Here is a 56,095-nt window from a genome sequence, read left to right as displayed (position 1 = left end):
CTCAACCTGGGTTTAGAAAGCACAGTGCTATGTGATGATTCTCAAACAAGGTTTTACAATGTCGGAAACAGATGCAACGCCCCTAATCGCCAGCCAGATAACCGGTCTTTATGAGACCCACCTTCCGGTGACGGACCTTGCACGGGCGCGGGCCTTTTATCAGGATATTCTGGGGCTGCCTCTCGCCCGCCACCTGCCCGCACGCCGGGTCGCATTTCTTTGGGTCGGCTCCCCCGAAAGCGCCATGCTGGGCCTATGGGAGACCGGGAGCGCCCCCTTGGGGATGCAGTTGCATTTTGCGTTTCGCATGGCTGCCCCCGCCCTTCTGGAACTGCCCGCCCGCCTGATCAGTCTCGGCGTGCAACCGCTCGGCTTTAACGGCGAAGCGGTGACAGAACCGCTGGTCATTGGCTGGATGCCAGCGCTATCGCTCTATTGCAGAGATCCCGATGGCCATTCGGTTGAATTCATCGCCAAGCTTCCGGATCAGCCAGACCTAGAGTTTGGTCAGCAACCCTATAGCCATTGGCAGGCACAACACAGCTGATCTGTAGCGATAGACTGTCGGCAACAGGTCAACTGGTCACTGAAGCCAAAGCCCTATATGCAGGGCCAGACTTCTCACAGCTGATGAGCCCATAATGATCACCGCCCGCCTGCATGGCCGCCTTGGCAATCAAATGTTCCAGTATGCTGCGGCCCGTGCTCTGGCGCAGCGTTTGCAGGTGCCCGTCGCTGTGGACAGCCGCCTTGCGGAGCGGCGCGGCGAGGGCGTGCTGACACGGGTTTTTGATCTGCCCCTGACCAACCCCGTGCAGCTGCCACCGCTGAAACAGGACGCTCCGTTGCGCTATGCGCTTTGGCGTGGGCTGGGCCCTGCGATGGGCCTGTCGCCGCGTTTTCAACGCGAACGCGGGTTGGGCTACAATCCAGAGTTTGAGACCTGGCAGGATGGCAGCTACCTGCATGGATATTGGCAAAGCGCGCGCTATTTTGCGCAGATCTCAGACCTGATCCGCGCCGATTTCACCTTTCCCGATTTCAGCAACAGCCAGAACCGCGATATGGCTGCCCGCATCCAGCAGGGCAACGCGGTTTCACTGCACGTGCGACGCGGAGACTACGTCGCCCTTTCGGCCCATGTGCTGTGTGATCAGACCTACTACGAGGCCGCCCTGACGCCAATTTTACAGAGGCTGCCCCGGGATCCGACCATCTATGTTTTTTCCGATGATCCCGATTGGGCCAAGGCCAATCTGCCCCTGCCCTGCACCAAGGTCGTTGTGGATTTCAACGGTCCCGAGACCGATTTTGAGGACATGCGCCTAATGAGCCTGTGTGAGCACAATATCATCGGCAACAGTTCGTTTTCCTGGTGGGCGGCCTGGCTGAATGCCAATTCACAAAAACGCGTGGCTGGCCCCGCAAACTGGTTTGGCGATGCCAAACTGACTAACCCCGACATCCTGCCCCCAGACTGGCTGAAGATTACAACCTGATCGCCTTGCACCAGCACAGGACGCTTGCACAGGGCGCTTGGTCTTAGAAGGGCGCCTTAGCGCGAAACTTCATCGATTCTGCACTATCGGGGTGTTTGATACGCAGCTCTTCTGAATGCAGCATCATGCGGTCATGGTCTTCCCGTGCTACCCCCGTGGCATAAAGCGGATCGCCCAGAATGGCATGTCCCAGTGCCATCATATGCACCCGCAACTGATGGGTGCGGCCGGTCTTTGGCGTCAGACGAACGCGGGTTTCGCCCTCGCCATACTTCATCACCCGGTATTCGGTTACGGCGGGCTTGCCGGTTTCATGGCAGACCATCTGACGGGGCCGATTTGGCCAGTCCACAATCAGCGGCAGATCCACCTCGCCGGATCGTGGCTCAAGACGTCCGTCAAGGCGGGCCACATAGGCCTTTTTGGCGGTGCGTTTTTCAAACTGCATCGACAGGTGCCGCTGCGCATGGGGCGTCAGCGCAAAAACCAAGATACCTGAGGTGTCGCGATCCAGCCGATGCACCAACAGCGCCTCGGGGAACACGGCCTGCACCCGCGTCAGCAGGCAATCCGCCAGGTGTTCACCACGCCCCGGCACGCTCAAAAGGCCGGCAGGTTTGTTCACCACCAGGATCTGGGCGTCATGGTGCAGAATCTCCAACGGGTCCTGCGGCGGGGTATAATCACTTGAAACAGCCATGTCGGCCTGCCTACTGCGCCTGCACAGGCGAGGCAAGTTCCCGCAACGTCGTGCTTGCCCCAAAGGCCCGCGAAAAGCAGGATCCGGCACAACAAAATAACGCAAAATGCCAGGGAGAGAAATCATGCACTCAACCATTACCAAAATTCAGGAGGTTGTCGCCAAAGGCGATGAGGCAGCGATTGCCGACTTGCTGGCCGAAGACGTCACCTTCATGCCGCCAACCTACTGGAAAACCTGGACCGGGCGGGCACCGGTCGCGGCGGTTCTGGGTCATGTCGGGCAGATCTTCCAAGACTTCCGCTATCGCCGCATCATGGGGGACGGCAACGACTGGGCGCTTGAATTTCAGTGCAAGGTTGGCGATCTGGACACCGTCGGGGTCGATCTCCTCACCTTGAACGACGACGGGTTGATCCAGCAGTTTGAAGTGGTGATGCGCCCCTATAAAACCGTTGGCGCCCTGCGTGAGGCGATCAATGCGCGAGTGATGACCGATGCCCGTTTCCTAGAGTTCCGCAAAGCCCTGAGCTAACGTCGGCTCGCAGGCACCGCCCCGCATGAAAGTCGTCGGATGATAGCTGTAGACCAAATCCTACGCCTGCCTCTTCTGCCGCTTCTGGTGGCGCAGGGCATGGCCGTGCGACGCAGGGCCATGATCCTGCCAGAGCCTGATGGCCTACGTGAAGGACGCCAGGGTCGGGGGCGGCTCTTGCGGGTTCTCATTGCCGGTGACAGCTCTGCCGCCGGCGTGGGGGTCAGCGACCAAAGCGTTGGCCTCAGCGGTCAGTTGGCCGCGCATCTCAGCCCGCACTTCGATCTGATATGGCGGCTGGAAGCAACAACCGGCCATCAGACCCGCGACACACTTGCGCGGCTAGCCGCCCTGCCCAAGCAGCATTTTGACGTGGTCGTCCTGGCACTGGGGGTCAATGACGTCACCCATGGCACCTCACGAAGGGCATTTTTTGACCAGCAATCCGAACTCATCCACCTCCTGTCCACCCGCTTTGCCCCCGGCCTGATCCTCGCCTGTGGCGTGCCGCAGATGCAGTTGTTTCCGGCCCTACCGCAGCCGCTTGCCTGGGTGTTAGGGCGGCAATCTGCGCGGCTAGACGGGATTCTGGCTGGGCTTGATCAAGACCATGATCATGTCGCCCATATCCCCTTTCAATTGCCACAGGACCCGGATTTGGCAGCAGAAGATGGCTACCATCCCAGTGCGCGCGCCTATGCGCTATGGGCCGGGGTTCTGGCCGAAAAGATCCGCGACCGCTATCACTCCAGCAGATAGGCCAGAAAACGGGGCAGGTTCAGAGGTCAGGGTGCGGGTTTGGGCTGGGTTCTCATCTGGCGGATCAGCGGGATCGAATAGACCACAAGCGCCAGCCAGATCATCGGGAAAGCAATCATCCGGGCGCGCCCGAATTCTTCGCCAAAGACAAAGACCGCCACCAGAAAGATCATTGTCGGTGCAATATATTGCAGGATGCCAATGGTCGACAGCCGCAACAGCTTGGCCCCATTGGCGTAGATAATCAGCGGCACCGCCGTCACCACGCCACAGCCCATCAGGAGGGCCATGTCAAACCCGGCAAAATTCGCAGCCCCGTTCGCAGCCAGATAAAGCGAATAGCCAAGCGCCGGCGGCGTGAGGATCAAGACTTCAAGCATGAACCCCTGATTGGGGCCAACAGGCAGCATCTTCTTGAAGAAAGCGTAGAACCCCCAACTCAATGTCAGGCCAACAGCCGCCCAAGGCAGACGCCCGGCTTCTAATGTCAGCACAAGAACCGCTGCCGCCGCCAGCGCAATGGCTGCAAACTGTGAGGGCATCAGCCGCTCGCGCAAAAGGATGGCCCCGAGCGCAATACTGAACAGCGGGTTGATGTAGTAACCAAGAGCTGCATCCAGCGCATGGCCGCTGGCGATTGACCAGACGTAGATCCCCCAGTTCACCGAAATCAGCGCCGCTGTAACGCAGCCCATCGCCAGGGTTTTGGGGTTCTGCAGAGCCAGACGCAAATCCTTGGTCCGTTTGAGGACAACAAGCAGAAGGCCCGCAACTGGGACCGACCAAAGCACCCGGTGCGCCACCACCTCAGCGGCTGGAATATGCGCCACCAATTTCATATAGAGCGGCAAAAACCCCCACAGAACATAAGCCGTGACGGCAAAGGCCAGCCCCTGCGGCGTATCTGTGTTTTCACGGATCGGCTGGCTCATAGTGCACTCCTGGCAGCAAGAAGATTGCTCTCCTCGGATCTCGTCGGGTCTTTTCGCCGGTTTTCAAAAAAAGCCAAAGGACCAATTTCAGGCTTCCGTATAGCACGCAGAACTCCCCTTTATCGCAGCTCAGGTTCAAAGAAAAAGCACAGTTTCTGTGACCATGGACATCACCAACACTGATGAATGTCTGAAGTGACCTGCGACAGCATCGCAGCCTGTTCAATTTCCACAGGTGACAGCCTGCACCAATTCAGAGAGCCTGTATGAACACGAAACCTCAGAACGACAGGATCCGCTGATGCTGGAACTCCGCCCAAACTGTGAACTCTGCGACCGGGATCTGCCACCTGCGGCTACCGATGCCCGAATCTGTTCCTATGAATGCACCTATTGCGCGGGTTGCGTCGAGACCCGGCTGATGAATGTCTGTCCCACATGTGGTGGTGGCTTTGCCCCTCGTCCAATCCGGCCTCAGACCGCCTTTCGCCCTGCGCTGAACCTGGGCCTTGCCCATCACCCCCCTAGCACCAAACGCCGCGCCTCCAAATTCAGCGCCGAAGATATCGCCGCCCATGTGGCCCGGATCAAAGATATCCCGCCACATGAACGCTAAAGCTATCCCGTTCAGAGGTCCTTGATTTTGGGCTCATCCAGCGGGCAGGACAGATAGACTCCGAACTCCTGCCCGATATCGGCGCTGACCCGTGCGTGCACTGCCCCCTGCCGATCAAGAAAGCGCTGGTTGTCCTGCACAGGAAAGATGCCTTCAACCCAGCCGCCCTCGTCCCCGGGGCCCTGATCAATGGGGCGCCAGCCCTGTTGCGGCCAACGCGCGATTTCGATCTCAAACCCTTCCGGGTCATCCACCAACTGGCCATAACCTTTGACCGTTTCATCCGTCGCCCGGATCAGCGGCACCTCGTGCCAAGGCAGTGAAGGTTTGGAGCTGGCTGCAAAGATGTATTCGGGGTTGCTCATGATCGGGTGTCCTGTGGCATCTGTTTTTTTGCAGTCAAACAGGTCATTTGCAGCGGAGGCAAGCCTGCCTGCGGCAGCCTCGTCAAACTGTCATAGACCAGAACAGGACGGGATAGCGCATCGCACCCCGCCCTGTTCCGGCATGTCGTTACAGGTCGGTCGAAAGGCCTAAAGTCAGACCTTCACCCGTTCAGATTTAGGATCATACATCGGCTTCAATGAGGCCTCGGCGCGCACCTTGGTGCCCATAACGTCGATCTCATAGGTCGAGGCCAGAACATCTGCTGCCTTTTCCCCCTCGCAAGGCACATAGCCCATGCCCACGGCCGCTCCCAGCGTGTGGCCGTAGCTGCCCGAACTGATGTAGCCGACGATCTCACCATCCCGAATGAGCGGTTCATTGTGATAAAGCAGCGGTTCCGGATCGGTAAGCTTGAATTGCAGCATCCGGGCTTTGGGGCCGGTCTCCCTGCGCTCAAGCACGGCGTCGCGGCCAATGAAGGAGGGTTTGTCGGTTTTGACCGCAAAGCCAAGACCCGCATCTATCACGTGATCTTCGCAGGTGATGTCATGGCCAAAATGGCGGAACCCTTTTTCGATCCGGCAGCTGTCCATCATATGCATACCGCAGAGCTTCAGCCCCATGTCCTGACCTGCCGCGTGCAGGGTTTCAAAGGCGTGCCCCGCCATATCCGCGCCAACGTAGATTTCCCAGCCAAGCTCGCCCACGTAGGTCACCCGGTGCACCCTTGCCAGCCCCATGCCCAGTTCGATCTCCTGCGCAGTACCAAAGGGGTTCACCGCGTTGGAGAAGTCATTGGGGGAGACCTTTTCCAGCAGTTTGCGCGCATTGGGGCCCATGACGGCCAGAACACCTTCTCCCGCGGTCACATCGGTGATCACCACACGATGATCTCCCAGATGACGCCGCATCCAGGTTTCATCCGCAAGACGGGTAATCGCCGGGGTCACCACCAGATAGGCAGTTTCCGTCAGGCGGGTTACTGTCACATCCGCTTCGATGCCGCCACGCGCATTCAGGAACTGAGTATAGACGATCTTGCCCGCAGGCACCGACAGGTTGGCACCGCAGACATAGTTCAAAAAGGCCTCTGCATCTGGCCCTTCGACCCGCAGCTTGCCAAAGGAGGACATGTCATACATGCCGACATTTTCGCGCACTGCACGGTGTTCGGCAGCTGAGTTTTCAAACCAGTTCTGACGCTTCCAGCTGTACTGGTATTCACGCTCCTGGCCCTCATTGGCAAACCAGTTGGCACGTTCCCAGCCCCCCAGCTCCCCCATAACCGCGCCCTGCTCCAGAAGGTGATGATGAAACGGCGTACGACGCACGCCGCGCGCGGTGGCCTTTTGCCGGTAGGGGAAATGGTCGGCATAGAGCAGCCCCAGCGTTTCCTTGGAACGTTCAAACAGGTAATGTTTGTTGCCCTGAAACGGCTGCATCCGCGAGATGTCCACGTCGCCCAGATCAAAGGGTTTCTGCCCCTCATCCATCCACTGCGCCAGCGCCATGCCTGCGCCGCCCGCAGACTGGATACCGATGGAGTTGAAACCCGCCGCGACCCAGAAATTGTCCATCTCAGGCGCTAGACCCAGATGATAGGCATCATCCGGCGTAAAGCTTTCAGGCCCGTTGAAGAAGGTATGGATACCGGCCTCGGCCAGCATTGGCATCCGGTTGCAGGCGTTTTCCAGAATCGGCTCGAAGTGGTCGAAATCTTCGGGTAGCTGGTCGAATTCGAAAGTGTCGGGAATGCCCTTCATCGCCCAGGGTTTTGCGTTGGGCTCAAAGGCGCCCAGCAGCATTTTGCCGGCGTCTTCTTTGTAATAGGCGCATTCATCCGGCACCCGCAGCACCGGCATCTGGGTGAGACCCTTGATTGCCTCGGTCACGATATAGAAGTGTTCACAAGCATGTAGCGGAACATTGACGCCCGCCATGCGGCCTACCTCGTGGCCCCACATACCGGCGCAATTCACCACCATGTCGGCTTTGATATGGCCCTGTGCCGTGCCATCATCACTGACCCAGTCGACACCACTCACCCGACGGCCATCTTTTGACAGGCCAGTGACCTTGATGCGCTCCTTGACCAGTGCGCCACGCTGACGCGCGCCCTTGGCCAGGGCCAGTGCGATATTTGCCGGATCCCCCTGCCCATCCTTGGGTAGCCAGACGCCGCCAGTGACGTCACCGATGTTCAGATGCTCGTAGCGGGCTTTGACTTCCTCGGGCGAGATCTCTTCGACATCAACGCCAAAAGCGCGCGCCATGGCGGCCTGACGGAAGATCTCTTCACGGCGTTCTTCGGTGAGGGCCACAGTGATCGATCCACAGCGTTTGAAGCCCGTCGCCACGCCGGTCTCTTCCTCCAGCGCGCCATAAAGCTCCTGCGAGTATTTCGCCAGTTTGGTCATGTTGGCGGTGGCGCGCAGCTGCGCAATCAGACCAGCCGCATGCCAAGTGGTGCCAGAGGTCAGTTGCTTGCGCTCCAACAGCACCACATCTTTCCAACCCAGCTTGGTCAGATGATAGGCAACTGAGCAGCCGATAACGCCGCCACCGATAATGACCACGCGGGCCTGTGTAGGAAGTTCGCTCATGTCATCACTCCGAAAGAACCTTTGCTGCCCCTGATTATCACTGCAAGGCGGCACAAAATGCATGAAAAGCGTCAGAAAGCCTCGGCTATTCTCCGGCTTTCAAGAAATCCGTAGGGACATCTTCGCCCAGGCGGCGGCGTTTGCGCAGGGCAAAAGGTGTGATTCCAAAGACCGATTTATAGAGCGAGGAAAACCCGTTCTGAAAGCCACAGGCGAAACCGATTTCACGCACGCTCATCGTTGTGTTCAGCAGAAGGTTATTTGCCTTGTTCAGGCGCATTTCGCGGTAAAACCCGTTGGGAGTGGTGGCCAGAAAATTCTTGAATTTGCGTTCCAGCGACCGGGTCGAGATGCCCAGTTCCGCCACGATATCACCAATCGGCAGTGGCTCTTCGATATTGGCCTGCATCAGTCGAATGCTGTGGTCTAGATCGCGGTCTCCCGTGATGGTCGGCTTGGCGCCGGAAAAGGGCTGCAGCGAGGAATAATCGCGCACCTGTTCGTGCAATAGGATATTGGCAACACTCATCTGCGCCGCCGCCGAGGTCAGCCGCCCGATCAGCGCCAACACGATATCGGTGGTGGCTCCCATGCCCGCACAGGTCACCACGGGGCCGTTTTCACTGGCCAGCGCATGGCTTGCCTCAAACATGCCGAGGCGTTCGCGCAACAGGGCGGAATTTTCCCAATGGGTTGCCCCCGGCGTGCCCTGATCTTTGAGATAGCGCGCAGCGGCTTCGGCCAGCAAATAGACTCGCGCGCCACGACTGGTATATTGCTTCACCGCTCGCCCCAGGCTCAGCCCCGGATGGTCGGGGTCGGTATTACCTAGAACAAAGGCAAAATCCGCCTCCGGGCGATCCGTCAGAGGTTCAGTGTCAACCGACAACCCCGCGCGACAGCCCACTTGGCCGCCCTTGGCCGAACGCATAACAACACGAAACGGCGGTTGCGCCAGCACCCGGTTGGCGATGCGCAACGTATCCGTCACCGCCGCCATTTCCGTCAACACGAACCCCTCGGTCGCAATGATGTCGACCGTCCAGACCCGGGGAGGAGTGCCCTGCAAATGGCTGTTCTTGTCTTTGGTCATGTCCTGCACTCCCCGGTCAGGTAGGTTTGTCAGATGATTTGATGCCCCGCCGCGCGTAATTGCCGTGCCAGTTCGGCGATATGGGCGGGGCCGATTTCGCAGCAGCCGCCAACAATTGTGGCACCCTGCGCCACCCAACCCATGGCAAACTTGGCGTATTCCACTGGCCCCAGATCGCGACGCTGTTCCAGCGCGTCCACGGTGGGCGCATCCTGCAAAAAACCTTCGGTGATACCGGTGAAGCCATTGGCAAAAGCACCAAAAGGCTTGCCGAATGTCCTGACAATCTCCAACCCTTCGGCGATCACCTCGGGGCGTGAACAGTTGATCAGAACGGCCTCGGGCTGGAACTCGTCGATCAGCGGAGCAAGGTCCCGCAAAGCTTCACCAGAGCGCAATCGGGTGCCATCCTCATCCATGACCGTCACAGCAAGCCACACTGGTTTGCTGGTCGCGGCACAGCCTTTAAGTGCACCGCGCGCGTGATCCAGCGAAGAAGCTGTCTCGATCAAAAACAGATCTGCTTTGGGCTCCATCAAATGCACCAGCTCGGAAAACAACCGCTGCGCCTCGTCCAGGGGGATCTGCAGATCCGGGCGATAAGAGGCACCAAGCGGGCCCAGAACTGCCGCAATGCGCCCCGCGCCATGGGCATCTCGTGCTGCTTCGGCCTGTGCCATCGCGATGCTCAACAAGTCTTCGAACTGGTCTTCCAGTCCCGCGCGAACCAGACGGTCACGATGCACCGCGTAGGTATTGGTGCTGGCAACGGTCGCGCCGGCGGAAAAATACTCTGCATGCACAGCACCGACCACATCCGGCTGATCCATCATCACCGAGGTCGACCAGAGCGGCGTCGGCCGGTCTCCGGAGCGTTTGACGATTTCCTGGCCAATCGAGCCGTCCAACAGGGTTATCTGCATCTGCGTTTTCTCATTCAGGGATCAGGACCAGCTTACCGGGCAGGGATTTCGACTGAAATTCCTCCTGCGCCTTGGCGATATCCTGAAGTGGGTAGGTTTTTGAAACCAATGGTTTGATGCGCCCCGCATTCATCAACGCCACAAGACGGCCAAAGATCTCGGGCGACTGATAGGTGCAGCCATGGATGGTGATGTCGCGCAGATAAATGTCGCGCAGATCGGCCTGCACCATGGGGCCTGCGATGGCGCCAGCCATCGCATAGTGCCCGCCGGATTTCAGCGCCAGGATCAAATCACCCCAGCCTGATCCACCGACAACATCGATCACCACATCGAACTGATCCTTTGGCAGGCTTGCATTGCGATCCAGCGTGACCGCAGCCCCTTGCCCATGCACAGCCTTAGCCTTGGCCGCGCTGGTGAGCGCAGTCACCCTAGCCCCCCGAAGGGCTGCAAGCTCGACCGCCGCCAACCCGACACCGCCCGAAGCCCCGGTGATCAGAACCTCCTGTCCTGCCGTGACACCGGCCCGCGTCAGCAAGCCTTCGGCAGTGCCAAAGGCGCAGGGGATGGCCGCAACCTCGACATCTGTCAGCGGCGAGGCCGTCACATCATAGAGATCATCTGCATCCACTACGCAGTATTGCGCAAAGGCGCCGTCGATTTCAGAGCCTATGACGATGAAACCCATCGGCGCTCCGGGGCGCACACGGGGCAGGTTCACCGGGCAGGTCACCCGACTGCCTACCTTGAAACTGCTCACGCCAGCGCCAAGAGTTTCGACCACACCGCACAGATCAGCGCCCTGAATACGCGGAAAGTGCAGCGCGCCACCCCAGCCACCCGCCTCGACTTCCTGATCCACCGCGTCTGTGCCGCCTGTCACCTCAGAAGAGTACCAACCCACACGGGTATTGATATCGGTATTGTTGATCCCGGCCGCCTTCACCCGAACCAGTACCTGTCCCGGCCCAGGAGACGGAACAGGAATGTCTGTGCGAAACTCCAGCTTTTCAGGCCCGCCATGTCCCGTGAGGTAAACACCCTGCATATGGTCTTTCATTGGTCTCTCCTCTCAGTTCAGTGGCAGGCCATCATCGCTAGATTAGGCGCGCAGACGCTCGTTGGCAGGATCCCACAGTGGTTTGTTTTCTTGTACCACAGCGCGACATTTTTTGCCGTAGATCTCGATTTCAACCTCGGTACCCGACACCGCCAAATCTGTGCGCAGGGTGCCCAGCGCGATCGAAGCATTAACCCGATACCCCCAGTCGCCCGATGTGGTCTCACCGACGATTTCACCATCTTTCCAGATACAGGACATATAGGGCGCATCCGCATCACCGGCGTCAACGATCATCGTGGCGAAGGTTTTCCTTGACCCCTGCTGCAACTCATTCTGAATCGCGGCTTTGCCGGGAAAATCCTGTGGCTTGTCGAGTTTGATGAAACGGCCAAGACCACCTTCGAGCATGGTGAAATCGGTCGAAAGGTCGCCCTTCCAGGTGCGATACCCCTTCTCGATCCGCAGAGAATTCAGCGCATACATGCCAAAGGGTTTGGCGCCACCTTGGATCAGGGCCGCGTAGATCTCGGCCTGATCGGCGTTGGCACAATGGACTTCCCAGCCTAGCTCACCGGCGTAAGACACCCGCGCGAGGAAGGCGGGCTTGCCCGCCACTGTGGCGCTTTGATGGGTCAGCCAGCCAAGGGAGAGATCAGCGTCGGACAGGCCGACAAAGAGCTCGCGCGATTTGGGACCGCTGACGATCATGGTTGCGAACTCGGTGGTGTGATCGGTCAGGGAAAGACCTGCGGGCAGCGCCTTTTTCAGGATCTCAAAATCATGCCACTGAGCCGAGCCTGCGGTGATCATGGTGAAGTGGTCTTCGCCGTGACGCACGCAGGACATCTCGGTCAGGATGCGGCCGCGAGTGTCCGAGAAATAGACCAGATTCATCCGGCCCACTTTGGGCAAACCGCCAGTGACAATGCCGCGCAGGAACTCGGCAGCGCCCTCACCTGTCAGGTTAAAGCGCGAGAAGCCGGGCAAATCAAGGATGCCTACCCCATCGCGCACCGCTTCGCACTCTTCCTGGATGCGCTGCTGCCAAGGACCTGAACGCCCCCAAGTATGGGTGGCTTCCTCGGAGGTGTCATCGCCGTCTTTGGCGAACCAGTTGGCCCGTTCCCAGCCGTTGTAGGCCCCCATCTGACCGCCCATTTCCTTGATCTGAGCATGGACCTGACTGACCTTCTTGTCGCGCGCGGCGGGCCATTCATGATGGGGGAAATGCATGGCATATTCATTGCCATAGACTTCCATGCCTTTCTGGTCGCAATAGTCCTGATCGGTGTAATCGGTGTAGCGACGCGGATCGACCGACCACATGTCCCACTCGGTTTGGCCATCAACGATCCATTCCGCCAACACCTTGCCCGCACCGCCACCTTGGGCGATGCCAAAGGTAAAGACGCAGGCCTCGAAGGCATTGTCGACACCCGGCCTCTTTCCTCTCCTCTTCCTTCCCTCCTTCTCCTATTTTCACGGCCCGTTGAATACGCTGGACACTCCAGATGTCGCCATCAGCGGCACACGCTCCATCGCATCGGTAACAATATCCTCGATCCGGTCCAGATCATCCTGCCAAAGCTGGAAGGAGAAATCATCTGGCATCTGGTCGTCTTCACTCATCCAGTGACCGCGGCAGTTGGGCTCGTAGGGGCCTAGGTTGTAGCCGTTCTTTTCCTGTCGCAGGTAGTAGGACACATCCACGTCGCGGATCAGCGGCAGTTTTTTACCACTCTCTTTGACATGGGCCTCGATCTCATCGATTTGCTCGGTCAGCAGATACTGGTGGCTCATCACCATCATGGGAACGGTACGACCACCATAGGGTTTGAAGTACTCACCGACGCGCTGGGCGTAGTAACCAGCCGCGTTGACCACATAATCACATGCGATATCGCCTTTTTCAGTATGCACGATCCAGGTTTTATCTTCCTTTTGGGTGACACCAGTCGCAGGGCAAAAGCGAATGATCTTTGCCCCCATATCGCGGGCCCCCTTGGCCAGCGCCTGGGTTACCTGCGCCGGATCAATGTCGCCGTCTGATGGATCCCACAGTACACCCTCTAGATCATGGGTCTCCAAGAACGGATAGTGCTCCTTGGCCTGTTCCGGCGTCCAGATCTCCATCTCGATACCTTGGTAGCGCCCCATAGAGCAGGCGCGCTCGAACTCCTGCATTCGCTCTTTGGTATGGGCCAGTCGGATCGAGCCGGTCTGGTGATAGTTCATCGGGTAGTCGACCTCTTCACCAAGGCGGGCATAGAGTTCGGTCGAATAGCGCTGCATGTTCATGATCGACCAGGAGGTGGAGAAGGTCGGCACATTGCCCGCCGCATGCCAGGTCGAACCAGCTGTCAGCTCGTTCTTCTCCAAGAGCACACAATCGGTCCAGCCCTTCTTTGCCAGATGATATAGCGACGAGGCACCGATAACACCGCCGCCGATGATGACCACGCGGGCCTTGGTTGGAAAATCAGACATGTTTGCTCCCTAGTCTTAGTCCTTTTGCGGCACGCCATCGGCGATCTCGTAGAAATCGCCCTTGTCGCGTACAAAGATGTGTTTTTCGACTTTCAGCCCTGTGGGTGCTGTGACAGCGCCGAGGGCAAAACTTGTGGTGTCTTCGTCGTGAGCCTTCCAGAACAGGTAGGATCCGCAGCGGGCACAAAAGCCGCGTTTGGCCTGGGGGCTTGCCTCAAACCAGCTGACCGGGCCCGTGATGCTGAGATCCGCATCACGCACATAAGCCGAGGACCAGATGCCACCCGATTGCTTGCGGCACTGGCCGCAATGGCACATCGACGGCCCCAGTGGTTCGGCATCGGTTTCAAAGCGGATATCGCCACAGAGACAGGATCCAGTGATCATTTCACGCCCTCCAGTTGCGGCGTGCTGCTGGTGCCAAGCAAGACGCCATAGACAATGAAACAGATTGCCAGCACTCGGCGGATCCAGACATTGAACACCGCCTTAAGTGCCGCCTTGCCCATCAGCGCGCCCAGCAGGGTAAAGCCGGTATAGCTGAGGGTAGTCAGAACCAACGCCGTGGGCATGATCACCCCCATCTGCTGCCAAATCGGCACGTCAGGCTGCACGAACTGCGAAAAGGCCGCGAGGTAGCCCGCGACGCTTTTGGGGTTGATCACAGCCACCGCAAGCGCGTGCAGATAGACATGTCGCGCCGGGCGTTCCGCCGCCGGGGCAGGCCGCGTTGCGTTGCGCCAGGCCCGCAACCCGAGAAAGATCAAAAACCCGGCACCGGCCAGTTTTGCAATGAAGAACCCAGTCGGGGAGGCGGCAATCAGCGCCGTAACCCCCAGCGCCGACAGCAGCAAAAACAGGCTCGCCTGGGTCAGGATCGCCAGCACGCCCAACATCGCCTTGGGAAAACTCAGCGACATGCCATTGCTGATGCAGTTCACCGCATTGGGCCCCGGCGTGGTGACAAAGACCACCCAAAACAGGGCAAATATGGTCCAGGCCTCGAACGACACGGCTCAGTACACCGGTGGTGCGATGACCCAGACCGCAACGGCAGGTTCATCATAGGGGTTGGCCCATTGATAGGGTTGGTGCTTGATGCGGAAACTGTCGCCCGGGCCCACGGTAAAGGCCCGCCCGTCTATCAGCAGGTCCAGACGACCGGAGATCATGTAGCCGACCTCCTGTGTTGGCCGGTCCGCGGGGTCTTGCATTTTGGACTGCGGCCGAAAGGTGGAGTGCACCATCTCAAAATCATCAGTCAGATCCGGCGAGAGCAGCTCTTCGATCAGCCCCTCTTCGCCCGACCCCATAGGACGGCGCGATCCCGCCCGCACGATATAGCCATGTTCGTCTGCTGGCGCACCTGAATGGGCAAACAGCATCGACATCGGCACCCCCAGACAATTTGCCAGTTGTCGCAGATCAGAAATCGACGGCTCCGACAGGTCCCGCTCCACCTGACTGAGCCAGCCAACTGACTTGTCCAGCATGCCAGCAATATCTGTCAGAGTGAGGCCGCGTGTTTTGCGCAGGGCGCGTATGTCTGCGCCGAGTGTCGCGGTTTGAGGGGCCTGACTGGTCACGCCTGATGTCTCCATTAGGAAAAGAGTTCGTGAAAAATTCACCTATTTTTTCACGTTGCCCTGAGTCGGTGAAATTTCCAAGCATTTTTTCACCAAACTTTTCTCTTGCCGAAACCCCGCCCCTACGTGAACAGATGCAATCCAAAGAGGAACACATGATGCCGACCGAAATCTGGACCTGGGTTCAGCCCTATCTGATTGCGGTGAACCTGCTGGGGTTTGTCAGTTTCGGCTTGGATAAACTTGCGGCCATTCGGGGTGACTGGCGGGTACCCGAAGCGCGGTTGCTGCTGCTTGCAGCTCTGGGCGGCACCCCTGCGATCTATCTGGCACGCCGACTGTTTCGGCACAAAACGCGCAAACAGCCCTTTTGCAGCCGCCTACATAAAATTGCAGTGGCACAAATCTTGCTGCCCATTGTTTGGATGCTTGGCTTTACCTAGGCAGAAAATACCTGTGCCAGAATAGCTGCCAGCTGATCCGCGTCATCCTGGGTAAAAGCATCCGGCTGGTCGCTGTCGATATCCAGCACAGCGATCAAATCCCCGGCCTTGTCCCAGACCGGCAAGACCACTTCGGATCGTGTGGAAGACGCACAGGCGATATGACCGGGGAAGGCATCGACATCTGCCACCAGCTGAACCTCGCCGGTACGCGCGGCGGCCCCACAGACGCCACGGGAGAACGGGATTTGCAGGCAGCCATGGCCGCCCTGGTAGGGGCCGATTTTCAACAGTTCAGGCGCGACCACGCGGTAAAACCCGGTCCAGTCAAATCGATCATCACTGTGATGCAGCTCGCAGGTTACGGTCGCCATCAGGGCCACCTGGTCGTCTTCACCTTCGGTCAAGGCAAGGATGGTCTTGGCCAGTGTTTCGTAGTCTGCGCGCATGTTTGTCTTCCTTCTGCCGGTTGGCGGAGCGAGGGGGCTGTCTGCCCCCTCTTGACCCGGAGGTCAATTCACCGCCGAAGATAGTCACGGCAAGATGAAGATCAAACCCGCTCGATCGCGATGGCAGTGCCTTCGCCGCCGCCAATGCAGATCGCCGCCACACCCCGTTTGAGGCCACGTTTTTCCAGCGCGTTGAGCAGTGTCACCATGATCCGGGCACCCGAGGCACCAATGGGGTGACCCAGAGCACAGGCACCGCCATTCACATTCACCTTGTCGCGCGAAATTCCCATCTCGTGCATGAAGGCCATGGGCACCACGGCAAAGGCCTCATTTACCTCCCAGAGATCCACGTCCTCGACGCTCCAGCCGATCTGATCCAGCAGCTTTTTCGCGGCAGGGACTGGCGCTGTGGTGAACCAACCCGGCGCTTGGGCGTGACTGGCATGGCCCAAAATGCGCGCCCGCATCGTCAAACCTTGCGCCTTTGCGGCCTCTTCCGAAGCCAGAACCAGGGCCGCTGCCCCATCCGAGATCGACGAGGCATTGGCCGCAGTCACGGTGCCATCCTTGCGGAAGGCGGGTTTTAGCGTCGGGATTTTTTCGGGACGGGCATTGCCTGGCTGCTCATCTGCGGAACTAACACTTTCGCCTTTGCGGGTCTTGATGGTGACCGAAGCGATCTCACCTTTAAAGGCACCACTTTCCTGAGCGGCCAGCGCGTTGGACAGCGATTTCAACGCGTATTCATCCTGCGCTTCGCGCGTGAACTGGTAATGCTCGGCGCAGTCCTCGGCAAAGGTGCCCATCAGGCGCCCCTTGTCATAGGCGTCTTCCAGCCCGTCGAGGAACATGTGATCGATAACCTGACCATGACCGATACGCGCCCCGCTGCGCTGATTGGGCAACAGGTAAGGGGCATTGGTCATGCTCTCCATCCCACCCGCCACCACGGTATCGGTTTGGCCGAGGGCAATCTGATCATAGGCAATCATAGCCGCCTTCATGCCAGAGCCGCACATCTTGTTGAGGGTCGTCGCCGGGACTTCTTCGCCCAAGCCAGCGGCAAAACCAGCCTGGCGCGCCGGGGCCTGGCCTTGGCCGGCGGGCAGCACGCAGCCCATCAGAACTTCATCCACCGTCTTGGCGCCTGCGCCTTCGAGTGCTGCCTTGATGGCAACGCCCCCCAGTTCGGCCGCAGGCAGGCTGTCAAAAACCCCCTGAAATCCACCCATCGGGGTGCGCGCAGCACCAGCAATCACAACATTTTTCATCAGGTTTTCCTCCAATCGTCGCCAATATGCATACAGAATGCTAAGGTTTAAGGTCTAGACTGGTATAAATACGTTGAGACTGACCCCGGGGGATCCCTATGAGCCTGACAAGTACCAAGGCAGATGGCGCACAGATTGTGACGGTAAATGCGGAACGCATTGATGCCGCCATTGCAATTCAATTCAAGGAAGACATGCGCTCCGAGACCGAAAGCGGTCCCCATCGTGTCATCCTCGACCTATCTGCTGTGCAATTCATTGATTCGAGTGGCCTTGGTGCCATCGTCGCCGCGATGAAACAATTGGGCGGCGGTCGCCGCCTGGACCTGGCAGGGCCGACACCAATGGTCGAAAAGGTTTTCCGCCTGACCCGGATGGATACGATTTTCAACCTTTATGGCTCGCTCAATGAAGCGGTCGCCGCGACCAAGACGTGACCTTGCCCCACGAACCGCTGCCAGCGGGAAGCGAGACCTGAATGGCTGATACTTTTGCATGTTCGTTCACAGCTACCGAACTGGATGCCCGTTCAGGCATCTCGTTGGTTGTGAAGCGACTGCGAGACTTCAATCTACCCGAAGAACGCGTCGGAGACGTGCAGATCGCCTTGGCTGAGGCGGTCAACAATGTTGTGGAACATGCCTATTCCGGTCAGGCAACAGGCGATGTTCGCATTCGTTGCGACCTGGAACGGGAACAGCTGTGGATTAGAATCAGCGACGCCGGCCCTCCCTTTCCTGACGATCAATTGCCCGCAGGGGAACGTGCTGACGTGAGCGGCCCACTGGAGGATCTACCCGAAGGCGGTTTTGGCTGGTTCCTCATTCGTGAATTGACCAACCGGATCCACTACGAGCGGCAGAATGGCAACAATCAGTTGTCCCTCTGTTTTGAACTCTCCACCCTCAAGGGCAGTTAGCTCATAAATATAAAAAGCGTTGGCCTGAGACGCACCTGCACAAAGCCGCGCCACACAAACGCCACAATAGAGACCCAAATACGCCAAAAATCTCTGCAATGAATTAAGGCGTAGCTAATATAGCTTCCCCTGGCGCTGGACATCCAAGCCCCCACCGATTGTGCATCGCCAGGGATATCCAGCCTTTCAGGCCCTGCTAGGCTGTACGCTGGTGTCACTATAGCCCTCCCTCACAATATGCCTTCGACGGCAGATCCGGGATACCCACTCCTGCCGTCCGTTACGCATGGTTTTGCATTGTCTTTGCCTGCCAAAGCCCTAACCTGCAAAAGGTCAAAACAGGAGGGACCAATGCGCGATTTTCAACACCCCGGACGCTCAGCCGTCTTTGCACAAAACGGCGTTTGCGCAACATCACACCCCCTGGCTGCCAATGCTGCGATTGACGTGCTGAAACGAGGTGGCAATGCCATGGATGCTGCCATCGCCGGCGCCGTTCTGCTAGGAATATGCGAGCCGCAGATGACCGGAATTGGTGGCGATTGCTTTGTCCTTTTTTCCCGCCCCGGCAGTGATGACATCCATGCTTTGAACGGATCCGGTCGCGCGCCCGCCGCCCTGACTTCCGGTCTTTTGCGGGATCAAGGGCTGACATCCATCCCGCTGGGTAGCGCCCATGCCGTGACCATTCCTGGTGCGATCGATGCTTTTTGCCATCTCTCTGAAACTGAAGGGAAGCTGGGGCTGGACGCGTTGCTTGCCCCTGCTATCCACTATGCCGAGACAGGGGTTCCCGTTGCCCCTCGCGTGGCCTTTGATTGGAAAAATGACGCGGCCACCCTGCAGGGATCAGCGCGCAAGGCCTATCTCTTTGACGGCCAGGCCCCTCGTGTTGGTGAGATCTTTCGCGCGCCCGGTCAGGCCGAAGTCCTGCGGCGCATCGCCAAAGACGGCAGGGATGCCTTTTACAAAGGCGAAATTGCCGATGATATGATCGCTGCACTCGTGACCGCAGGCGGCACCCATGACAGCGCCGATTTTGCCGCCGCTGCCTGCGACCGAACAACGCCCGTTGCCGCGTCCTACAAAGGGGTGGATCTGGTGGAGCATCCGCCCAACGGTCAGGGCGCAACCGCATTGCTGATGTTGAATATCCTCAAACATTTCGACATCGCTGCCATGGACCCTCTTGGCGCTGAACGCGCCCATATCGAGGCCGAGGCCAGCAAACTGGCCTATGATGCGCGCAATCGCTTCCTTGCCGATCCCGATCACATGACACGTCTGGACCATATGCTGGCCCCCGAGACCGCAACGCAATTGGCGTCTCTGATCGATCCTACGCGCGCCATGCCTGCGGCAGCGCCTCTCAGCGAAGCCGTGCACAAAGATACGATCTATATCACCGTGGTAGATAAGGACCGCATGGCAGTTTCACTGATCTATTCGATCTTTCACGGTTTTGGATCCGGCATTGCCTCTGAAAAATTCGGCATTCTGATGCAGAACCGCGGCGCTGGTTTCACCCTCCAAGAAGGTCACGCAAACGAACTGGCCGGTGGCAAACGCCCAATGCACACCATTATTCCCGGCATGCTGCGCCAAGAGGGGCGCGTGCTGATGCCCTTTGGGGTTATGGGAGGCGCGTATCAACCTGCTGGTCATGCTCGCTTTGTCTCTAATCTGCAGGATTTCGGCATGGATCCACAATCGGCCATTGATGCGCCACGCTGCTTTTCCGACGCGGGCATCCTAAAGGTTGAGCGCGGCTATAGTGACACCGTCCGGCAAACGCTCAGCGACATGGGACACCAGGTTGAGGTTCCGGAGACCGCAATCGGCGGCGCCCAATCCATCAAGCTGCATGCCAGTGGCATCCTTGAAGGTGCGAGTGATCCGCGCAAGGACGGCTGTGCCCTTGGCTACTAGTCCGGGGTACTAAACCAAAGTTGGGATCCCAAACCTGCGCTCCAAAGCACAACCGCGCCGAACCGCCAGGTTCGGCGCCCGGCCCAACGCCTGTCAGGCTGGCTTCGCCAGATCTGCAATAGGGGGCGGGAGCGCTCCCTCTCTCCTTGCCTGGTCACATCACCAAGAAGTTTCAGGATACTCTGCACGTCTTCGTTTTAAAGTAAGGCATCTATCAGATCGGGACAGCTACGCTGCGCAGAATTAGTTCAGCTGATACTGCAGCGAGTAGGCGGCGCCATCGAACTGGTCGAACATCTCCGGCAGGTCCGGATGGCTGATCGGTTCGCCAGAATAGTCTGCAACCAAATTCTGCTCCGAGACATAGGCCACATAGTAGGTCTGATCATTTTCAGCCAGCAGATGATAAAATGGCTGGTTCTTTACCGGGCGGCTTTCTTCCGGAATCGCCTCGTACCACTCGTCGGTATTGTCGAATTTGGGATCGACATCAAAAACCACGCCACGAAAGGGGTGTTTCCGGTGCCGGACAACCTGTCCCAAATTGTATTTCGCACGTGTTCTTAGCATTTTCAGTCCGCTCCCGTGCCTTGTTACTAGCGTGAAACACTGTCAAATGTCCAACTCTTGAGGCAAATTTTCGAGGAAACAGACTGTGAACCTAGCCTTAACAGTGCTTGAAATTACCGCCCCCGTGTTCCTCCTTGCAGGCATTGGTTTCACTTGGGTCAAACTTGGCTTTGAGTACAGAATCGAATTTGTCACCCGCCTGGCAATGACCCTTGCCGTGCCAGCGCTGATCTTTACGGCGCTGATGAAAACCGACCTCGACAAAACAGCTTTGGGCGTCTTTGTAATTGCCGCCCTGCTAGGACATATCCTGCTTGCCCTGGCCGGAGCCCTGTTGATCAAGGCTGGGCGGCTGAACCGGCAGACCTATCTTGCCCCCTTCATTTTTGGCAATACCGGCAATCTGGGTATTCCGCTTGCACTGTTTGCCTTTGGAGAGGCCGGTCTTGGCTATGCGGTGGTGATGTTGGCGGTTTCTGCGGTCTTGTCCTTCACCCTTGGCCTGACTCTGGTGGCCGGCAAGGGCGGCGGTGCCAAGGCGCTGCGTGAACCCATGGTCTGGGCCACACTGCTGGGCGCATTGTTTTTGTGGCAGGATTGGCAAACGCCTGTGTTTTTGACCAATGCGCTGGATCTGGTTGGACAGATGGCGATTCCTATCATGCTGATCACCCTAGGCGTTGCCATTGCGCGGCTGACACCGGGTAAAACCGGGCTAGCGGTGCTGCTGTCTTTGACAAAGCTCTGCATTAGCGTGGCAATCGGCTGGGGGCTCGGGCTTGCCTTTGGTCTGGATGAGATCGCCTTTGGCGTTCTTGTGCTGCAACTGGCCACGCCGGTCGCAGTTACGTCTTACCTTCTGGCTGAGAAATTTGGCGCCGATTCCGAAGCCGTTGCCGGCTTTGTGATGATCTCGACCCTGATGGCGATCGGCGCGCTGCCACTGCTGTTGTCAGTTTTGATTGAATTGTGATTTTCACTTTCGGCGAAATTCGCTAGGATGCCAAAAAAGCAGAGCAAATTAGAACAAATTCAGGCTTAGGCACAGGCAATGAGCAGACTAATCGCCGTACTGACCCTCCTTCTGGTCGTTGCGTCCTGCGGCGGTGGCACCAATACGCCGCCGCGCAATTTGGACAATGCATGCAGCATCATCAAGGAGCGGCCCAAATATCTGAAAGCCTTTCGCGCCACCGAGCGACGCTGGGGCGTGCCCATCCATGTACAGATGGCGACCATCCATCAGGAAAGCAAATTTCGCGGCAATGCCCGCACGCCACATAAATACCTGCTGGGCGTGATCCCCATGGGACGGCAATCCAGCGCCTACGGCTATGGCCAGGCTCTGGACGGCACATGGGAGGACTACAAGCGTGACACCGGACGGCGGCGCGCCAAGCGAGACCGGATCGAGGACGCCACCGATTTCATGGGCTGGTACATGACCACCAGTTTGGAAAAGAATGGCATCCCGCTCTATGATGCGCGCAACCAATATCTGGCCTATCACGACGGTCACACTGGCTATGCCCGCGGCACCTACAAGTCCAAGTCCTGGCTACTCCGGGTCGCCAGCAAGGTCGAAGCCCGTTCGCAGATGTATCAAGCGCAGCTCGCTACCTGCCGTCGCGCCCGTTGATCCAGCAAACACAGTGAAGCTGCCGTTTTCCACACTGCGGAAAATGGCGACTTTGAGCCCAAACTACAGAATGCTGCGGTTGGGACGCACAGGTAGTTTGCCGACTTTCCGGGCCTTGGCCGCGAATGCGACATCGCCTGCGCGAAAGGCCAAGAATTCGACTGTAAGGAAGGCGACCAAGCATTTGTCGTGCATTCTTCCGAGGTCAGATAGCGGGGTACTATGGCCTCTTCAAACAGGTCTCGGAACACCGACGACGTCGTTATGGGCGGATTGGCTTTATCGGTGAATTGGGGCTGGCTCGCATGAATCGGGTGACAATATCCGCGCCCGCCGGAATCGCGTTTGAACGATCTTCTGCCATTGTCGTTGTCAACGACGGCAACTTATCGCGACGAAGCTTGGTGTTCGAATACGTAAGGAAAACGATACTCACTTCAAACAGACCAATGTTCGTGTCGTTTCTGTCAACGATACTAAATAGATAGTCGGATCCCTTCTCGAGCACATCGTATAAGAACTTCATTGCCGTTTGTTCACCAGAATAAAGCATGTCGTAGGGGACACCGACGACTTGTTCAGGGCTCTGGGTTCTCGCGCGGGCCGCAATGACGGACAGGGGTAACAACGCCCAGGGTTTTGTCGTTGAAACGCCAAGCCTGTGCTTTAGAAACAAGCGCTGCATACGCCCGATGGGTAAAGTCCCTGCAAGGTCACTGAGACCCTCGTTGTACGCTTCAACTAATGAAAAGGTCATTTGTGAATGTTTTTGCCTGCCTTTGAACATCATCGGGGCTGAACTATGCCCCGCTTTCAATCTCACAGTATTCTTATGAAATGACGAGTGTTAAATGATAGTTGCCTCAAACTCGCAACCGGCATTCGAGCAGTCTGTTCCAACATCCGGTCACGGGGCAGGCGCTCCGCTGAGTTCATAATGTACCCGCGAATCCACACGGGCGGCCCAAAGGAGGCATTGCACAGGTTACAGTTGTCGGTGCCCTGACCATGGATGATAGCAAGGTCCGCAAAGCAAACCTTGGCCGCTATGGCGAACTGCCCCCACCGCCTGCGCTGAACAGGGTCGAAGGCAGGCGCATGCCTGTTTCCAAGGCTCCGAGGATCACGGTGGTCTTGCCCCCAGCCCCGTCATGCACCACCCATTTACGCAGGGCGACTGGCTCCCCGGTGAACATCAGCTCCAGGCTGCCATAATCCGGATTCTTGGGGTCCTGGGCCTGCACCACGGTTGAGGTGCCGTCAAAGCCGTGGCCCATGACCATATTGGCCTGACCTAGATTAACCGTCTTGGCCAGGATGATCGACAGCGGCGTGCGGCGCAGCGGAAAGGTCTCGGGGGGCTGGTTCGATTTGGGGTCATGGATACGCACAGCCCCCGCCCCGGCCACCACGGTTCCGCCATCCCGCCCGTCATATTCAAACCGCATCCGTCCAGGACGATGCAAGAATAGCGTTCCCGTCGACAGGCTGCCATCATCGTTGATTTGGGTAAAGCTGGCAGTCGCCGTCTTCATCCCGTTCAGATAGCCGGATATCTCTCCCAGGCTCAGCTTTTCAGCGGCCCAGGCACCAGGGGCGCAGAGCGACAGCGCCAGGATAACGATCAGTTTTTTCATGAGGTTTAGATAAACCTTGCTGCCCAAAAGAAAAGAGGCCGGGACGCGTAGCGACCGGCCTCTGCGATTTTTTGCTCAGATCTTGCTATTGCTCTGGCACCAGAATTTCCCGCTTACCAACATGGTTTGCAGGCGACACCAGACCTTCGTCCTCCATCTGCTCCACCAAACGCGCGGCCTTGTTATAGCCGATCGCCAGTTTGCGCTGGATATAAGAAGTCGAGCACTTGCGGTCCTTGATCACGATCTGCACCGCTGAATCATAGAGCGCGTCTTCGCCATTGGTATTGCCGCCGGTCGAGAGCCCCAAAACAGCGTCGATATTGTCCGCTTTCTCATCATCTGGACCTTCGACCACACCGCCCATGTATTCAGGTGGGCCGAACTGTTTCAGGTGGTTCACCACCTCCTCGACCTCTTCATCCGACACAAAGGGTCCGTGGCAGCGGGTGATTTTGGCGCCACCCGCCATATAAAGCATGTCGCCCATGCCCAAAAGCTGCTCCGCCCCCATTTCCCCCAAGATCGTCCGGCTGTCGATTTTCGAGGTCACCTGGAAGGAAATCCGGGTTGGGAAGTTGGCCTTGATGGTACCGGTGATCACGTCAACCGAGGGACGCTGCGTGGCCATGATGAGGTGAATGCCAGAGGCCCGCGCCATCTGCGCCAGACGCTGGATGCAGGCCTCGATTTCCTTGCCTGCCACCATCATCAGGTCGGCCATCTCATCCACGATCACCACGATATAGGGCAGCACCTCTGGGGCGAACTCTTCGCTCTCAAACACCGGCTCACCAGTGTCATCGTCAAAACCGGTCTGCACCGTGCGACTGAACATCTCGCCCTTGGCCAGTGCTTCTTTGACTCGGCCATTGTAGCCGGCAATGTTGCGCACGCCCATCTTGGACATCTTGCGATAGCGGTCTTCCATCTCACCGACGACCCATTTCAGGGCGACAACCGCCTTTTTCGGATCGGTCACAACAGGCGACAGCAGATGCGGGATGCCGTCATAGACAGAAAGCTCCAGCATCTTGGGGTCGATCATGATCAGTCGGCATTCATCCGGCGACAGCTTGTAAAGCAGCGACAGGATCATGGTGTTGATCGCCACCGATTTACCGGACCCGGTGGTACCCGCAATCAAAAGGTGAGGCATCTTGGCCAGATCGGCAACCATCGATGATCCGCCAATGTCCTTGCCCAATGCCAGCGGCAGGTTCTGGGTGCCATCTCCATAATCGCGCGACGACAGGATCTCGCGGAAGCTAACCATCTCGCGTTTTTCATTTGGCAGCTCGATGCCGATGACGGTACGGCCCGGCACGGTAGAAACCCGCGCAGACAGCGCCGACATCGAGCGGGCAATATCATCCGACAAGCCAATAACGCGCGACGCCTTAAGACCCGGCGCAGGCTCCAGCTCGTACATGGTGACAACCGGGCCGGGACGCACAGAGACGATCTCACCCTTGACGCCATAGTCATCCAGGACCGCTTCTAGCATCCGGGCGTTTTCTTCCAGAGCCTCATCGCTCAGATGATGGCGTTCCACGCCGTTTGGATGGCTCAGCAGCGACAGGGGGGGCAGTTCAAAATCGCTGTCACTTTCTTCAAACACCAGATTCGGCTGAGCCTCGGCTTTGGCACGTGTCGAAGGCTGCAGGGGTTTGCGCGGTGGCTGTTCCACAACGGCTTTGCGCGGTTCCGCCACGGGCAGCGCCATGCTTGCCGCTGCAGGAGCCGATGGAGAAACCGGTGCTGGGGCCGCAGATCTGGCGGCAGTAACAGGCGACGCCGAAACTGGGCGCGGATCCATGTCTCGCCGTGCAATCCGTTGGCCTGGCAGGTCTTCAGAGGCCACGCGGTCTGGCGTAAGTCCGGCAGACTGCCCCGTTTCAGGATCAGAATGAGGATCCGCCATGGGGGCAGGATCTGCTTCAAAGTTCTGACCATACTCAGCGGCACGCGCCTCTTGATCGGGCCCGCCAAACTCTTCGCCAACCGAAATGGCGGCGGGCTGGATGGTCGGGATAACATCCGAAGGTGCAGCAGGCACAAACGAAGTGACAGCGCCCACAGCTGGTGCCGTGGGCATGGCTTGCGCAGCCGTCAGAGGTGGCTCTGGTGCCAGTTCCGCTTGGGAAACATTGGGCGTGAACAGCAGTGGCTCCGGGCGACGCCCACGGCCTTTGGTCAACGGCAGGGCCGGGTCATGGTCCGGCGCGTTTTCAGCCGCACGCCGAATGCGCACGGCACTGGCGATCTTTTCCGATATCCGCTCGTCACCAGTCAAATTCGACTCTGCGCCTGCGTCGATGTCTACCAGTTCCGGTTCCGGCATCGGTTCATTTTCGGCGCGCCGCATAAGGCCCGGCACGCGGGAGAACAGCCCCGGTTTTTCCGGTTTGGCGACCTCGTCTGTATCGGCGTGCGCGTCCAGATCCTGATCTTCGCTATAGCTTTCAAACACCTGTGCGCCATCGTCTTGGCTGGCCCAGGCATCCTGTTCGGCCTGCAGTTTTGCCGCCCGGCGATCGCTGCGATAGGTCAGTGCAGCCTGAAAACCACTTGCGGCCCCGCGGCCCAACAGGCTGGCAATCGCGCCATAGATCAACACAAAGCCCAGCATCAGATAACGTCCAGCACGCGCCATTTCCACGCGGCTAAAGCCGGCTACAAAGACCCCAAGGGTCAGCATGCCTGCCGCCATCAGCAGCGACATCAGCTTGACCGCGAAATGCGAACTCACCGGCAGCAGCGTCAGCAAAGCCCCCATTACGGTATCGCCAAACAGCCCGCCCAAACCAAAGCTATGGGTTTCTTTCCATTCACCACCCGGCACCAAGGTCGCCGCATAGATCGAGGCCACTGCCAACAGAACTGGCGCAAAAATCATACGGCCAAGCACCCGATCTTCGCCATTGTGGCTGAGAAAACGAATACCCCAGGCCAGCGGTGTCAACACCAGACTCCAGGCAGCCCAACCCACAATCATGAACAGCGGAGCCGCGATCGAGGCACCGGGACGGCCCAGCCAGTTCTGCACCGGCGCATCGGTCGAGACCATCCAATTGGGGTCATCCGGCGTATAGGAGCCGACCATGGCACCCATGATCACGGCGAGGCCAATCAGGAAGATCCCGATCAGCTCTTTGCCACGCTTTTCGATCGCCGCCTGCATCGAGCTGTCAAGCAGGGGATCCCTGCCGCGGGTTTGAAATGCCATGCCTACCTCAGTTCCTTTTTGCGGATTTGTCCTGCTGTTGCCGCAGGTTCTGCTCATCCACCGTTTTTAGTCTTGGCGCTGCAACCCCGTTTCCAGTGCCGCAGCGCAGTCATTTTGTCATCGTCCAGACAGTGCCAACGCACAGCCAAGTCTTCTTACTTAGTCATACAGACAGCGCCGCAGCGCCGTCAGGGCCACGCGGGTTTCCTCGGCCGAGGTCACAAGCGCCACCCGAATGTAGCCTGTTCCGGGGTTTTCGCCTGCCGCGCCCTGCGCCAGATAGGCCCCGGGCAACACGCGCACGCCGGTCTCCTGCCACAGCTTCAACGCGGCCGCTTCGCCATCGGCGACGGGCAGCCACAAAAAGAAGCCAGCTTCGGGCGGCATATAGCCTTCCAGCCCCGCAAACACCGCATCGGCCACCTGGTATTTTTCCTGATACAGCGCACGGTTCTCTACCACATGCGCCTCATCCGCCCAGACCCGCGCGGCGGCCGCCTGCAAGGGCCCCGGCAAGGGCGCGCCGGAATAGGCCCGCAGCTGTTTGAGTCGTTTCATGTTCTCCGGCCCCGTTGCAATCAGGCCAGAGCGCAGACCGGGCAGGTTCGAACGTTTCGACAGCGAATTGAACAGCACCACCCGCTCTGGGTTCGCGCCCATCTCCTGTGCCACGGTGAGGGCCCCGACCGGGGCAGTCTCGCGGTAGATCTCGCTGTAACATTCGTCAGCAAAGATCCGGAAATCGTGCTTTTCAGCCAACCGGATCAGGCGCTGCCAATAGTCCCGGCTCGCGACCGCGCCCTGCGGGTTGGCAGGAGAGCAGATATAGGCAATCGACGTGCGGTCCAGCACATCTGGCGGCAGATTCTCATAATCCGGCAAATGCCCCGTCTCAGCCGTAGCCGACACAAACACCGGTTCTGCGCCAACCGACAGGCTGGCAACCATATAGACCTGATAAAAGGGATTCGGGATCAGGATCGCCGGTTTTTGGCCATTCTTCTGCTCAGGACAGAGCGCCATGGCTGCATTATACAGCCCCTCGCGGGTGCCGTTCAGCGCCATGATCTGGGTGGCGGGATCCATTTCAACGCCATAGCGGCGGGAAATCCATCCGCTGATTGCTGCGCGCAACTCATCCGATCCATCATTGGGTGGATAGCTGTTAAACCCTGCGGCATTTTCCACGATCACATCGGTCACCCACTGAGGAAACTTCTGTTTCGGCTCACCAATGGTCATATGCACCACATCGCCACCGGGCTTGTGATGATCCAATAGAGCCCGCAAACGCGGGAACGCATAGGCTGGCAGATTCGCAAACCGCTCAGGGAAGTTCATAATGTGGCCTCAAGTTCGGGATCATTGGCGCCCCGTTTAGTGACAAATTACAGAGCCGGGCCCCATGCGTCCAGTCGCTCGCACAGGGCCGACGGGAATTTGTGGCTTTCAGGTCAGACTACGCACCGCGTGTTCTGCTCACCTTGCCGCTCAGCTGGCGAGCGCCACCTCGGCAGAGGCTCCGACCCGCAGCAAGGCTTCCTCGCAATCCGGCTGACCCAGGACTTGCAGACCACAACTCGGCACGCCAGTCGGAAGCGACAGGGCGCACAGCCCCATCAAATTGCCGATCCGGGTGTTGCGCAGAGCCAGAAGGTTGGATTTGACGTAGTAGTCATGGTCGCTCTGAAGGCGGGCCAGATTCGGCGGCACGATCGGGCTGGTGGGCAACAAAACACCATCAAACCCTGCCACCGCCTGATCCCAAGCCATACGGACCTGCTCCAGCTTGGCCCAGGCCGCAACATAGTCGGACCCGGAGAACTGCGCGCCGGACCGGAACCGTTCAAGAATTTCAGCGAACATGACCTCCGGGCTCGCCTCGATGACATCCTTCCACAGCCCATAGGCCTCGGTGGTGAAGAGAATGGCGCTCAGCGCCATGGCCTCTGCCAGCTCGGGCACTTCCAGAGGAATAATTTCGGCACCATCGGCGCGCATTTTCTCCAGTGCACCGGCGTAAGACTTCGCCACTTCGGGGTCCAGATCCTCCTGTGCGATGCCACGCAGATCAGCAAAACGCCGCCCTGCAAGGGGACCGGGATTGCGCAGGTCTGGGCCTTCGGTGCCCTCCAGCAGGCCTAAAAACAGCGCTGCATCTTCAACCGTACGTGCCAAGGGGCCGACAGTGTCGAACTTCAGACAGAGCGGCACCGCCCCTTCGAGACTGATGCGTCCAGCGGTGGTTTTCAGCCCCACCAGATCGTTCCAGGCAGACGGAATACGCACCGACCCCCCTGTATCAGAGCCGATACCACAGGCCGCCAGACCAAAGGCCACAGAGGTCGCGGCTCCGGACGAAGATCCGCCCGGCACGGCCGACTCGTCGTTGATACAAGGCGGGGTTTCCTTCACCGGGTTCAGGCCCAACCCGGAAAATGCCAGCTCGCTCATATGAGTTTTACCAAGGCACACCGTACCCATGGCCGTGGCCGTCTCCAACACCAGCGCATCCTGATCCGGCACCCGGCCTTTGAGTAGGTCTGATCCCGATTCGGTTAGGGTGCCCGCAGAATCAAACAGGTCTTTCCAGCTGATCGGCACCCCGTCCAGGAGCGAGCGCCGCAGACCAAGACGGGCGCGTTCGGATGCCGCCTCGGCCTCGGCCAGGGCACGGTCATGGGTCACAACCGTATAGATCCGGTCTCGGTGCGGATGAGCGTCGATCGCCGCGAGATAACAGCGCGTCAGAGCAACCGGATCGATCTCACCTGCCCCAATGCCGCGTCCCAGATCTGCGGCGCTCATCTTCAGCCAAGCCTGCATATGCCATCACTCCCATGGATTTTCTTGTGGAATTTCTTGTGGATTTTCAAGCGACGGTAGCGCCCCCGCTGCGAGGGCACAATCCCGAAGCGCACGGAACCTCATTGCCTGAGAACCTGCGGACGAAAGTGAGTAGCCCAGCCATGGACAATTCCAGCAATCAGCGCATATTGCGGGGTATGAAAAACACATCCGATATCCTGATCGTCGGCGGCGGCCTCAATGGCCCTGCCCTGGCCTTGGCCCTTGCACAGACCGGCCACAGCGTCACCGTGGTTGACGCCTTGCCCAAGGGAGATTTCGAGGATGATGCCTTTGACGGACGTGGCTACGCCTTGGCGCTGGCCTCGAAACGGCTGTTGTCGCAGATCGGAGTCTGGGCACGGGTCGCGGATCACGCGCAACCGATGCTGGAGATCAAGGCGAGTGATGGCCATGTCGGCGAAGGGGCTGCCCCCTTCTTTGTGCATTTTGACCACCGCGAGATCGAAGAAGGCCCAATGGGCTATATGCTCGAGGATCGTTATCTGCGCCGCGCCTTTTTGCAGGCCATGGAAGACGAACCACTTATCACAATGATCAATCAGCGCCGTGTTGTGGCACAAGCCCCGGATCAGACTGGCGTCACCCTGACGCTGGACACTGGTGAAGAACTGCGTGGCCGCATGCTGGTCGGATCTGACGGGCGCAAAAGCGGCACCGCAGAACGCGCCGGGATCAAGCGCAGCGGCTGGGACTACGGGCAGACCGCACTGGTCTGCGCCATCGATCATGAAAAACCCCACCATGGCATCGCACATCAGTTCTTTATGTCGGCGGGACCGCTGGCGATCCTGCCGCTGCCCGGCAACCGCTCCTCGATCGTCTGGAGTGAGAAGACCAAAATGGCGACTGCGATCCATGCATTGAATGATGCCGACTATATTGCTGCCCTCAAGCCGCGATTTGGCGATTTTCTGGGTGAGATCTCCCTCGTCGGCAAGCGCTTCACCTATCCGTTGAACCTGACCATCGCCAATAGTTTCGTCGCAGATCGTCTGGCACTGGTTGGGGACGCAGCACATGGCATGCACCCCATTGCGGGCCAAGGCCTTAACGCCGGGCTGCGCGATGTCGGCGCACTGGCCGAGGTGGTGACCCACGCGACGCGACGGGGCGAGGACATCGGATCCCAGCTGGTGCTGGAGCGCTACCAGCAGTGGCGCAGGTTTGACACAGCAACGCTGGCCGCGACGACCGACATGGTCAACAAGCTGTTTTCCAACGACAACCCATTGCTCCGCCTTGGGCGTGACATAGGTATGGGGGTGGTAAACGGTCTTCCGGGGCTCAGACGCAGCTTCATGCGCGAAGCAGCGGGCCTTACCGGTGATATGCCGCGCCTGTTGAAAGGCGAAGCACTCTAGGCTCCCCGCTCTGACACAAGATCAGTAAGCGATTCGATCACTCAAGTACGCGGGCCTCATCAACCAGCATGACAGGAATGCCATTGCGGATCGGAAAGGCCAGATTGGCAGCCTTGGAAATCAGCTCCTGAGCGTCGGCGTCATATTCCAGAACAGTCTGCGTCTTTGGGCACACCAGCGCCTCCAGCATGCGCCGGTCAAAGGCGACTGTTTTGGTCTCGGTTGTGGCCTCAGTCATTGCAGGATTTCCTCATGTGATCCGCCCCGCAGAGCGAACTCGATCAATGTAACCAGGGTTTCGCGTCTTGTGACAAGACAGGGCGCCTCTAGCAAGGCCTGTTTGTCCTCGGGTTCAAACTCCAACAACATCGACAGCGAGTTGATCAGCAACTCGTCATCGGCCTCCTGCAGGGCTTCCCAATCGGTAGACAGGCTGCGCGCGGCAAAGAATCGCCCCAGCAGGTCCAGAAAAGCGGCGCGATCGAAATTGTTGTCGGCTTCGCCGCGCCCCAGATCACGTTCAAACCCCTGCCAGTTCACTTCGCAGCGCCGATAAGGGCTGAACCCGGAAATCTCACCAAGTATGCGAAACCGCGAGATCCCTGACAGGGTGACCAGATAGCGCCCATCTTCGGTTTCCGAAAACTGTGTCACCCGACCCGCACAGCCAATGCTATGAAGCAGCTCGCTATCATGACCCGGACAGGGCTGCACCATACCGATCAGGCGCTGTGGGGTTTTCAGGGCATCTTCAAGCATCTGCAGGTAACGCGGCTCGAAAATATGCAGCGGCAGCCGCGACCGGGGCAGCAAAACTGCCCCGGGCAATGGAAATACAGCAATCGTGTCCGGCAAATTGGCAAACTGGAACATGTTTATGACTGTAGAGCGCCAGCCCGATTAGGCAAATATCATCGAGCTCAATTTACGGCGCCCGTTCAGAACAATCGGATCATTGGCCGCCAGTGCATCAAAAATCGTAAAGAGCTGCGCCTTGGCCGCGCCGTCGTTCCATTCACGATCACGCCGGAACAGTTCCAGCAGTTCACTCACCGCAGCCTCGGCATCGTCGGCGGCATGCAGGGCCTGCGCCAGCTCGAACCGTGCGTCCAGGTCTTCCGGGTTGGCCTCGACCTTTGCCGCCAGCTCGGCAACTGGTCCGGCATTTTCCGCCTGACGGGCCAGTTCGATCTGTGCCCGCGCCGCTTCGATCTCGGCGGCGTCGGAAATCTCGGCCGGAGCACCGTTCAGAACGGCTTCGGCTTGCTCCAGGTCGCCAAGCGCAATATGTGCCCGCGCCAGGCCACCATAGGCAGCCGCACTCTTGTCGTCTTCGCCCAGAATGGCGGCAAAAGTCTGCGCCGCATCAGCTACATCGCCATCGGTCAGCATCTGTTCTGCGACTTCCAGCGCCTCAGCCAGGCCACCATCGGCGGTGCCACCTGCAGCTTCGACTGTCTTCTTCACAAAGGCGTCGATTTCGCTGGGGGGCAGTGCGCCCTGGAACATGTCGACAGGACGGCCTTCGACAAAGGCAACCACGGTCGGGATCGACTGCAACGGCAAGCCTTGTTGCGCCAGAGCCTGTGCAAGCCGCTGGTTTTCATCAACATTGACCTTTGCCATGGTGACAGCACCTTTGGCCTTGGTCACCGCAGCCTCCAGCGCCGGGCCCAGTGTTTTACAGGGGCCACACCAAGGTGCCCAGAAATCAACAATCACTGGCGCCTGCATCGAGGCCTCGACCACATCCTGCATAAAGGTCGCCTCATCGACGTCCTTGATCAGATCACCTGCGGGGGCAGCTGTGCCCGCACCGCCAAGAATATCCATCATCTCAATGTTCTCCGTTTGAAGCTTGGCCCCTATATGGATTCTCGCAGACCAGAAACCAAGAGAGGACTTCGCGAAAGCGCAAAATCAAAGCCAGCCTGTGCCAAAAGGTCAGTCTGTGCCAAGGGGCCTTCAGCACGGTATCACTGCAGTATAGCGGAACTGCGCCGCGCGTCAGCGCGGCGCCCGGCCCAACGGGCGCGTTGCCTTTTTCAAAGGCAACAAGACGGGCGGGAGCCCCCGCCACCTCATTGCCGACTGACCGGCTTACAGATCAAAGCTTGCAAAAACCGGTGCGTGGTCGCTGGGCTTTTCCCAACCGCGTGCGGCCCGCAGAACCCGGCTGGAATGCGCCGCCTGCGAAATATCCCTAGTTGCCCAAACATGGTCCAGACGGCGCCCCTTGTCTGCGGCATCCCAATCCTTGGCGCGATAGCTCCACCAGCTATAGAGCAAACCTTCGGGTATATCGGCTCGTGTCACATCGGCCCAGCCGCCAGCCTCCTGAACCGCCGCAAGGTGATCAATCTCGATCGGCGTATGGCTGACGATCTTGAGCATCTTCTTGTGATCCCAGACATCATCTTCGCGCGGGGCAATATTAAGATCCCCCACCAGGATCGCCTTCTCCGGACGGGCACTGTGGAAAAAATCGCGCATCTCGGTCAGATAGTCGAGTTTCTGGCCGAACTTTTCGTTCACCTCGCGGTCAGGCTTATCGCCGCCAGCAGGGACATAGAAATTATGAATGGTGACGCCGTTTTCCAGCTGCCCTGCCACGTGGCGGGCATGGCCCAGGCTGGCAAAATCTTCGGCACCGACTTCCTTGATCGGCAGCCGGGACAGGATCGCGACGCCGTTGTAGCCCTTCTGACCGCGTGCCACCATGTGGCTGTAGCCAAGGGCTGCGAACCCTTCCATCGGGATCTTGTCGACCGGGCTTTTGCACTCCTGCAGGCACAGCACATCCGGCGCTTCTTCCTGCAACAGCTTTTGCACCAGCCCTTCGCGCAGGCGGACTGAATTGATGTTCCAGGTGGCAAGGGTAAAGGCCATGACATGTCTCTTTTGCAGGGTAAGTTTGGCCAGATACTGCATGAACAGAAGGAGAACCACTAGCAAGAATATCTATGAGAAATTCATTTCTTGGCAACCGACACTCGTCGGAACGAAAATTCCCTTGTCATTTTTGCCAAATCTTCTCAAATGCTCCAGATCATTCGACGAATAAAAGGCCTGCCGCCCGTGCCACTTGCCTCCGTTCTGGGACAACGCCCCGGGCACCCCTACAAGAAAGCCTATGATTGGTGGCCGCCCCCCGGGCGGGTGTCGCGGCGCTGAGCGCGCGCCCCAAACCATATCACATTCAATCTACCACATGCCTAAGGCATGATTTCATGGAGGCTTTCCCATGGCCAATGCATCTCTGCGTGCTGCAGATGCCTTTGTTCACGTCGTTTTTCCCGACGGTACATCTGCCAACTACCCCTATATCTGGCTGCGCGACAATGACCCGGCCGGGTTTCACCCACAGACCCAGGAGCGGATGACCGACCTGACTACCATTCCGCTTGATGTTGCCGCCCGCAAGGTCGAGGTCGCCGCACAAGCACTCACGATTTGGTGGCAGGGCGATGACACAGTTTCTACCTTTGATCTGTCATGGCTCCAGGCCCATTGCCCCGGTCGGCCTGCGCAGGATCCCGCCCGCACCGGGTTTGAGTTCTGGCGGCGCGATCTTGGCGCGGCAGGCATTCCGCGCGCCAATGCCGATAAGGTACTGGCCTCCGACCAGTCCCTGAGCGACTGGATGGTTGAAACGCAGGTTTTCGGCCTATCCATCGTCGAGGGTCTGGCTGACAGCACAAAGGCCGGCATGGAGGTTGCGCAACGCATCGGATTTCTGCGCGAGACAAATTTTGGCGTCACCTTCGAGGTGCAGTCCAAACCAAACCCGAACAATCTGGCCTATACCCCGGTTGCCCTGCCCCTACACACGGATCTGACCAATCAGGAACTGCCGCCCGGGTTCCAGTTCCTGCACTGCCTTGCGAACGAGGCCGACGGGGGCGGATCGCTGTTCTGTGACGGATACGCCATTGCCGCTGATCTGCGCGCCCAGGATCCAGAAGCGTTTGATCTGCTGGCAACGCAGTCGATCCCTTTCCGGTTTCACGATGCAAACACGGATATCCGCAGTCGAAAGAAGGTGATCAACCTCAACGAAGACGGCGAGATCATCGAGATCTGCTTTAACGCTCATCTGGCGGATATCCTGGATCTCGCACCTGACCTGATGTCGCGCTACTACCGCGCCTATCGCCAGTTCATGATCATGACAAAAAGCGATGAGTATCTTGTCACGTTGAAACTCAAAGCCGGGGAAATGGTGGTCTTTGACAATCGCCGCGTTTTGCATGGCCGTGAGGCCTTTGATCCGCAAACCGGGTTCCGTCACCTGCATGGATGCTACGTGGATCGCGGTGAATTCGAAAGCCGACTGCGCCTGCTGCGAGCATAAAAAAGGGCCGGGCGCGAAGCCCGGCCAAGTCCAACAGGGAGGTACATATCATGACCCGGATATGTGCGGGATAAGAACAGAATAAAGGTGAGTGGAAAACACGTCTTTGATCTGCATCAAGGGGTTTGACGCTAGTTAATCAGGCGATATCCACCGGATTCGGTCACCAGAATGCGCGCATTCGAGGGATCCGGCTCGATCTTCTGGCGTAGACGGTAAATATGGGTTTCCAGCGTATGGGTGGTAACACCGGCATTGTAGCCCCAGACCTCATGCAGCAGCACATCGCGCGCCACCACGCCATCACTGGAACGATAGAGAAACTTCAGGATATTGGTCTCTTTCTCGGTGAGGCGGATCTTGCGATCATCCTCGGTCATCAGCATCTTCATCGCTGGCTTAAAGGTATAAGGTCCAAGCACAAAAACCGCGTCTTCGGATTGTTCATGCTGACGCAGCTGGGCGCGGATGCGGGCCAGAAGCACAGGGAATTTGAAAGGTTTGGAGACATAGTCATTGGCACCGGCATCCAGACCCAGAATTGTATCAGCGTCACTGTCATGGCCGGTCAGCATCAGGATAGGTGCCTTGACCCCCTGCTTGCGCATCAGGCGGCACAGCTCGCGGCCGTCGGTATCGGGCAGGCCTACATCAAGGATCACCAGATCATAGAGGGCTTCCTTGGCGCGCTCCATGGCGGTCTGGCCGCTGTCGGCCTCAAAGACATCAAAGTCTTCGGTCATCACCAATTGCTCGCTCAGGGCCTCACGCAGGTCTTCATCATCGTCGACCAGCAGAATCTTTTTCAGTTGTGCCATCTGGCTACCCTCCTGTTTCCGTGACTGACAGATGCGCCTCCCTCTCGCAAACGACAAGATATGCTGCAAAACTCTCACGGCGACGTGTCCGACAGACAGGAATTGTTTCACTTCTGCAAGAAGAAGCCCTAGGAAAGAGCCGATATTATGTCACCAAGCACTGGATGGCCCCGATGAGCCTGATGCCAACCATGATCGAACTCCTGGCCCGCGCGCGGGTGGATCTGCGCATGGGCCTGCCGGTTGTACTGACCAACGGCAACAGCGCAGCCTTGGCAATCGCAGCCGAATGCCTGTCGCAAGAGCGTCTGCAAGATCTGCAGGACAAGGGGGCTGTGACCCTGGCGTTGACCGCGCGCCGGGCCGAAACCCTGAAGACACCGGCCTATGACGGCGATACCGCCCGCATTGCTGTGCCGAGAGAGGCCAAATTGAACTGGGTACAGGCGCTGGCGGATCCGGCTGATGATCTGAGCATCCCAATGAAAGGCCCGCTCAACAGCGAAAGACAGGGATCAGCCGCACTGCACCGTCTGGCCATCGCGCTGGTGAAATCTGCCCGCCTGCTGCCTGCAGCCCTACTGGTGACCATTGATCAGGCAGCGCAATTTACTGCAAGCCACGGCCTCACCCTGTTGCCACAGGCCGCCGCTGAGCCGCTGATGAGTCAAAGCTCGCCACTGCATCCGGTGGCCGCCGCCCGCCTGCCCATGGCTGCCGCAGAGGCTGGTCGGCTACATATATTCCGCCCCGAAGACGGTGCCGAAGAACATTACGCCGTTGAAATCGGCCGCCCGGATCGCAGCAAGCCAGTGTTGGCCCGCCTACATTCCGCCTGCTTTACCGGCGATGTCTTAGGATCACTGAAATGCGACTGTGGCCCGCAACTGCACGGTGCATTGGCCCAGATGGGAGCAGAGGGCGCAGGCGTTCTGCTGTACCTCAACCAAGAAGGGCGCGGCATTGGTCTGGCCAACAAAATGCGTGCATATTCATTGCAAGATCAAGGATTTGACACTGTAGAGGCAAATCACCGGCTTGGCTTTGAGGACGACGAGCGCGACTTTCGCCTTGGCTCTGCCATCCTCAAAGAGCTAGGATTTTCGCAGGTGCGACTGCTGACCAACAATCCCAAAAAGATCGCGATGATGGAAAAAACCGGCATCAAGGTTACAGAACGGGTGGCTCTGAAAGTGGGCGAGAACGCTCATAACAGCCAGTATCTGGCGACCAAAGCGGCCAAATCCGGTCATATGCTATGAAAGCGGCCTCAGCGGCTGCACAGCGCCCCGGCGATCTGGTCCTGACCCGACAGGGCGTGCGATTCTGTGGCCGCCTGCTGCCCTGCTCCATCGGCAAGGGGGGCTTTACCGCCGATAAGCGCGAAGGGGATGGGGCTACGCCAATTGGAGAGCACAGAATTGTCGGCATGCTCTATCGCCCTGATCGCATGGCCCGGCCTGCGCACTGGGCCGAACCCATCGGGCCGACGGATCTGTGGTCCGATGACAGCCGCGACAGTCACTACAACAGCCATGTAACCGCGCCCTATGGCTTCAGCCACGAGCATCTGCGCCGTGCAGATCCGCTTTATGATCTGGTGCTGGTGTTGGATTGGAACTGGCCAAATGCGACGGCAGGAAAAGGTTCGGCGATATTCATCCACCAATGGCGTCGGCCCGGCTATGGCACCGAAGGCTGTATTGCCTTTTCGCGGGCTAACCTCGCCTGGATAACGCAACGCGTATGCCCAGGCAGCCGGGTCATTGTGCCCAACCTGACCTAGTACCGAGCTGGGCCAAGCCAGATCGATCTGTGGCCCAATTCATTTGCTTACAAGCGGATCTGATTAGGTTTCGGCATAGGCGCGTGCACCAAAAATGGCAGACCCTACGCGTACATGAGTAGCACCATGGGCAATCGCCACCTCAAAATCACCGCTCATCCCCATCGACAGACCAGTCAGGTCGTTGCGCTCTGCAATCGCGGCCAATTGGGTGAAATGATCGGCGGCGGATCCTTCAACCGGCGGGATGCACATCAGGCCCTTGATCGGCAAGTCCAGCGCGCGACACTCGGCGATGAAATCATCCGCCTCGCCGGGCAGGACACCTGCCTTTTGCGGCTCGGCCCCAGTATTGACCTGAATGAACAGATCCGGGCATTTGCCCAGCTCCTGTGCCAGCCTTGCGATGCTTTTGGCGAGTTTCAAACGGTCCAGCGTGTGAATGGCGTTGAACAGCTCCATCGCCTGGCGCGCCTTGTTGCTTTGCAAGGGGCCAATCAAATGCAGATCCAGACCATCATAGTGTTTGGCAAAATCCGGCCATTTGCCCAGGGCTTCCTGAACACGATTCTCGCCAAAGCAGCGCTGCCCTTCGTCCAGAATCGCGGCGACACGCGCGTTGGGTTGCACCTTCGACACCGCAATCAGCTGTACGGAACCAGCCGAGCGCCCGGCTTTGGCTTCGGCGGTGGCAATGCGGGTTTTGATATCTTGCAGCGACATATCAGGCCTCTTTGATTTCGAGGTCAGAAAAACACTGTTTGCGCACAGATGTTAAGAGACAAAAGAAAAGGGCGAGCTCTTTGCAGAGCCCGCCCCCAATTCACGCTAAGCGTATTTCAGCTTAGAAGCTGAAGTATACACCAGCCTGGAACTGGTTGTCGTCGTCGGCTTCGTCAACATAGCCAGCAACGAAGGTAGCGCCGCCACCCAGGTCGTACTGGTAGTTGATGCCGAAGGAGGTGCCGTCGCTTGCAGTCGCGTTTGCACCAATAGTGGTTGCACCAGTAACAGTAGTATCTGCCATCAGGTTTGCGTCAACGTCGGTGCTGTTGACCCAAACAACGATGTTCGAAGCTGCGCCGATGTCCATGTTACCTTCGAGAGTAACCGAGTCAGCAACATCGGTGGAACCGTAGGCCAGTTTTGCACCGAATGCACCGAAGTCACCGCCAGCGGTCAGCAGGTACAGGCCGTCGTTGGGGTCAAGTACGGTACCGTTCGTGGTGGTGATGGTCGCCGAGTTGTCAGTCGCCTGGTAAGAGGCAGCCACATAGTAATCGGAGAACGAGTAGGTCACCATGACTGCGGTGCGCTGTTCGCCACCTGCGTCACCAACAACGGCACCACCGTTACGCTGGCTGTAGGAGATGTGACCGGTGAAGCCGCCTGTGGAGTACAGAGCTTCGATACCGTTGGAACCAGCACCTGCGGAGGAATATGCATCCCAGTTGAAGCGAGTGCCAACAACGCCAAGTGCGCTGGAAGATTTGATGGCCAGGGAGTGGAAGCCCATGCCGTCGATGCCAGTACCAGCCGAACGGGCGCCAGTCACGTACAGACCAGGTGTGTTTTCAACTGCACCGATGATGTTGCCAACGTTGACAGCAAGACCGCCATAGGTCACGCCAAAACGTGCGCCGTTGAATGCGCCGGTGCCGGCAACGCCGTCACGGCTTTCAGCCTGGGCACGGTAACGTGCGTTGAAGCCAACACCGTTGTCTGCTTCGGTGGACATGTCGAACTGCAGACGCAGACGGCTGGTGATGTTGGTTTCCGAAACACCACCTGCATTGGCAGAACCATCGGCATTGATGGCGTCGCCGTTTGCGGAGTTGTAGTCCAGACCGAAGCGGCCATAACCGGACATGCTGACTTCGGCTGCGGCCATACCAGCGGTTGCGATCAGCGCGGTGGTCGCGAAGAGAACCTTTTTCATCGTTTTTCCCTCGGTTTTCAATTCTGATGCCCAAACCGGGGAATCCGGTGTGGGTATGACAAGGGGTTTCGCTTTTTCCCCCCCATTTTGGCAAGAGCGCCCCACAGAGCGCGCAGCATTGCACTTCGGGATGGTGCAGCTTTGCCACAGTCTTATGCCCCAACCCGGCCCCAACCGGCTAAAGGCCGCCCAATACCCTCAATTCCTTAACCTGCCGCTACTTTAAGGCAGCGCAAAATGACGCCCCCGGCCCGGAAAGGTCCCGCCAAGAATCCCTTCAATCGGCTGTGACCCATATATAACTGTGGGAGCACCTCGATTCGCAGGATGCCGCCTCTTGCAGCTAAAGCCCTTGCCCCGCTGCCCGCCGATACGGTAGGAGTGCGGCAAGACTTTGGGTTCGGGAGCGGCTATGGAACTGCAAAAATTCTTTCAAGCAACCTTGTTAGGCGCTTTGTGCTTTGGCGTAACGGCCTGTGGCAATCAGGAAGGCCGGGTTTCACCGACAGGACAGGCGCCGCGTGAGTTCAACAATGATATCGACAGCGCAAAAAGCGACAAGTCTTCGTTCTGGGATCTGTTTGGCGGCACACCCGATCAAAAGGTTCAGGTGAACCGTTATCTGTGGAACGCCAGCTTGGATGTGCTGGAGTTTCTGCCGGTGCAGTCGGTTGACCCTTTCACCGGTGTGATCTCCACCGGTTACGGAACCCCTCCCGGCAGTAATCGTGCCTATCGCGCGACGGTCCATATCAAGGATCCGGCACTGGATGCCCGCTCGCTCAATGTTTCTTTGCAGACCAAGGGTGGCCGCGCGGTCAGTGCTTCGACCACCCGCGCAGTCGAAGACGCGATCCTGTCGCGCGCGCGCCAGCTGCGCATCGCCGACAAGAACCTCTGACACCCGGCTCTGGCACAGAGATAAAAACAACAATAATACATGCGCCGGGTCACCACCCGGCGTTTTCATTCTTAAAGGACCAGTCGTGATGTCGCGCTACGCTGCCACCGAAATCGAAGCAAAATGGCAAAAGGCCTGGAACGAGGCCGGTATTTTTGAAGCCAAGCGCACGCCTGGCAAAGAAAAATACTATGTGCTCGAGATGTTCCCCTATCCATCGGGGAAGCTGCACATGGGCCATGTGCGCAACTACACCATGGGTGACGTGGTGGCACGCTACAAAATGTCGACTGACCACAACGTGCTGCACCCGATGGGCTGGGATGCCTTTGGGATGCCAGCAGAAAACGCCGCCATGGCATCGGGTGGGCACCCAAAAGACTGGACCTACGCCAATATCGACGCGATGAAAGAGCAGATGAAGCCGCTGGGGCTCTCGCTGGACTGGTCGCGCGAATTCGCCACCTGCGACGAAGACTACTATGGCCAGCAGCAGGCGCTGTTCCTCGACTTTCTCGACAAGGGGCTGGTCTATCGCAAAAACGCCGTGGTGAACTGGGATCCGGTCGATATGACCGTTCTTGCCAATGAACAGGTCGAAGGCGGACGTGGCTGGCGCTCTGGCGCTCTGGTTGAACGGCGCGAGCTGACGCAGTGGTTCTTCAAGATCTCTGACTATTCCGAAGAGCTGCTCTCGGGGCTGGACGGGTTGCACAACTGGCCTGCCAAGGTGCGCCTGATGCAGGAAAACTGGATCGGGAAATCTCGCGGCCTACAATTTGGCTTTGAACGCACCGATGGTGGCGCGGCAATCGATGTTTACACCACCCGCCCCGACACGCTGAATGGCGCATCTTTTGTTGGCATCTCACCGGATCACCCCATCGCCAAAGAACTCGAGGCCAACTCGCCTGAAGTGGCAGAGTTTGTCGCCGAGTGCCGCAAGGGTGGCACCACCGAAGAGGCCATCGAGACGGCTGAAAAGCTCGGCTATGACACTGGAATTAAGGTCAAACACCCGCTCAACCCCGATTGGGAGCTGCCCGTCTGGATCGCTAATTTTATCCTGATGGATTATGGCACCGGCGCGGTCTTTGCCTGCCCCGCGCATGATCAGCGCGATCTCGATTTCTGCCGCAAATACGACCTGCCGGTCCTTAACGCATTTTACATGCCTGAGGACGGCACTCCCGTCGCCGGTGAGGCCCTGGTGCCTGCCAAATCAGAAAAAGTGCGCTGGGTTGACCATTTTGCTGGCCTCACCGAGGCCACCGGTGAAGAGGCGATCAACGCCACCGTTGATTATGCTGAAAATGCTGGGTGGGGCGAAGGCGTCACCAAGTACCGCCTGCGCGACTGGGGTCTGTCCCGTCAGCGCTATTGGGGCTGCCCCATCCCGGTTGTTCACTGCGAGGACTGCGGCGTGGTTCCAGAAAAGAAAGAGAACCTGCCCATCGCCCTGCCCTATGACGAAGACGGCACAGCGATTGATTTCTCGGTGCCCGGCAACCCGCTGGACCGTCACCCCAGCTGGCGCAACTGCGCCTGCCCCGCCTGTGGCAAACCTGCCCAGCGCGAGACCGACACGATGGATACCTTTGTGGATTCCTCCTGGTATTTCACCCGTTTTACCGCGCCACATGCCAAAACCCCCACCATCCTGGCTGAGGCAGAATACTGGATGAATGTGGATCAATATATTGGCGGCGTGGAACATGCGATTCTGCACCTGCTTTATGCCCGTTTCTTCTCGCGTGCGATGAAGATCTGCGGCCACCTGCCCGATGGCTGCGAAGAGCCCTTTGACGCGCTGTTCACCCAGGGCATGGTGACCCATGCAATCTATCAAACCACAGGCGACAATGGCCGCCCGGTCTACCACTACCCCGAAGAGGTCGAGCTGCGCGACGGCAAGGCCTTCCTCAAGGAGGGCGGCGCCGAGGTGACTGTGGTGCCTTCGGCCAAGATGTCGAAATCGAAGAACAATGTAGTGGATCCGCTGTCGATCATTTCTGCCTTTGGGGCCGATACCGCGCGTTGGTTTGTCCTGTCTGATTCGCCTCCCGAACGGGATGTGGAATGGACCGCCTCGGGTGCCGAGGCCGCCTATAAGCACCTCAACCGGGTCTGGAACCTCTGCGACAAGATCGGCGCGATGGAACCGGGTGCCGCAGGTGAAGGCGACGAAGAACTGCTGCGCGAAATGCACAAAGCCATTCGCGATGTGACACTGGGTGTGGAAAGCTTTGGCTTCAACGCCTCAATCGCGCGGCTTTACGGGTTCACCAGCATACTGGCGAAATCCAAGGCAGGTCAGGCAGCACAAAAGCAGGCAATCATGACCCTCGCACAACTCATGTCACCAATGACACCGCATCTGGCCGAGGACATTTGGGCATATCAGGGCGGCGAAGGCCTGATCGCAACCGCTCCCTGGCCGGTCGCGGACGAGGCGATGCTGGTCGAGGATACGATCACCCTGCCGATCCAGATCAACGGCAAACGCCGTGGAGAGATCAGCGTCGCTGCCGATCTCGACAAGGCAGAGGTTGAAAAAATCGCCCTGGCACACGAAGCTGTGCAAAAGGCGCTGAATGGCGGCGCCCCGAAAAAGGTGATCGTGGTGCCCGGTCGAATCGTCAATGTCGTTGCTTAACCGCTCTCTGCGGCGTCTGTGCCTGACTGCCTCCGTGGTGGTCGGCACCTTCACGCTTGGCGTGATCAGCGGCTGTGGCTTCACCCCGGTCTACGCACCGGGGGGCGGCGGCACGGCACTTTATGGTCAGGTCAGCATTCAGGTGCCTGAGCAGGTGGATTCGACCGGAGAGTCCAACGCCTATTTCCTGGTCCGCGATCTCGAAGAGCGGCTGGGCCGCAACAGTTCTGGCGACTACGATCTTGGGCTGACACTGGCCACCCGCCAAGAAGGGCAGGCGATCACTGCAGGCAACGATATCACCCGCTATTCGATCATTGGCAAAGCTGGCTATAGCCTGACGCGTCTCTCTGATGGTGTGATTGTCTCTAGCGGCACCGAGACCAATTTTACTGGCTATTCTGCCACCGGATCTACTGTTGAGACATTGGCAGGTGAACGCGATGCCTATGAAAGGCTGATGGGAATTCTTGCGGACCAGATCACGTCGCGCATCCTGGCCACGGCGGATCTTGCTGTCGCACCCGTCACAACTGCACCTGTCGAATGAAGCTGTCACCACGCGACGCCGAAGGCTATTGCGCCCGGCCAGATCCGAAAAAAACCGGATTGTTGATCTATGGCGGCGATGCCATGCGCGTTGCCCTGAAGCGCCAGCAGATGCTGGCCGCGCTGCTGGGCCCCGAAGCGGACGAGGAAATGCGCCTGTCGCGCATGCCCGGATCAGAGCTGCGCAAAGATCCCGCTCAGCTGTTGGACGCTGTAAAAGCCGTCGGTTTTTTTCCCGGCCCGCGCGCCGTCTTTGTCGAAGAGGCTAATGACACCGCCGCCCCGGCGATTCTGGCAGCACTTGAAGAATGGCAGCCAGGGGACGCGCAGATCGTGGTCACCGCAGGCCAGCTGAAGGCAACATCTAAGCTGCGCAAAGGCTTTGAGGCCCACTCTAATGCCTATGCGACCGGGATCTACGATGATCCGCCATCGCGCGCCGAAATCGAACGGATCCTTGGCGAAGCAAAGATTCGCGATGTACCGGGTGACAGCATGTCGGCGCTGACGGATATTGCCAATGACATTGGCCCCGGCGATTTTTCCCGCATGATCGAAAAGCTGTCGCTGTATAAATACGGCGATAACGAACCGCTCAGTCTCGAGGATATTCAGGCCGTTGCCCCACAATCCACCGAAGCTGCGCTGGATGATGTGCTCAATGTGGTGGCCGAGGGGCGCACTCCCGAAATTGGCCCGCTGATCAGCCGCCTGCAAGCGCAGGGCACCAATGCGGTGACACTGTGTATTGGCGCCACCCGGCATTTTCGCACGCTTTACACGGTTGCGGCAGATCCCGGCGGGGCAGCGCAGGGCATTGGCCGTCTGCGCCCGCCGCTTTATGGCAAACGTCGCGACCGGGTGCAGCGTCAGGCGCAAAACTGGGGGGCGGATCGTCTACAACGCGCCCTGACAATTCTGACCGATACCGACCTTTTGCTGCGCTCGGCCGGGCAGACAGCGCCTGCACTGGCGCTGATGGAACGCGCCCTGATCCGTCTGGCCATGTTGGGCCGCGCACGCTGACGCAGCGCCTTTGCGGTCTGGCGATGCGGTCTCGACGTGTTGTTTCGCGACGATCCTCTCTTGACCTGCGCCGCTGCCCCGGCATCTTGGCGGGCAACAAAGATCAGGGAGAAAAACCTCATGTATACTGTTATCGGCAAACCAATGACGCGCACCTTTCGCGTGCTCTGGACACTCGAAGAACTGGGCCAGCCCTATGAACTGAACCCGGCGATGCCGCAGAGCCCCGAGGTCGTGGCACTGAATGCATCCGGCAAGGTGCCAGTGTTTCAGGACGATGGGGAGACGATCACCGATTCGACCGCCATCATTACCTATCTGGCAGATAAACACGGTCAACTGACCGCCCCGGCCGGCACTCTGGCCCGCGCCCGTCAGGATGCCATGACCCAGCTCTGCCTGGATGAGCTGGACGCCCTGCTTTGGACGGCTGCGCGTCACAGCTTTGCCCTGCCCGAAGACAAGCGCGTGCCAGAGGTAAAAGACAGCCTGAAGTGGGAGTTTGCCCGCAACCTGGCCCGGATCGAGAGCCGCATCAAAGGCCCCTATCTGATGGGAGAGGACTTTAGCATTGCCGATATCGTCTTCACGCACTGCCTGAACTGGGCTTTCAGCGCCAAATTCCCGATCGAAAGCCAAGCCGTTCTGGACTACAGTAAAGCCATGCGAGCACGCGAGGCTTACAAACGGACCGCAGCGCAAGCCAAATAAAGACGCTGGCCAAATAAAAACCTAGCCAAAGTGCAGTCTAGGCTAGGTAGCGCACCGCTGCACGGCCAGCCCAGCGCCCGGTGGCAAAACAGCCCGTCAACAGGTAACCGCCTGTTGGCGATTCCCAGTCCAGCATCTCACCGGCGCAGAACATGCCGGGGATTCGCATCAGCATCAGATCCTCATCCAAAGCGCTCCACATCACCCCGCCCGCGGTCGAAATCGCCTCATCCATCGGGCGCAGGTCTGCGTATTTCACCGGCAGGCCCTTGATCAGATCGGCAAGGTGCTTTGGGTCCTGCGGCAGTGGTCGGCCAAATTCCTGCAACAACGCCGTGCGAGCTGCTCCGAGTTTCAGCGTGCGGCGCATATGGTTTGCAAGGCTTGCCTTGCCGCGCGCCACAGACAGGCGTTTAGCCACCACGTCAACGGTCAGATCCGGCAGCAGATCCACTGTCAGCGGCGCCCCACCGCGTACAGCGGCGCAAATGGAATAAATACCGCCGCCTTCCAATCCGCGTTTGGAGATCACTGCTTCCCCGCGCGACGCGCTCTCACCTGCCTGCCAGCGCACCCCTTTGACAGGTTGGCCGAACTGCGCCGCCATATGATCTGACCAATTGACCAGAAGTCCCGCGTTAGCAGGCTGGAATGGCGCAAGATCCACGCCTCGGCTCGCCAAAATATCTGCCCAGCCCCCATCAGAGCCCAGCCGAGCCCAGCTGGCCCCGCCCAGCGCCAAAACTGTGGCGCGGGTGTTGAGGGTTTGCACCCCTTCAGGGGTGTCAAAGCAGAGTGCGTCATTATCCCAGCCAGTCCAGCGCCAGCGGCGTTGCCAGCTCACGCCCAGGTTTTCGAGTTCAAGAAGCCAGGCCCTGAGCAGCGGTGATGCCTTCATCTCGGACGGGAAAACCCGCCCGGTAGAGCCAGTGAACAACACGCGGCCCTGCGCACGGGCCCAGTCCTGAATGGCTGCCGGATCAAAGGCTTCGATCATCGGTAACAATGCCCCTGCAGCACTGCCATACTGTGGCATCATCTGCGCCAGAGGCTCGTCCTTGGTGAGGTTCAGACCGGATTTACCAGCCATCAGAAACTTGCGCGCCAGCGACGGCTTGGCTTCGACGACCAGAACACGATGTCCGGCCCGCGCGATCTCACCGGCAGCCATTAGCCCTGCAGGGCCTGCACCAATCACCACTGCATCCCAAGTCTGGTCCATGATGTCACCCTTTTAACGAATGCCCGTGACACGGGCTCTTGGCAGGGCCTTTACTGGAGCCCATTGAGAAAGACGAGGCCCCTATGTGCCCGTTGCACTGTTCTCTGTGATCTCCAGGCCGTCAAAGACATCCGTCTTTTCAAACGTGGCCCCAGCAAGGTGCTGGAATTCCAAAGTGGTATAGGGCCGCCGCCAGAGCCAGGGGCGATTTTCCACCGCCCGCAAGTCCTGGTTTGGCGGCTGCTCTGCCGTGTAGGCCAGAAAATACAGATCAAACCCATAGTCCGCGACATCCTGCACAGACAAAAGGGTCATGTCCTCATGCGCTGCCAACTCTGCGGTGATATTGCCTGTGCGCAGCGTGATCTGGCCAATATGGCCGTCACCACCCAACGGCAGATCGGTATTCCCCTGCTGCTGTCGCGTGCCATCAAAATCATGCTGTAGCAATTCAATGACACAGCCCGCCGGGTCCGTCAGATGTGCCATATAGCCAATATCAAGGAATTGTCGCGGCGCAGAGACCGCAACCCCGCGACGACAAAGCTGGTCATAGGCCATATCCAGATCCGGCTGGCAGATGCCAATTTTCCAGTAGCGATCTGTGCGGGCAGACACATAATCCTGAGCACCGGCCTCGACAAGGCTGGGCATCAAGATCAGATCGGCATCGGCACCAACGTATCCAACCCGCCAAGTATCGCCCAGATGCTGCGCCTGCATGCCCATCACATCGGTATAAAACGCGGCCAGCGCGGCCGGATCGGGGACACGAAGATGCAGGCCAGACAGGCGTTTCAAAGGACTAGCCCCGGCACATTGCAAGGATACCGCTTGCAATCTCGGGCTTGGCAGCCAGCGCATCCACCATCAGCAAACGGGCCTGTGCCATCAGATCTTCGGGCGCAATCAGACGATCGACCAAGCCCCAGGCGCAGGCCTCTTCTGCTTCGATCTTTTGCCCCGCTGCCAGGATCATCTTGGTACGAGCCGGGCCGATCAGGGCGCTCATTCGCATGGCATCCGAAGGCTGCGGCAAATAGCCAAGTTTCATCACCGGATAAAAGAACCTCGCCGTTGGCACCGCCAGACGGATATCACAGGCCAGCACCATGCCATTGGCGCCTCCTGCCAACGTCCCGTTGAGCGCTGCTACCTTCAGGCAAGGCAGCGCTGCCATCGCCTTGGACAGCCGCTCCCAGACGGTAGAGGTCGCAAGACCTGCGCGTGCCTCATCCAGATCGGCCCCAGCGCTGAAGACCTTGCCTGTGCCAGTCAGGATAAAACCGCGCGCATCGGTGGCACGGGTGATGATATCCACCAGATCTTCCAGCATGGCTTCGGTCAGGGAATTGGCCTTTTCCGGACGGTTGATTGTGACGGTCCAGAGCCCGGTTTCGGATATCTCCAGATCGATCATATCAGGCCCACCCGACGACGAATGAGATCAAGCCGCAGCGAGACCTCGTCACCGAGGAACTCATCCGCATCCGGGCTGCACATCCACAACAGAGTCTTGGCTGGCCATTCGGCAGGCACGTGATCCTTCCAGGCAAGCTGGCTTACCGGGTTAATACCGCTGGATTTGATCTTGCGTTGCATCTCAGTTGCGACGGTGCCTGGCGACAGGCTCAGCACCCGAATGCCGTTGCTGCCTTCTTCGAGATGCAGCGCCCGCGTCAGCATCAGAACCCCCGCCTTAGAGGTGCAATAGGCGCTCCAGCCTTCGAGCGCGTTATAGGCCGCACCAGACCCAATATTGATGATGGTGCCGCCCCCGCCCGATTTCATCAGCGGCAAAGCGGCGTGCACCCCGTTGAAGACGCCTTTGATATTGATATCAATGAGCTTGCCCCAATCGGCTGGGCTGGCCTCCTCGATGCGGGCAATCGGGTCGATGACGCCGGCATTGTTGATCAGCACATCCAGACTGCCAAAATCCGCATGGATCTTTTGCAGGGCAGCCGCGACTGCGGCCGGGTCTGACACATCGCAGGCAAAAGCCAGCGTGTTTTCGCCGATCTCTTCGGCGAGGGTCGCCAGACTGTCGGTGCTCCTTGCCAGCAAGGCCAGATTGGCCCCGGCTGCCGCAAAGACACGTGCTGCATCCGCCCCGATACCCCGGCTTGCACCGGTGATGACAACAGTTTTACCCTTGATATCGATCATATTAATCTCCAAATCCGCCCTCCAGAATGTGGTAAACTGCTTAGGGGGAACGGTCCAGTCCCAGGCACCCTTGACGCTGGGAAGCACGCAGTCGACCATACGGGCCATTGAATTTGCAGATATGCAGAAAGGTTATCCTATGTCAGTTTTCCTCGCACGCAGCAGTAGCGCTGCTGCAATCCTGATTATTTCCGCCCAAGGTGCATTTGCAGATGTCAGCGCCCAGGATGTCTGGTCTGACTGGAAAGCCTATATGACCGGCACCGGCTACACAGTCACCGGCACCGAAAGCATGTCGGGCAATACCCTCACCGTCAGCGATATCACCATGACCATGCCGATCCCCGAAGAGGATGCGACCGGCGGGTTTATGATGCCCGAAATCAAGTTTGTCGAAAACGGCGACGGCACCGTCAATATGCTGCTGCCAAAAGAATTTCCGATGTCCTTTGTTGGTTCAGATGACAAAGAAAAATTCTCGGTAGAGATCCTTTTTTCGCATGACGGTGCGCCAATGGTGGTGTCCGGCGATACCTCAGCCATGGCCTATGACTATGCCTCGAGCAAGGTCACCATGACGCTGAACAAGATCGAAGCCACCGGCGAAGACGTCCCAGATGATCTGGTAAAGGCCAGCGTGGTGTTTAGCGACGTCGCCACCAGAACCAACATGCAAATCGCGGATCTGCGCAGCTATGATCAGACCATGACCATTGCCGACGTCAAATATGACTTTAGCTTCAAGGATCCGGAATCGGCAGACAGCGGCACCGTAACTGGGGCAATGTCCAAATTGACCTTTGCCGGCACCAGCGTTGTGCCAAATGGCCTGAAGAACCCTCAGATGTCGGATCTGATCAAAGCTGGCTTTGGCTTTGACGGCACTTTTGCCCATGCAGGCGGCAACACGAACGTCAGCGTCACTGGCAGCGACAGTTTCGATCTTCAAAGCAGCTCCACCGGTGGTGATATTGCTATGGCCATGAGCCAAGACGGCCTGTCTTACGATGTAAAACAACAGGGTATCAGCCTAAACGTTTCTGGATCAGAAATCCCCTTTCCGCTGGCGCTGACCATGGCCGAAACCGGCTTCAAGCTCTTGATGCCAGTTAGCCAGTCCGACACTGAACAGGATTTTGCCTTGGGCGTGACACTGCGTGACTTTGCAGTTCCTGAAATGCTCTGGGGTATGGTTGATCCCACCGGCACCCTGCCACATGACCCGGCAACAATTGTCCTGGATCTCGCTGGCAAGGGCAAACTGCTACTTGACCTGTTTGACGCAAAGGCCCTCGAAGGCCTTGAGCGCGGCGATCAGGAACCCGGAGAGCTGAACGCCGTCAGCATTAAGCAGCTGCTGGTTTCTGCAGCGGGTGCCAAACTGACAGGCACCGGTGACTTCACCTTCAACAATGCCGATCTTGACACCTATGACGGCATGCCTGCCCCGGATGGTGTGGCCAATCTCAAACTCGAAGGGGCCAATGGTCTGATCGACAATCTTATCAAAATGGGCTTGGTCAGCGACAGCGATGCCATGGGCGCACGGATGATGATGGGCATGTTCGGCGTGCCCGGTGAGGGCGAAGATACCCTGACCTCGGAAATCAAGGTCTCCGAGGACGGCCAGATCCACGCCAATGGCCAGCGCATCAAATAAGAGCTGGTTTCCTGTGAAATCATCCCTGAGGGCCGCAATCTGCGGCCCTTTTTCGTGCCGTGCCCTTGCAGCAGCGCGCCGCTCTGGCTAGCTCTTGTAGCAATCCAAATAGAGTAGGTGCCCATGACCCAGTCTCCGCAAACGCTATGCCAAGCCCTGATTGACGCCGCCAAACGTGCCGGGGCTGATGCTGCCGATGCCATGGCCGCCGAGGGTCGCTCTCTCAGCATCGAAGTGCGCGAAGGCAAGCTGGAACATGCGGAACGCTCCGAGGGCACCGATCTGGGTCTGCGGGTCTTCATCGGTCAGCGTCAGGCGCAGGTCTCCTCATCGGACAGTCGCCCCGAAACCCTGGCTGCCATGGCCGAACGCGCCGTGGCCATGGCCCGCGAAGCCCCAGAAGATCCCTATACCGGGCTGGCCTCGGCTGATCAGCTGGCACAAGACTGGGATCTTGACGCACTTGAGCTGTGTGACCCCAGCGACGAGCCCGCCCCCGATGCTTTGCAACGCGACGCCTTGGAGGCCGAAGCCGCCTGTCAGGCCATCGACGGCATCAGCCAGGTGCAAGCCGCCGCAGCCGGATACGGCCATCACGCCATCTATCTGGCAACCACCAACGGGTTTTCTGGCGGCTATCAGCGCACCGGCCGGTCAATTTCCTGCACCGGGATCGCCGGCACCGGCGCCGGGATGGAGCGCGATTACGACGGCGATTCCCGCACCTTTCAGGCCGATCTGCGCAGTCCCGGCGACATCGGTCGCATTGCAGGTGAGCGCGCAGTGGCCCGGCTGGATGCGCGGCGCCCACAGACCGGCAGCTATCCGGTGCTGTTTGACGAACGCATTTCCTCGTCTTTGATTGGGCACCTTCTGGCCGCCGCAAATGGGGCCGCCATTGCGCGTGGCTCCTCCTGGTTGAAAGACAGTCTGGGGCAGCAGATCCTGCCAGAAGCCCTATCAGTGATCGAAGACCCGCATCGCCCCCGTATTTCGGGCTCGCGTCCCTTTGATGGCGAAGGTCTGGCCACCCGCCGCCGCGCCATTATTCAGGACGGTGTGCTGACCGGCTGGACCCTGGATCTGGCCTCTGCCAAGAAACTTGGCCTACAAAGCACCGGCAATGCAGCGCGCGGCATTGGATCGGTTCCGTCGCCCTCGAACTGGAACATTGCCCTGACACCGGGTGAGCAAAGCCGCGATGATCTCATCTCGGGCATGGGCACAGGCTTGCTGGTGACATCGCTCATCGGGTCCACCATCAACCCCAACACCGGGGACTATTCACGCGGTGCCTCCGGCTATTGGATCGAGAATGGCGAAATCGCCTATCCGGTCAACGAATGCACCATTGCGGGTAACCTGCTCGATATGCTCAAGGGGATCATCCCCGCCAATGACGCACGTGATTACCTGTCGCGCGTGGTGCCCTCGCTTCTGGTCGAAGGAATGACCCTTGCCGGCAGCTGAAGACCTCGCCCTGTTAATCCAGGCGGCCGAGGCCGCCGGTGACATCGCCCTGAAATACTCTGGCCCGGATGCAAAACGCTGGGACAAACCGGATGATCAGGGGCCCGTTACCGAGGCCGATCTGGCCGTGAATGCCATGCTAGAAGACATGCTGCCCCAGGCGCGGCCCAACTATGGCTGGCTGTCAGAAGAGAGCGAAGACAGCCAGGAGCGCCTAGGCCGGGATCGCGTCTTTATTATCGACCCGATTGATGGCACCCGCAGCTTTGCCGAAGGGTCGCGAACCTGGGCCCATTCGCTGGCCGTGGCAGAACGCGGCGAGGTCATCGCCGCAGTCATCTACCTGCCAAAACGTGAGTTGTTGTATTCCGCCGCCAAGGGACAGGGTGCCTTTTGCAATGGCCAGCCTGTGTCAGTTACCCCACCGACAGAGCTGCCTCAGACCAAGGTCCTGACAGCCAAACCAAATCTCGACAGTAAACATTGGCGCGGTGGCAGCGCGCCGGAATTCTTGCGCAGCTACCGCCCTTCTCTGGCCTATCGTTTGGCGCGGGTGGCCGATGGCGGCTACGGCGCCATGCTGACGCTGCGCCGCAGCTGGGAATGGGATATTGCCGCCGGGGATCTGCTGCTGCGCGAAGCTGGCGGCGTCACCACGGATCGCCACGGCACGGGTCTGCGTTTCAACAATGCGACCCCGTTGCTGGATGGTGTACTTGCAGCCGCCCCCGACGTGCATCAGGTACTGCTGGCCGGGCTGGAACCACAAGGCCCCGGCATTCCCGGGCGGTACTGACCGGATGTGTCCCCCGTCACAGGCCCAGTCACAGCCCCAGTCACAGGCCCAGTCACAGGCCCAGTCTTTTGGCCTGCGTTTGCGCCAGTCGTTTTCTCATGGCTGAGCCCGCGCTGCCTCCCCGCCCCGAGGGCGAAGTGCTTTGGCTGCATGCGACCAATATCGAGCGCTATCTGGCGCTCTGCGATATCGGGCACCGTTTGAAGGCCATGCGCCCGGACCTAGTTGTGATCGCCACCTGGGAAGCGGAGATGGGCGATATCCCTCTGGCCGACGGCTGCGATTTTGCCCTTGGTACACTGCCGGAGGACCAAACTGTTGAAGCAAAATCATTTCTCAGCCATTGGCGGCCGGATCTCTGCCTCTGGGCCGGGGGAAATCTGCGCCGAGGCGTGTTGCGACAGATGCGCGATCAACGCGTTTCTGCCCTGCTGATCGATATCCGCGAAGATGAGCTGCCAACCCGCAAGCTGCGCTGGCTGCCGGATCAGCGCCACCGCATGTTCAGCACTTTTGAAACTGTGCTGACGCCTTCGGTGGCGGTGCGCAATCAGTTGCTGCGCGGTGATCTGGCCGAAGACCGCCTGCTGCTGGCGCCGCCCCTGCGGATTTCGACCCTGCCCCCCGGATGTCTGCAAGAAGACCTGAATGCCCTGCAACAGAGCCTGGCCAGCCGCCCGGTCTGGCTGGCGGCCCATGCACAGCTGAAAGAGATCCCCACCCTGCTGGATGCGCATCGCATTGCACTCAGACTGCTGCACCGATTGTTGCTGGTGGTCGCCATCGACAGTCCCGACTGTCATGCCCGGGCGCGCAGCCTGCTGCGGGCCAGCGGCCTGCAATGCGCCGATTGGACCGCAGGAGAAGAGCCGGATGACTATACCCAGGTCCTGTTGGTCGATTGTGAAGAACTGGGCCTGTGGTACCGGGTTGCTCCGGTTTCATTTCTGGCCAACAGCATGATGCCGCAAATGCCCGGCCAAAGCCCACTGGATGCGCTGGCGCTTGGCTCTGTAGTGCTGCATGGACCGGGCACGGGCCAGCATCGGGACATTTACGCCCGGCTTGGCGCAATTGGCGCGTCCGAGCGGATCAAGAGCCCACAGGAGCTGGCCGAAATGGTCATCCACCTGTCCGCACCAGACATGGCAGCGGAAATGGCACTGACCGGCTGGAATGCCGTGACCGAAGGGGCCGCCATGACCGATCAACTGATAGATAGGGTCCAGGATATTCTGGACCTACGCGAGGAGCAAAATGCGGCCCCCTGAATTTTGGAATAAGCCTCCCAAAGACTTTGATCTGCGCGCCAGCCTGCTGGCCCCATTGGGCTGGATCTATGCGCAGGCCACCGCACGTCGCCTACGGGCAGGGACCGGCTACACATCCTCGGTTCCGGTGATCTGCGTCGGCAACCTGAATGCCGGGGGCACTGGCAAGACCCCGACGGTGATCTGGCTGGTGGAGCACCTACGCAACATGGGGCACGACCCGCATGTGGTCAGTCGTGGCTACGGTGGGCGGCTCGAAGGGCCAGTGGCCGTGGACCCCGGTCGCCACAGCGCCGCCGATTGCGGCGATGAACCTTTGCTGCTGGCCGCCTTTGGTGAGGTCTGGGTTTCCAGGGATCGCGCCCTCGGGGTTCAGGCCGCCGAATCGGCAGGCGCCACGGTCATCTTGCTGGATGACGGGTTTCAAAACCCGGGCGTGACAAAGGACCTGTCGATTGTCGTGGTGGACGCCAAGCGTGGTTTTGGCAATGGGCGCTGCCTGCCCTCCGGCCCCTTGCGCGAACCCGTGCCAGTGGGCCTTGCCCGCGCAGATCTGGTGCTATCGATCGGGAACGCGGCGGCGCAGGCGGAGTTCGTCCGGATCTGGAGCGGCGCCCTGCTGGGTAAACCGCATGTCACCGCAGCGCTGGAGCCTTTGCAGACCGGCATGCCCTGGCAGGATACGCCAGTTTTGGCCTTTGCCGGCATTGGCTATCCGCAGAAATTCTTTGATACGCTGCGTCGGCTCGGCGCCAATATCATCCATGCCGAAGCCCTAGAAGATCACCAACGGCTATCCACCACCTTGCTGACCCGGCTCGAAACCGAAGCACGGCTGCGCGGTGCACAATTGGTCACCACCGAAAAAGATGCGGTGCGCCTGCCCCAGAGTTTTCGCCATAAGGTAGTCACCCTGCCCGTGCGCCTGCAGATCGAAGGCGAAGATGCGCTGAGCGCACGCCTGCGTGCCATTGCACCCCCACCGCCATAAATTCTGTTGTGCGCTACACAGCATAACGACACAAAAAAGCCCGAGGTTTCCCCCGGGCCTTTTTCATCCTTGAATGCGTTTTGACAGCCGACAGACCGGCTTAGCTGTCCAGCTCGGCGTCGATCAGTGCTTTGAACTCTGCGTAGGACTGATTTTCGATCTTGGTGCCGTTCAAAATAAAGGAAGGCGTCGATTCGATCCCGTGCTCTTCGGCGTTTTCCTGATACCAGCTGACCAGAGTTTGCGCCTTGGTGCCGTCTTGCAGACAG

General features: G+C 58.8%; 55 protein-coding genes and 1 pseudogene (1 of these 56 only partly in view). 25 read left to right on the top strand and 31 right to left on the bottom strand.

Translation table 11 applies throughout. The annotated features are described in order from the left end of the window. Nucleotides 1-34: 34 nt before the first annotated feature. Together PH5382_RS03320 and PH5382_RS03315 are read left to right on the top strand one after the other, a co-directional pair. Entirely contained in the window at nucleotides 35-547 is a 513-nt protein-coding gene (locus PH5382_RS03320; protein WP_231751781.1) for a VOC family protein, read from the top strand. Nucleotides 548-641: 94 nt separating this feature from the next. Continuing rightward, nucleotides 642-1,499, top strand: coding sequence for an alpha-1,2-fucosyltransferase (locus tag PH5382_RS03315; RefSeq protein WP_058332921.1), 858 nt, complete (start codon nucleotides 642-644; stop codon nucleotides 1,497-1,499). A gap of 43 nt (nucleotides 1,500-1,542) precedes the next feature. Here the strand turns inward: PH5382_RS03315 and PH5382_RS03310 are convergent, their stop codons facing one another. Continuing rightward, nucleotides 1,543-2,199 (bottom strand): RluA family pseudouridine synthase, encoded by a 657-nt coding sequence (locus PH5382_RS03310; protein WP_058332920.1) that lies wholly within the window; start codon nucleotides 2,197-2,199, stop codon nucleotides 1,543-1,545. 124 nt (nucleotides 2,200-2,323) lie between these two features. On the opposite strand from PH5382_RS03310, the gene PH5382_RS03305 reads away from it, so the two are divergent. Further along, nucleotides 2,324-2,734: a nuclear transport factor 2 family protein gene (locus tag PH5382_RS03305; protein ID WP_058332919.1), complete on the top strand. Its 411-nt coding sequence runs from the start codon at nucleotides 2,324-2,326 to the stop codon at nucleotides 2,732-2,734. Between the two features lie 39 nt (nucleotides 2,735-2,773). After that, nucleotides 2,774-3,493: an SGNH/GDSL hydrolase family protein gene (locus tag PH5382_RS03300; protein ID WP_058332918.1), complete on the top strand. Its 720-nt coding sequence runs from the start codon at nucleotides 2,774-2,776 to the stop codon at nucleotides 3,491-3,493. Between the two features lie 26 nt (nucleotides 3,494-3,519). Here the strand turns inward: PH5382_RS03300 and rarD are convergent, their stop codons facing one another. Then, nucleotides 3,520-4,425 (bottom strand): EamA family transporter RarD, encoded by a 906-nt coding sequence (gene rarD / locus PH5382_RS03295; RefSeq protein ID WP_058332917.1) that lies wholly within the window; start codon nucleotides 4,423-4,425, stop codon nucleotides 3,520-3,522. A 301-nt stretch (nucleotides 4,426-4,726) separates the two neighbouring features. Between rarD and PH5382_RS03290 the strand changes: the two genes are divergently transcribed. Further along, nucleotides 4,727-5,041: a DUF1272 domain-containing protein gene (locus PH5382_RS03290; RefSeq protein WP_156414823.1), complete on the top strand. Its 315-nt coding sequence runs from the start codon at nucleotides 4,727-4,729 to the stop codon at nucleotides 5,039-5,041. Between the two features lie 11 nt (nucleotides 5,042-5,052). Here the strand turns inward: PH5382_RS03290 and PH5382_RS03285 are convergent, their stop codons facing one another. From PH5382_RS03285 to PH5382_RS03245, 9 genes and pseudogenes are all read right to left on the bottom strand, one after another. Then, nucleotides 5,053-5,406, bottom strand: a complete 354-nt coding sequence (locus PH5382_RS03285) for a hypothetical protein (protein WP_058332916.1) — start codon at nucleotides 5,404-5,406, stop codon at nucleotides 5,053-5,055. 174 nt (nucleotides 5,407-5,580) lie between these two features. Beyond that, complete coding sequence (locus PH5382_RS03280; RefSeq protein WP_058332915.1) at nucleotides 5,581-8,031, bottom strand: GcvT family protein; 2,451 nt, start codon at nucleotides 8,029-8,031, stop codon at nucleotides 5,581-5,583. A gap of 85 nt (nucleotides 8,032-8,116) precedes the next feature. Further along, nucleotides 8,117-9,124 carry a GlxA family transcriptional regulator gene (locus PH5382_RS03275; protein WP_058332914.1) on the bottom strand — a complete coding sequence of 336 codons (1,008 nt, stop codon included), beginning with the start codon at nucleotides 9,122-9,124 and terminating at the stop codon, nucleotides 8,117-8,119. A gap of 29 nt (nucleotides 9,125-9,153) precedes the next feature. After that, complete coding sequence (locus tag PH5382_RS03270) at nucleotides 9,154-10,047, bottom strand: homocysteine S-methyltransferase family protein (protein ID WP_058332913.1); 894 nt, start codon at nucleotides 10,045-10,047, stop codon at nucleotides 9,154-9,156. Between the two features lie 10 nt (nucleotides 10,048-10,057). Then, on the bottom strand, nucleotides 10,058-11,110 hold the full coding sequence (locus PH5382_RS03265) for an alcohol dehydrogenase family protein (protein WP_058332912.1): 1,053 nt from the start codon (nucleotides 11,108-11,110) through the stop codon (nucleotides 10,058-10,060). A gap of 42 nt (nucleotides 11,111-11,152) precedes the next feature. After that, a pseudogene (locus tag PH5382_RS03260) lies at nucleotides 11,153-13,600 on the bottom strand (FAD-dependent oxidoreductase). Nucleotides 13,601-13,615: 15 nt separating this feature from the next. Continuing rightward, complete coding sequence (locus PH5382_RS03255) at nucleotides 13,616-13,987, bottom strand: GFA family protein (protein ID WP_058332911.1); 372 nt, start codon at nucleotides 13,985-13,987, stop codon at nucleotides 13,616-13,618. Beyond that, entirely contained in the window at nucleotides 13,984-14,613 is a 630-nt protein-coding gene (locus PH5382_RS03250; protein WP_058332910.1) for a LysE family translocator, read from the bottom strand. The genes PH5382_RS03255 and PH5382_RS03250 overlap by 4 nt, the downstream gene beginning before the upstream one ends. Before the next feature lie 3 nt (nucleotides 14,614-14,616). Further along, entirely contained in the window at nucleotides 14,617-15,201 is a 585-nt protein-coding gene (locus tag PH5382_RS03245) for a helix-turn-helix domain-containing protein (protein WP_058332909.1), read from the bottom strand. A 119-nt stretch (nucleotides 15,202-15,320) separates the two neighbouring features. Here PH5382_RS03245 and PH5382_RS03240 point away from each other — a divergent pair, with 119 nt between their 5' ends. Further along, a complete protein-coding gene (locus PH5382_RS03240) occupies nucleotides 15,321-15,629 on the top strand; it encodes a DUF1294 domain-containing protein (RefSeq protein WP_231751780.1) in 309 nt (102 codons plus the stop codon). On the opposite strand, the gene PH5382_RS03235 is transcribed toward PH5382_RS03240, so the two are convergent. Both PH5382_RS03235 and PH5382_RS03230 read right to left on the bottom strand, forming a co-directional pair. Next, nucleotides 15,626-16,078: a GAF domain-containing protein gene (locus PH5382_RS03235; RefSeq protein WP_058332908.1), complete on the bottom strand. Its 453-nt coding sequence runs from the start codon at nucleotides 16,076-16,078 to the stop codon at nucleotides 15,626-15,628. The genes PH5382_RS03240 and PH5382_RS03235 overlap by 4 nt on opposite strands. A gap of 101 nt (nucleotides 16,079-16,179) precedes the next feature. Further along, the gene (locus PH5382_RS03230) at nucleotides 16,180-17,352 is read right to left on the bottom strand and encodes a thiolase family protein (RefSeq protein WP_058332907.1); all 1,173 of its coding nucleotides are present in this window, start codon (nucleotides 17,350-17,352) and stop codon (nucleotides 16,180-16,182) included. 98 nt (nucleotides 17,353-17,450) lie between these two features. On the opposite strand from PH5382_RS03230, the gene PH5382_RS03225 reads away from it, so the two are divergent. From PH5382_RS03225 to PH5382_RS03215, 3 genes are all read left to right on the top strand, one after another. Next, the gene (locus PH5382_RS03225) at nucleotides 17,451-17,789 is read left to right on the top strand and encodes an STAS domain-containing protein (protein WP_058332906.1); all 339 of its coding nucleotides are present in this window, start codon (nucleotides 17,451-17,453) and stop codon (nucleotides 17,787-17,789) included. A 41-nt stretch (nucleotides 17,790-17,830) separates the two neighbouring features. Further along, the gene (locus tag PH5382_RS03220; RefSeq protein ID WP_058332905.1) at nucleotides 17,831-18,271 is read left to right on the top strand and encodes an ATP-binding protein; all 441 of its coding nucleotides are present in this window, start codon (nucleotides 17,831-17,833) and stop codon (nucleotides 18,269-18,271) included. 351 nt (nucleotides 18,272-18,622) lie between these two features. Next, the gene (locus tag PH5382_RS03215) at nucleotides 18,623-20,200 is read left to right on the top strand and encodes a gamma-glutamyltransferase family protein (RefSeq protein WP_058332904.1); all 1,578 of its coding nucleotides are present in this window, start codon (nucleotides 18,623-18,625) and stop codon (nucleotides 20,198-20,200) included. Between the two features lie 243 nt (nucleotides 20,201-20,443). Here PH5382_RS03215 and hspQ read toward each other — a convergent pair whose 3' ends face one another. Further along, nucleotides 20,444-20,770, bottom strand: coding sequence for a heat shock protein HspQ (gene hspQ / locus PH5382_RS03210; RefSeq protein WP_058332903.1), 327 nt, complete (start codon nucleotides 20,768-20,770; stop codon nucleotides 20,444-20,446). Between the two features lie 85 nt (nucleotides 20,771-20,855). On the opposite strand from hspQ, the gene PH5382_RS03205 reads away from it, so the two are divergent. Both PH5382_RS03205 and PH5382_RS03200 read left to right on the top strand, forming a co-directional pair. Beyond that, complete coding sequence (locus PH5382_RS03205) at nucleotides 20,856-21,743, top strand: AEC family transporter (protein ID WP_058332902.1); 888 nt, start codon at nucleotides 20,856-20,858, stop codon at nucleotides 21,741-21,743. 78 nt (nucleotides 21,744-21,821) lie between these two features. Then, nucleotides 21,822-22,409, top strand: coding sequence for a transglycosylase SLT domain-containing protein (locus tag PH5382_RS03200; RefSeq protein ID WP_058332901.1), 588 nt, complete (start codon nucleotides 21,822-21,824; stop codon nucleotides 22,407-22,409). A gap of 262 nt (nucleotides 22,410-22,671) precedes the next feature. Here PH5382_RS03200 and PH5382_RS03195 read toward each other — a convergent pair whose 3' ends face one another. From PH5382_RS03195 to PH5382_RS03175, 5 genes are all read right to left on the bottom strand, one after another. After that, nucleotides 22,672-23,199 carry a hypothetical protein gene (locus tag PH5382_RS03195; protein ID WP_058332900.1) on the bottom strand — a complete coding sequence of 176 codons (528 nt, stop codon included), beginning with the start codon at nucleotides 23,197-23,199 and terminating at the stop codon, nucleotides 22,672-22,674. A gap of 256 nt (nucleotides 23,200-23,455) precedes the next feature. Continuing rightward, nucleotides 23,456-24,046: a LolA family protein gene (locus tag PH5382_RS03190; protein ID WP_058332899.1), complete on the bottom strand. Its 591-nt coding sequence runs from the start codon at nucleotides 24,044-24,046 to the stop codon at nucleotides 23,456-23,458. Between the two features lie 85 nt (nucleotides 24,047-24,131). Next, nucleotides 24,132-27,275, bottom strand: a complete 3,144-nt coding sequence (locus PH5382_RS03185; RefSeq protein WP_058332898.1) for a DNA translocase FtsK — start codon at nucleotides 27,273-27,275, stop codon at nucleotides 24,132-24,134. Nucleotides 27,276-27,434: 159 nt separating this feature from the next. Further along, entirely contained in the window at nucleotides 27,435-28,616 is a 1,182-nt protein-coding gene (locus PH5382_RS03180; RefSeq protein ID WP_058332897.1) for an aminotransferase class I/II-fold pyridoxal phosphate-dependent enzyme, read from the bottom strand. Between the two features lie 150 nt (nucleotides 28,617-28,766). Then, the gene (locus PH5382_RS03175) at nucleotides 28,767-30,101 is read right to left on the bottom strand and encodes an amidase (protein ID WP_058332896.1); all 1,335 of its coding nucleotides are present in this window, start codon (nucleotides 30,099-30,101) and stop codon (nucleotides 28,767-28,769) included. Between the two features lie 179 nt (nucleotides 30,102-30,280). On the opposite strand from PH5382_RS03175, the gene PH5382_RS03170 reads away from it, so the two are divergent. After that, entirely contained in the window at nucleotides 30,281-31,507 is a 1,227-nt protein-coding gene (locus PH5382_RS03170; protein WP_058333013.1) for an FAD-dependent monooxygenase, read from the top strand. Between the two features lie 37 nt (nucleotides 31,508-31,544). Here PH5382_RS03170 and PH5382_RS03165 read toward each other — a convergent pair whose 3' ends face one another. The 4 genes from PH5382_RS03165 to PH5382_RS03145 all read right to left on the bottom strand — a co-directional run bounded on the left by PH5382_RS03165 (nucleotide 31,545) and on the right by PH5382_RS03145 (nucleotide 34,396). Beyond that, nucleotides 31,545-31,745: a Trm112 family protein gene (locus tag PH5382_RS03165; protein ID WP_058332895.1), complete on the bottom strand. Its 201-nt coding sequence runs from the start codon at nucleotides 31,743-31,745 to the stop codon at nucleotides 31,545-31,547. Then, nucleotides 31,742-32,380 (bottom strand): LON peptidase substrate-binding domain-containing protein, encoded by a 639-nt coding sequence (locus PH5382_RS03160; RefSeq protein WP_058332894.1) that lies wholly within the window; start codon nucleotides 32,378-32,380, stop codon nucleotides 31,742-31,744. Before PH5382_RS03160 ends, PH5382_RS03165 begins: the two co-directional genes overlap by 4 nt. A 27-nt stretch (nucleotides 32,381-32,407) precedes the next feature. Continuing rightward, nucleotides 32,408-33,343 carry a tetratricopeptide repeat protein gene (locus tag PH5382_RS03155; protein ID WP_058332893.1) on the bottom strand — a complete coding sequence of 312 codons (936 nt, stop codon included), beginning with the start codon at nucleotides 33,341-33,343 and terminating at the stop codon, nucleotides 32,408-32,410. 264 nt (nucleotides 33,344-33,607) lie between these two features. After that, nucleotides 33,608-34,396, bottom strand: coding sequence for an exodeoxyribonuclease III (locus PH5382_RS03145; protein WP_058332891.1), 789 nt, complete (start codon nucleotides 34,394-34,396; stop codon nucleotides 33,608-33,610). 355 nt (nucleotides 34,397-34,751) lie between these two features. Between PH5382_RS03145 and PH5382_RS03140 the strand changes: the two genes are divergently transcribed. Then, nucleotides 34,752-35,861 carry a TauD/TfdA family dioxygenase gene (locus tag PH5382_RS03140; RefSeq protein ID WP_058332890.1) on the top strand — a complete coding sequence of 370 codons (1,110 nt, stop codon included), beginning with the start codon at nucleotides 34,752-34,754 and terminating at the stop codon, nucleotides 35,859-35,861. Nucleotides 35,862-35,992: 131 nt separating this feature from the next. Here PH5382_RS03140 and PH5382_RS03135 read toward each other — a convergent pair whose 3' ends face one another. Further along, complete coding sequence (locus PH5382_RS03135) at nucleotides 35,993-36,679, bottom strand: response regulator transcription factor (RefSeq protein WP_058332889.1); 687 nt, start codon at nucleotides 36,677-36,679, stop codon at nucleotides 35,993-35,995. 173 nt (nucleotides 36,680-36,852) lie between these two features. On the opposite strand from PH5382_RS03135, the gene ribA reads away from it, so the two are divergent. Together ribA and PH5382_RS03125 are read left to right on the top strand one after the other, a co-directional pair. After that, nucleotides 36,853-37,941, top strand: coding sequence for a GTP cyclohydrolase II (gene ribA / locus PH5382_RS03130; RefSeq protein WP_058333012.1), 1,089 nt, complete (start codon nucleotides 36,853-36,855; stop codon nucleotides 37,939-37,941). Next, nucleotides 37,938-38,465: a L,D-transpeptidase family protein gene (locus tag PH5382_RS03125; protein ID WP_197409984.1), complete on the top strand. Its 528-nt coding sequence runs from the start codon at nucleotides 37,938-37,940 to the stop codon at nucleotides 38,463-38,465. The genes ribA and PH5382_RS03125 overlap by 4 nt, the downstream gene beginning before the upstream one ends. A 63-nt stretch (nucleotides 38,466-38,528) precedes the next feature. On the opposite strand, the gene PH5382_RS03120 is transcribed toward PH5382_RS03125, so the two are convergent. Both PH5382_RS03120 and PH5382_RS03115 read right to left on the bottom strand, forming a co-directional pair. Then, entirely contained in the window at nucleotides 38,529-39,188 is a 660-nt protein-coding gene (locus PH5382_RS03120) for a YggS family pyridoxal phosphate-dependent enzyme (RefSeq protein ID WP_058332888.1), read from the bottom strand. Between the two features lie 121 nt (nucleotides 39,189-39,309). Next, a complete protein-coding gene (locus tag PH5382_RS03115) occupies nucleotides 39,310-40,404 on the bottom strand; it encodes a porin (RefSeq protein ID WP_058332887.1) in 1,095 nt (364 codons plus the stop codon). Between the two features lie 412 nt (nucleotides 40,405-40,816). Here PH5382_RS03115 and PH5382_RS03110 point away from each other — a divergent pair, with 412 nt between their 5' ends. From PH5382_RS03110 to PH5382_RS03090, 5 genes are all read left to right on the top strand, one after another. Beyond that, complete coding sequence (locus PH5382_RS03110; RefSeq protein ID WP_058332886.1) at nucleotides 40,817-41,305, top strand: DUF3576 domain-containing protein; 489 nt, start codon at nucleotides 40,817-40,819, stop codon at nucleotides 41,303-41,305. 88 nt (nucleotides 41,306-41,393) lie between these two features. After that, nucleotides 41,394-43,961 (top strand): leucine--tRNA ligase, encoded by a 2,568-nt coding sequence (leuS, locus tag PH5382_RS03105; RefSeq protein ID WP_058332885.1) that lies wholly within the window; start codon nucleotides 41,394-41,396, stop codon nucleotides 43,959-43,961. Then, nucleotides 43,948-44,511, top strand: a complete 564-nt coding sequence (gene lptE, locus PH5382_RS03100) for an LPS assembly lipoprotein LptE (RefSeq protein WP_082645549.1) — start codon at nucleotides 43,948-43,950, stop codon at nucleotides 44,509-44,511. Before leuS ends, lptE begins: the two co-directional genes overlap by 14 nt. Further along, nucleotides 44,508-45,536, top strand: coding sequence for a DNA polymerase III subunit delta (gene holA / locus PH5382_RS03095; RefSeq protein ID WP_058332884.1), 1,029 nt, complete (start codon nucleotides 44,508-44,510; stop codon nucleotides 45,534-45,536). The genes lptE and holA overlap by 4 nt, the downstream gene beginning before the upstream one ends. Before the next feature lie 120 nt (nucleotides 45,537-45,656). Further along, the gene (locus tag PH5382_RS03090; protein WP_058332883.1) at nucleotides 45,657-46,247 is read left to right on the top strand and encodes a glutathione S-transferase family protein; all 591 of its coding nucleotides are present in this window, start codon (nucleotides 45,657-45,659) and stop codon (nucleotides 46,245-46,247) included. A gap of 37 nt (nucleotides 46,248-46,284) precedes the next feature. Here the strand turns inward: PH5382_RS03090 and PH5382_RS03085 are convergent, their stop codons facing one another. From PH5382_RS03085 to PH5382_RS03070, 4 genes are all read right to left on the bottom strand, one after another. Then, complete coding sequence (locus tag PH5382_RS03085; RefSeq protein WP_058332882.1) at nucleotides 46,285-47,469, bottom strand: TIGR03862 family flavoprotein; 1,185 nt, start codon at nucleotides 47,467-47,469, stop codon at nucleotides 46,285-46,287. A gap of 81 nt (nucleotides 47,470-47,550) precedes the next feature. Continuing rightward, nucleotides 47,551-48,270 (bottom strand): VOC family protein, encoded by a 720-nt coding sequence (locus tag PH5382_RS03080; RefSeq protein ID WP_058332881.1) that lies wholly within the window; start codon nucleotides 48,268-48,270, stop codon nucleotides 47,551-47,553. 4 nt (nucleotides 48,271-48,274) lie between these two features. Beyond that, complete coding sequence (locus PH5382_RS03075; protein ID WP_058332880.1) at nucleotides 48,275-48,889, bottom strand: enoyl-CoA hydratase/isomerase family protein; 615 nt, start codon at nucleotides 48,887-48,889, stop codon at nucleotides 48,275-48,277. Beyond that, the gene (locus tag PH5382_RS03070) at nucleotides 48,886-49,635 is read right to left on the bottom strand and encodes an SDR family oxidoreductase (RefSeq protein WP_231751786.1); all 750 of its coding nucleotides are present in this window, start codon (nucleotides 49,633-49,635) and stop codon (nucleotides 48,886-48,888) included. The genes PH5382_RS03075 and PH5382_RS03070 overlap by 4 nt, the downstream gene beginning before the upstream one ends. A gap of 142 nt (nucleotides 49,636-49,777) precedes the next feature. Between PH5382_RS03070 and PH5382_RS03065 the strand changes: the two genes are divergently transcribed. The 5 genes from PH5382_RS03065 to lpxK all read left to right on the top strand — a co-directional run bounded on the left by PH5382_RS03065 (nucleotide 49,778) and on the right by lpxK (nucleotide 55,826). After that, the gene (locus tag PH5382_RS03065) at nucleotides 49,778-51,298 is read left to right on the top strand and encodes a DUF2125 domain-containing protein (RefSeq protein ID WP_058332878.1); all 1,521 of its coding nucleotides are present in this window, start codon (nucleotides 49,778-49,780) and stop codon (nucleotides 51,296-51,298) included. Between the two features lie 123 nt (nucleotides 51,299-51,421). After that, entirely contained in the window at nucleotides 51,422-52,768 is a 1,347-nt protein-coding gene (locus PH5382_RS03060; protein WP_058332877.1) for a TldD/PmbA family protein, read from the top strand. Further along, entirely contained in the window at nucleotides 52,755-53,564 is an 810-nt protein-coding gene (locus PH5382_RS03055; RefSeq protein ID WP_058332876.1) for an inositol monophosphatase family protein, read from the top strand. The genes PH5382_RS03060 and PH5382_RS03055 overlap by 14 nt, the downstream gene beginning before the upstream one ends. A gap of 98 nt (nucleotides 53,565-53,662) precedes the next feature. After that, a complete protein-coding gene (locus PH5382_RS03050; protein ID WP_058332875.1) occupies nucleotides 53,663-54,835 on the top strand; it encodes a 3-deoxy-D-manno-octulosonic acid transferase in 1,173 nt (390 codons plus the stop codon). Further along, nucleotides 54,822-55,826: a tetraacyldisaccharide 4'-kinase gene (gene lpxK / locus PH5382_RS03045; RefSeq protein ID WP_058332874.1), complete on the top strand. Its 1,005-nt coding sequence runs from the start codon at nucleotides 54,822-54,824 to the stop codon at nucleotides 55,824-55,826. Before PH5382_RS03050 ends, lpxK begins: the two co-directional genes overlap by 14 nt. Nucleotides 55,827-55,926: 100 nt before the next feature. Here lpxK and PH5382_RS03040 read toward each other — a convergent pair whose 3' ends face one another. Then, on the bottom strand, nucleotides 55,927-56,095 hold the end of the coding sequence (locus tag PH5382_RS03040) for a DsbA family protein (protein WP_058332873.1). Its footprint extends 503 nt past the window's final position; 169 of the gene's 672 nt are visible here — the last part of the coding sequence; the start codon falls outside the window, past its right edge; it ends in the stop codon at nucleotides 55,927-55,929.

Source organism: Phaeobacter sp. CECT 5382 (assembly GCF_001457775.1).
Classification (GTDB): domain Bacteria; phylum Pseudomonadota; class Alphaproteobacteria; order Rhodobacterales; family Rhodobacteraceae; genus Pseudophaeobacter.
This window is presented reverse-complemented; position numbering and strand designations above follow the sequence as displayed.

Coding starts and splice junctions, on each gene's coding strand:
- PH5382_RS03320 (WP_231751781.1), top strand. CDS start 35: ATGATTCTCAAACAAGGTTTTACAATGTCGGAAACAGATGCAACGCCC.
- PH5382_RS03315 (WP_058332921.1), top strand. CDS start 642: ATGATCACCGCCCGCCTGCATGGCCGCCTTGGCAATCAAATGTTCCAG.
- PH5382_RS03310 (WP_058332920.1), bottom strand. CDS start 2,199: ATGGCTGTTTCAAGTGATTATACCCCGCCGCAGGACCCGTTGGAGATT.
- PH5382_RS03305 (WP_058332919.1), top strand. CDS start 2,324: ATGCACTCAACCATTACCAAAATTCAGGAGGTTGTCGCCAAAGGCGAT.
- PH5382_RS03300 (WP_058332918.1), top strand. CDS start 2,774: ATGATAGCTGTAGACCAAATCCTACGCCTGCCTCTTCTGCCGCTTCTG.
- rarD (WP_058332917.1), bottom strand. CDS start 4,425: ATGAGCCAGCCGATCCGTGAAAACACAGATACGCCGCAGGGGCTGGCC.
- PH5382_RS03290 (WP_156414823.1), top strand. CDS start 4,727: ATGCTGGAACTCCGCCCAAACTGTGAACTCTGCGACCGGGATCTGCCA.
- PH5382_RS03285 (WP_058332916.1), bottom strand. CDS start 5,406: ATGAGCAACCCCGAATACATCTTTGCAGCCAGCTCCAAACCTTCACTG.
- PH5382_RS03280 (WP_058332915.1), bottom strand. CDS start 8,031: ATGAGCGAACTTCCTACACAGGCCCGCGTGGTCATTATCGGTGGCGGC.
- PH5382_RS03275 (WP_058332914.1), bottom strand. CDS start 9,124: ATGACCAAAGACAAGAACAGCCATTTGCAGGGCACTCCTCCCCGGGTC.
- PH5382_RS03270 (WP_058332913.1), bottom strand. CDS start 10,047: ATGCAGATAACCCTGTTGGACGGCTCGATTGGCCAGGAAATCGTCAAA.
- PH5382_RS03265 (WP_058332912.1), bottom strand. CDS start 11,110: ATGAAAGACCATATGCAGGGTGTTTACCTCACGGGACATGGCGGGCCT.
- PH5382_RS03255 (WP_058332911.1), bottom strand. CDS start 13,987: ATGATCACTGGATCCTGTCTCTGTGGCGATATCCGCTTTGAAACCGAT.
- PH5382_RS03245 (WP_058332909.1), bottom strand. CDS start 15,201: ATGGAGACATCAGGCGTGACCAGTCAGGCCCCTCAAACCGCGACACTC.
- PH5382_RS03240 (WP_231751780.1), top strand. CDS start 15,321: ATGCAATCCAAAGAGGAACACATGATGCCGACCGAAATCTGGACCTGG.
- PH5382_RS03235 (WP_058332908.1), bottom strand. CDS start 16,078: ATGCGCGCAGACTACGAAACACTGGCCAAGACCATCCTTGCCTTGACC.
- PH5382_RS03230 (WP_058332907.1), bottom strand. CDS start 17,352: ATGAAAAATGTTGTGATTGCTGGTGCTGCGCGCACCCCGATGGGTGGA.
- PH5382_RS03225 (WP_058332906.1), top strand. CDS start 17,451: ATGAGCCTGACAAGTACCAAGGCAGATGGCGCACAGATTGTGACGGTA.
- PH5382_RS03220 (WP_058332905.1), top strand. CDS start 17,831: ATGGCTGATACTTTTGCATGTTCGTTCACAGCTACCGAACTGGATGCC.
- PH5382_RS03215 (WP_058332904.1), top strand. CDS start 18,623: ATGCGCGATTTTCAACACCCCGGACGCTCAGCCGTCTTTGCACAAAAC.
- hspQ (WP_058332903.1), bottom strand. CDS start 20,770: ATGCTAAGAACACGTGCGAAATACAATTTGGGACAGGTTGTCCGGCAC.
- PH5382_RS03200 (WP_058332901.1), top strand. CDS start 21,822: ATGAGCAGACTAATCGCCGTACTGACCCTCCTTCTGGTCGTTGCGTCC.
- PH5382_RS03195 (WP_058332900.1), bottom strand. CDS start 23,199: ATGATGTTCAAAGGCAGGCAAAAACATTCACAAATGACCTTTTCATTA.
- PH5382_RS03190 (WP_058332899.1), bottom strand. CDS start 24,046: ATGAAAAAACTGATCGTTATCCTGGCGCTGTCGCTCTGCGCCCCTGGT.
- PH5382_RS03185 (WP_058332898.1), bottom strand. CDS start 27,275: ATGGCATTTCAAACCCGCGGCAGGGATCCCCTGCTTGACAGCTCGATG.
- PH5382_RS03180 (WP_058332897.1), bottom strand. CDS start 28,616: ATGAACTTCCCTGAGCGGTTTGCGAATCTGCCAGCCTATGCGTTCCCG.
- PH5382_RS03175 (WP_058332896.1), bottom strand. CDS start 30,101: ATGCAGGCTTGGCTGAAGATGAGCGCCGCAGATCTGGGACGCGGCATT.
- PH5382_RS03170 (WP_058333013.1), top strand. CDS start 30,281: ATGAAAAACACATCCGATATCCTGATCGTCGGCGGCGGCCTCAATGGC.
- PH5382_RS03165 (WP_058332895.1), bottom strand. CDS start 31,745: ATGACTGAGGCCACAACCGAGACCAAAACAGTCGCCTTTGACCGGCGC.
- PH5382_RS03160 (WP_058332894.1), bottom strand. CDS start 32,380: ATGTTCCAGTTTGCCAATTTGCCGGACACGATTGCTGTATTTCCATTG.
- PH5382_RS03155 (WP_058332893.1), bottom strand. CDS start 33,343: ATGATGGATATTCTTGGCGGTGCGGGCACAGCTGCCCCCGCAGGTGAT.
- PH5382_RS03145 (WP_058332891.1), bottom strand. CDS start 34,396: ATGGCCTTTACCCTTGCCACCTGGAACATCAATTCAGTCCGCCTGCGC.
- PH5382_RS03140 (WP_058332890.1), top strand. CDS start 34,752: ATGGCCAATGCATCTCTGCGTGCTGCAGATGCCTTTGTTCACGTCGTT.
- PH5382_RS03135 (WP_058332889.1), bottom strand. CDS start 36,679: ATGGCACAACTGAAAAAGATTCTGCTGGTCGACGATGATGAAGACCTG.
- ribA (WP_058333012.1), top strand. CDS start 36,853: ATGAGCCTGATGCCAACCATGATCGAACTCCTGGCCCGCGCGCGGGTG.
- PH5382_RS03125 (WP_197409984.1), top strand. CDS start 37,938: ATGAAAGCGGCCTCAGCGGCTGCACAGCGCCCCGGCGATCTGGTCCTG.
- PH5382_RS03120 (WP_058332888.1), bottom strand. CDS start 39,188: ATGTCGCTGCAAGATATCAAAACCCGCATTGCCACCGCCGAAGCCAAA.
- PH5382_RS03115 (WP_058332887.1), bottom strand. CDS start 40,404: ATGAAAAAGGTTCTCTTCGCGACCACCGCGCTGATCGCAACCGCTGGT.
- PH5382_RS03110 (WP_058332886.1), top strand. CDS start 40,817: ATGGAACTGCAAAAATTCTTTCAAGCAACCTTGTTAGGCGCTTTGTGC.
- leuS (WP_058332885.1), top strand. CDS start 41,394: ATGTCGCGCTACGCTGCCACCGAAATCGAAGCAAAATGGCAAAAGGCC.
- lptE (WP_082645549.1), top strand. CDS start 43,948: ATGTCGTTGCTTAACCGCTCTCTGCGGCGTCTGTGCCTGACTGCCTCC.
- holA (WP_058332884.1), top strand. CDS start 44,508: ATGAAGCTGTCACCACGCGACGCCGAAGGCTATTGCGCCCGGCCAGAT.
- PH5382_RS03090 (WP_058332883.1), top strand. CDS start 45,657: ATGTATACTGTTATCGGCAAACCAATGACGCGCACCTTTCGCGTGCTC.
- PH5382_RS03085 (WP_058332882.1), bottom strand. CDS start 47,469: ATGGACCAGACTTGGGATGCAGTGGTGATTGGTGCAGGCCCTGCAGGG.
- PH5382_RS03075 (WP_058332880.1), bottom strand. CDS start 48,889: ATGATCGATCTGGAGATATCCGAAACCGGGCTCTGGACCGTCACAATC.
- PH5382_RS03065 (WP_058332878.1), top strand. CDS start 49,778: ATGTCAGTTTTCCTCGCACGCAGCAGTAGCGCTGCTGCAATCCTGATT.
- PH5382_RS03060 (WP_058332877.1), top strand. CDS start 51,422: ATGACCCAGTCTCCGCAAACGCTATGCCAAGCCCTGATTGACGCCGCC.
- PH5382_RS03050 (WP_058332875.1), top strand. CDS start 53,663: ATGGCTGAGCCCGCGCTGCCTCCCCGCCCCGAGGGCGAAGTGCTTTGG.
- lpxK (WP_058332874.1), top strand. CDS start 54,822: ATGCGGCCCCCTGAATTTTGGAATAAGCCTCCCAAAGACTTTGATCTG.